A 56378-nucleotide genomic window follows, 5' to 3' on the forward strand; every position below is an offset into this window, starting at 1 on the left:
CCTGCCCGGGGCGTACGGGTCGCGCAGCGCCTTGTCGAAGTCGACCACCGAGTCGTAGACGCCGCCCGCCCTGATGGTCGCGTTGACCTGCTGGCGTACGGCCTCCAGCTGCGGGGTCACGCCGAGGTGACCGCCGAACGGCATCAGCGTCGAGCCGACCACGTGCAGCCCGCGGGCCCGTGCCTCCTGGGCCAGCTTGCGCAGGCCGTCCGTGATCTGCCGCGCGCTCACGTTGTGCGGCAGCCGCAGGATGTCGTTGATGCCGAGTTCGATGACGACCGACTTCACACCGGAGCGCCCGAGCACATCGCGGTCGAATCGGTCGAGCCCGCTCTGCCCCTTGCCGGGGAGCAGTACGCGGTTGCCGCTGATGCCCTCGTTCAGTACCCCGTAGTGGCCTTCGAGCCGGGCGGCGAGCACATCCGTCCACCGCTGGTTGGTGTCCGCGGTGGAGGTGATGCCGTCGGTGATGGAGTCGCCGAAGACCACGACCGAGCCGCGGGCCTCATGGGTGAGGACGTCCACGGCGGTCAGATAGCGCCAGTAGGGCGTCTCGACGGTGTGGCTGCCGAAGCTGGCGTACGAGACCTGCCGGGCGTGCGGGTGGTACGTGACTGGGCCGCTCGGCGACGGGGTGGTGAAGGAGACCGTCACATTGCCGTTGCTGGGGATCCGGATCCGGGCCGCGTCGCTGATGGTCTGTCCACCGGCCGGGATCGTGACGTAGTGGCGCCCGTCGAACGTCACGGCCTGGACGGAGCCGTCGGCCGACACGGACGCCTCTGTGACCTTCAGCGGCTGGGTGCCGAAGAGGTTGGAGAGGGTGATCCGGGTCAGCGATCCGCCGATGCTGGTGTGCACGACGTTACGGATGGTGCTCCCGGGGAGACCGTGCGGCGTACCCGGCTCGGGCCCGACGGGCGCCGCCGACCACGTACCCGTCCAGTTGCCGGAGGCGGGAACGCCCGACGAGACCCGCGACGGGGTCCCGGCGGAGACCGTCGTGGCCGGGGTTCTCACCATGGCGAAGATGCCAACGGAAACGAGCGTCACCACTGCCGCAAGCGTGGCGAGCAGGGCGTAACCACGGCGCCTGGTCATGGGCGGTCTTTCTCCTCGGGAACTCGACGCGCGTCCCAGGAGTAGCTCAGGCAGGGACAATACGTACGGGGGCGGTACAAGTGCAGGAACGGGCGGAGCAGGCGGAGCTGATGGAACGTACAGGCAGGGAGACAGGATCCGGGGCCGGACCTGGGACGGAGGACGTCACGGGCACCGCGCCGCTGGGCTCCGTTGCCTACAGCGCGGCCGACGAGGAGAAACGGCGCGGGGTCCGCCGGATGAAGACGACGGCCACCGGACTTCTCCTTCTGGTCGCTCTCATTTTCGTACTCGCCACTTGGGCCTCGCACACCGGGGGCGGGTCGTGGGCCGGGTACGTCGCGGCGGCCGCCGAGGCGGGCATGGTGGGCGCGCTGGCCGACTGGTTCGCCGTGACGGCACTGTTCCGCCGACCACTTGGCCTCCCCATCCCTCATACCGCGATCATCCCCAACAAGAAAGACCAGCTGGGTGAGTCACTTGGTTCCTTTGTTGGCGAAAATTTTCTGTCGGAATCTGTCGTACGGGCCAGACTGCGGGCCGTGGGCATCGGCGGGCGGCTCGGAAACTGGCTCGCGGAACCGGAACACGCCGACCGGGTGACGGCGGAGCTGTCGACCGCGCTGCGCGGTGCGCTGACCGTGCTGCGCGACTCGGACGTCCAGGCGGTGGTCGGTGAGGCGATCACGCGCCGGGCGGAGGCCGCCGAGGTCGCGCCCGGCATAGGGAAGATGCTGGAGAAGGTCGTCGCGGACGGCGGGCACCGGCGGGTCGTCGACCTGGTCTGCGTCCGGGCCCACGACTGGCTGACCGTGCACTCCGACTCGGTGATGGACGCCGTACAGGGCGGGGCGCCGGGGTGGACGCCGCGGTTCGTGGACAAGCGGATCGGCGACCGCGTCTACAAGGAGCTGCTGCGCTTCGTCACGGAGATGCGCGACATGCCCGAGCACCCGGCACGCGGCGCCCTCGACCGCTTCCTGGTGGACTTCGCGTCCGACCTCCAGTCGGACACCGACACCCGGGCCCGGGTGGAGCGCCTCAAATCGGACCTGGTGGGCCGCGCCGAGGTGCAGGACGTCATCGCGTCGGCCTGGTCCTCGGTCCGCACCATGGTCATCTCGGCCGCGGAGGACGAACAGAGCGAACTGCGCCTACGCGCCCGCGCCTCCCTGCTGTCCCTGGGCGCCCGCCTGGCGACCGACTCCCGCCTGCAGCGGAAGCTGGACGGGTGGCTGGAGGACGCGGCGGTGTACGTGGTGACGACGTACCGCAGCGAGATCACCTCGCTGATCTCGGACACGGTCGCCGGCTGGGACGGCGAACAGACCTCCCGCAAGATCGAGGCGCACATCGGCCGTGACCTGCAGTTCATCAGAATCAACGGCACAGTGGTCGGCGCGCTCGCGGGCCTGGCGATCTATACGGTGTCGCACGCGCTGGGGGGTTAGCGGATACCGGATACCAGATACCGGATGACTTGGGTGGACTCCGGATGCCGGACGACCGGGGTGGGTGCCGGGTGCTGGATGCCGGACGACCGGGGCGGATGCCGGATGCCAAATGCCGGATGCCGGGTGCGGGATGCCGAGGGGGCGGCTGGGGCCGACCGCCCGGGGCCGGGTCGCCACGCGGGGCGCCGAGTCTCCCCACGCCCGGCCTGTGCCTGTGGCTACGCCTGTGCCCGTGCCTCCGGCTACGCCTGTGCCGGGCCTGCGCCGGTCTACGCCCGGCGTGCGACCGCGGTCGAGGCCACGGCGACTGCCCCCGCCACGGAGAACACGGCCGGCCAGGCACCGATCTTCTTCGCGAGCGGATGGGACCCGCCGAACGCGGCAAGGTAGACACCGGTGAGCGCGGCGGCCCTGCCCGTACCGGCCTCCTGCTGCCACTGCCGGGCGGCGACCGCCCCGGCGGCGGCGAGCGCGACACCGCCCAGGGGACGCTTCCTGGTCCAGCGGGCCACGGCGAAACCGCCGACGAGACCGGAGGCTGCTACGGCTGCTGCGGGAATCTTTGCCATGAGAACGAGGCTAACCGCGCGCATCGGGAGGGCGGTGGCGGGGTGGCGTCGCAGAGCTATGCACACGCCTCCGCAACGGCCGCCTTATCCCAGTAGAACGGCCGGACCTCGCTCTGATACGGCCGTCCCGCACGGTGCCGGTCCGAAGGATCGGGAAGTCGATCCCCCGCCCGGTGGCGCGGGAGCGCGCACTGAGAGAGCGCAACCGGATGCGGTGGAGCACCACAAGCGGCTCAGGGCAGGAAGGCCTGTTCCATCAGAGGCGCAGGGCCGAGTCGAGTTGGTGGCGGAGCGCGTCCAGCCTGCTGCGGCCAGGGGGGAAGGCCGGCATCTGCCGTAGGAGCCCGCGAATGGCCTCCGGGGCGTGCCCGATCGCCCAACGAGCCTCCTCGTCACCGGGGTTGATGCCCGTGCCGATGTCGTGGTCGACCGCGAGTTCACGGGCGAGCGCCACATACATGGCAGGCGCGAGGGCGTGTTTCGCCTGGTGAGGGGTTGCCAACGGGTGGATGTAGGGGGCCGCCGCCGCATAACCCGCGGCGCGCGCGGCAGCTGTGGCTGCTGGAGCGCGGACCTCGCGTGCGGCTGCGAGCGCCGCATAGGCGAGAGGACGTAGTTGCCCTTTCCTCTGCTCCCCGCGCGCGAAGGCCCGTATGCCCTCGATCGCCTCGCGGGGGCGGATGTCGTGAGGAGCCTCCGCCTCGAACAACCGGAGCACCCGCTCCGCGCAGTCGGCGGCCCAGACTCCGAGGAGCCGGCGGTCCTGGTCACTGATGTTCACCTGGTTCACCGCCATATCGTGCCTCCGTATCGCGCTTCACGGGCCAACCGTCCAGGGCAGGTTCGCTGTCCACGGTTGTCTCTCCGTCCCCGGTCAGGCGACGGTGCACGGCACGCGTACGACAGCTCGGAGGCGTCGGCTGACCTACCGGGCCGCTTCCCGCGCCGGTGCGGCGATCGCGTGGTACGTACGCCCGCCCGCGACGTACTCACCGAGCGGACGCATACCGAACCCGTCGACATGTACTCGCCACGACGGCCGGTTGTCGGCCTCGATGAAGGCCACCACGGCATCCGCCCGTCCCCACGCCGACTCGACCGCCATGGTGAACAGCCCCTTGGCGACGCCCTGCCCCCGGAAAGCGGTGTCGACCACGACCGGCCCGTACAGCAGCCACCGTGACTCGCTCAAGGGCTGCCCCTGCCAACGCAGCGAGTCCTGGGCGTCGAGCAACGCACGGACCGGGGGCGGCGGCGCGGACACGCTCTCGGGAGCGGACAGCGCGAGCAGACCGGCCACTCGCCCCGGGGCACTGCTCCGGCTTTCGCTCTCCCCACTCGACGAGTCCGCCGCACCAGCGGTGGCCGCCGGGTCCGCCACGAAGAGGCTCCCGCTCCGGACCATCGCGAGCAGGGCGTCAGCGCCGAAGCTGCCCTGCACAAAGCCCTGCTCGGAGCGTTGGCGCTCGCTGAGAGCGTCTCGATGGTTGGCCGCGAAGAGCGCGGCCATGGAGGGTACATCGGCCTCGGTCGCATACCGGTACTGCATGCAGCCGATGGTGCCACGGCGGCAAGCGCGCCGCTGAACCGGCACCGCACGGGCCGCATGGCGGCGCGAACCCGGCACCGGGGCCCACTCCGTACCGAATAGCCGTCGCCCGAAGGAACCTTGGCGGCAGGGACGCACCGTGCGACGCTGACCCGGTGACGACAGAGACAGCACAACTCACGGACGTCGAGCCCCTGGCCAAGAAGGGTCTGGACTGGCTCCTCGCCACAGCCCGCGACACCGGAACCGGCCTGGCGTGGGCGGATACCGCGACGGACGAGGAGCTGGACCCCACCCTCTACAGCGGTACCGCGGGGATCATCCCGGCCCTGCTCGAAGGCCGGGCCCACTTCGGGGACGACCGGTACGGGGATGCCGCCGTGCGGGCCGCCCGTACGCTCGCGGAAACCGTCCAGGAGTGGGACGCCAGCTCCCTGTACATCGGTCTGACGGGCATGGCCGTCGCCCTGCGCGCGGTCCACGAGCTGCTGGGCGACACGGCTGCGGGCGCCGCAGCGGACGGCGCGATGGAACGCGTACGCGACCGGTTCGACGGGACGCGCTGGCACGACACCTGGTTCGACCTGCTCATCGGCAACGCCGGCATCGCCCTGGGCGCACTCGCCACCGGCGACACCGAGCTGGCCGTACGCGCGGTGGAGCCCTACCTCCGTACCGCGGAACGGACCCCGAACGGCGTGCAGTGGGAGTCGAAGACCGGCGCACCGGCCAGATTCCACCACCTCTCGCACGGCACGCTGGGCATCGCGTACGCACTGGCCGCCGTGGGACGAGCCGCCGCCCGCCCCGACCTGACCGAGCTGGCCGTGGCCGGCGCATCGGACGTGGCGGCCCGCAACGAGGCCGGCCCCACCGGATTCCTGGCCCCGCACTCCGACCCGCAGCACGTCCCGGACCGCACCGAGCGCTTCAGCTACGGCTGGTGCCACGGCCCGACCGGCGACGCCCGGACCTTCAGACTCCTGGGGGCCGCTCTCCAGGACCCGGCCTGGTCGGGACTCGCGACCCAGTGCTGGCACACGGTCACCCACTCGGGGATCCCGCAGCGGCTGCGCCCCGGCTTCTGGGACAACAACGGCTGCTGCTGCGGTACGGCAGGGGTACTGGCGCTGGCGTGCGACCGGCACGTCGAACACGGCGACGGACTGGACTTCGCGCATGTCCTCGTCGCAGACCTGGCTTCGAGGGCGACCGAGGACGCGCACGGGGCGCACTGGTCGAACACCGAACACCGGGCGACCCCGAGCACGCTCGCACCACGACCGGGCTGGGCCATGGGCAACGCCGGCATCGTCCGCGAACTGCTTCGCTACGCCCGGATCAGCACCGGACGGGACCAGACGTACGCCGTCAACTGGCCGGACCATCCGGCGGCTGAAGCAGCCCCGACGGGCGGGCCCGGACTGCCGTAGCGAAGAGCGGGCTGCCGGGCTGCCGGACTAGAACCTGCACGCGGCCCGGAAACCAGGCACAGGTCAGAACAGGCATAGGTCGGAACAGGCAAGGCCGGAACAGGCAAGGTCAGAACTTGGGCACGACCTCATCCGGCGACTGAGCTGCCCACTGGGCGAGGGTCACGGCCGCGTTCGCGTGCAGATCTCCGCCGACCGGAACCTCGTCCAAGAGGGCCCGGTCCTCGTTCGGCAGTGTCAACTCACGGTAGTACCGCAGGTCCTCGAACCCATTGACTGCGGCATCGCGACTGTTGGCCCCGTACACCAGACGCGGGATCCGGGCCCAGTAGCAGGCGACCAGACACATCGGACAGGGCTCACTGCTCGCATAGAGGACGGCATCCTCCATGAGATGGCGGCCGAGCGCCCTGCCCGCAGAGCGCAGCGCCATGACTTCGGCGTGCGCGGTCGGGTCATTGCACTCCACGATGGAGTTGGCCCCTTCGCCCACCACCTCACCGCCCACGACCACGACGGCCCCGAAGGGGCCTTTCCCCTCGTCGTCCAGCGAAAGCCGCGAGAGAGCGATGGCCCTCTCAAGAAACGCCTGGTCTTCTGGATTCTCCTGGGCGAAGGGCAACTGGATCGTCTCCTTCATCTCACATACGTACGGACCGAGGAGCCCATCGCTGTAGGTCCTCGGGGCCTACACCTTCCCGCACCGGGCCACCTATCACCCTCCCGCGGCCTGTCGAACGCTCGGGTGTACTCGCGTGCGTCGCTATCTAACTACCCAGCGGCGATCATCGAGTACGACCAGACGTCGGCCGGAATCGTGTGTTTGAGGTCCCAGGTGATCGCCATTGGACGGCTTCCCCTATGTTCCACATAGGTGGCTGGACCGAGCAGCATCCACGGTTGGGCTCCGCCGATGTCGGTGCTCTTGTAGCGGCGGGCGAAGAGCAGTACGTGGCTGCCGTTCGCCACGTGATTCTGATAACGGACCCCCGTCGGAGATGTGTCAGAGGTCTGGTTCTGCGATTCCCAGTGAAAACGGGTCTCACTCAATGCGTAATCGCGGTAACGAGTCTGCGGCGAGAAGTCCTTCTCATCCTTATCGATGGTGATGAGGAGAGCATCGGTCTGGGTGGACTCGCACCACTTCACCCCCTCTCGGAAGTCTCCCGGCATGAAGCCACCGACGAATGATTGGCCGAGCGCTGGCAAGATCTCCTCGCGGCTGTACGAGGCGTGGACGGCGAGTGGTAGGCCGGCGTGGTCGCCCAGGAGCGGAACGGGGATGTGTTCGGTGTGGTCCAGGTTGTAGTCCAGCACTTGCCGTACCTCGCTGCGAAATGCGGACTGACTGCGAAGGGTGTCGAAGCCTTCGTCGTAGCTTGTGAACCCTTTGCGTGTGGTGCCTCCCAGCGGCCAGAGCTGGAAGAAGAGCATGCGAGCGTACGCCTGGCCCTGTTCACTGAGTTCGTCGTATCGCGGAGCATCATCCTGGAGGAGGCGCTTGTACTCCGCGACCCGCAGTTGGTCATCTACGTGCAGAAAGGCGGGCACGCGCTTGAGGAGGGCTGACTCTCCTTCTACTCCCTCCCTCGTCATGAGACCTGCGCGGCGCAAAATTCCTGTCCAAGAGTTTCCGTTCCCTTTGTAGAGCTCCTTAATTTCTCGCCCGCTCTCTTCCAGATAGCGAGCGATGAGCGGTTCAGCGTAGGCGGATACCTCGCGCGCAAGCGTGGTGACGTTGACGCCGATCTGATCCTTGATGTTGGAGATGATCGTCGCCTTAGCCTTCTCTTCAAGCATGATCTGGCAGCCAGAAGGGAGCTGAGGGAAGTCGTCTGCGATGTTATCCAGGAGGCGTTTGCGACTCAGATTCGTAAGTGCACGAAACTGATTCTCAAAGCGAAATTCCTTGCGATGCTGACCAATGAAGTCCAGCACGGTCAGCACGGACTTGTTCTCGTAGTGGCGGAGCCCCCGGCCCAGCTGTTGGAGGAAGACGGTCGCACTGGAGGTCGGCCTGAGGAGGAGAAGTGTATCCACGCTGGGTATGTCGAGCCCTTCATTGAAGAGATCGACCGAGAAGATCACCTGAAGCTTTCCAGCACTGAGCTCGGCGAGGGCCTGTCTACGTTGCTCGGATGGGGTTTCTCCGGAGATGGCCACGGCGTTGAGCCCAGCAGTGCGGAAGTACTCGGCCATGAAGTGCGCGTGGGCCACTGAGACACAGAATCCAAGTGCTCGCATGGTGGCCAGGCTTGTGATCTTCTCCTCCACGGCCTGCACTACCAGGCGGGCTCGTGCGTCATTGCCGGTGAGGACATTACTCAAGGCCGCGGAGTCGTAGGCTCCACGCTTCCATTCGATGGCACTTAGGTCGGTGTTGTCGCTGATGCCGAAGTAATGGAAGGGGCAGAGCAGGCCGTTCTCAAGGGCCTCCCAGAGGCGCATCTCGGCGGCGATCCGACCGTCGAAAAACTCATCCTGAATGTTCTTTCCGTCCATCCGCTCCGGCGTTGCCGTCAGTCCTAGCAGTTGCTTCGGGATGAAGTGGTCAAGGATTTTCCGATACGTCGGTGAAGTTCCATGGTGGAACTCATCGATCACGATCACATCGAAGTGGTTCGGGTTGAGTTGATCGAGCATTCGCGTATTAAGTGACTGTACGCTGGCGAAGACATGAGACCAGCGCTCGGGGATTTCTCCACCATGTAGCTCCTCTCCGAAGTTGGCATCAACAAGAACGTTCTGGTACGTCCGCAATGACTGTTGAAGAATCTCTTTGCGATGAGCCACGAAAAGAAGACGAAGATCTTTTCCTGCTTCAGTACGTAGCGCCTTGTAGTCGAGAGCCGCCATAACGGTCTTTCCCGTACCGGTGGCTGCTACCAGGAGATTGTGCTTGCGGCCGTGAATGTCTCGTTCCACCTGTAGGCGTTCCAGCATGTCCCGTTGATGTGGGTACGCGGTCACTTCGCGCGTGGACAGCGTGATCTCAGAGCCGCCTGACCTCGGCGTCCCCTTACTTGCCAGACCAAGAGCCTCGTCAAGACGCTGCGCGTCTCGTTCGGGATCGTATGACTCGAAACTTGGGTCGCTCCAGTAGGAGTCGAAGGTCGCTTCAAATTTCCTTAGCACGTCCGGCGTGGAGACGGAGGACAGCCGTACGTTCCATTCCAGGCCGTCGAGCAGAGCGGCCTTGGAGAGGTTCGAGCTTCCAACGTACGCAGTGTCGTATCCGCTGTTGCGGCGGAAGAGCCAGGCTTTGGCGTGGAGGCGTGTTGAACGCAGTTCGTAGCTGATCTTCACCTGTGCGTGGTACCGCTGCACCAAGCGGTCGAGGGCCTTGCGCTCTGTGGCGCCGATGTAGGTGGTCGTGATCACACGGAGAGGAACCCCGCGGTGGTGCGCGGTCTGCATCGCCTGCTCTAGCACCCGGAGCCCGGTCCAGCGTACGAAGGCGCAGAGCAGATCAACACGGTCTGCTGTAGCGAGCTCGGCACGTAGCTCGAATCCCAGACTTGGGTCCTCTGGGGAGTTGGTGATCAACGCACTCTCGGACAGGGGTGTCGCCGGCCGGATCGCATAGACGCCTGATGTCTCTTGCTCGGCAACCGCGAGGAGTTGGCGTGGCCCCTCGGCGACGAGATCTATCCACTCGCGAGCTCCTTCGATGGTGTTGAGGGAGTTCAAAATCTGGTTGACCGCGAGGACTTGCTCTTCAAAGGCGAGGCCCTGGAGTACTCGACGCACGATCTCGGCGATGTGGCGCGACAGGACGTGTGGTGAGGACTCCTCGCCCACCAGGCTGTCGATGGCTCTCCAGCCCTCAGCCTCAAGCTCCACGATCCGCTTCCGGAGCCGATGTGTGATCAGCGTCTCGTACAGACCAACTGCCGGTGCTGCATCGGTGAACTCATGGGGCATAGCGGCACCTCTCGCCAGACGATCACTGTGTCCGTTTTACCAAGCGCCACCGACAACCGACCGGGCTCGGATGGAAGGCGATCAGTTCAGACCGTTGGATGCGTCGAGAGCGATCTAATCTTTTAGCAAAAACAGACATGTTCGAATATCTTTCGATCGTGACTATGCGCGAACTGCTCATCGAGGTAGCTGGAACCTACGACCAGGGGGCCGGCACGGGCGCCGACGTAGCTGGCCAGTTGGTCTTGCGCGGTGTAGCCCAGCGGACCGATCTGTCGTGTCCGGAAGGGTTCGTCATCCGCGGGTACGGCGGGCAGGGCTCGGCCAGTACCTGCCCTTGGATCGGCGTATTCGACCCGGTGATCAACGACGACCCCAAGACCGGTCTCTACGTCGCCTTCATCTTCAGCGCGGACCTGTCAGCCGTGACGCTCACGCTCCAGCAGGGCGTCACAGAGTTGGAACCCAAGTTCTCGAAGAGGCGAGACTTCTACTCCTACCTCGAGGGCAAAGCCGTCGAGCTCCGTAGCACGCTCCCCGACATCCTGCTGGATGGCTGGCAGGCCCGGCCGCTCTTCGGCTCGACGAATGACCGGCCGTTGGCCTACGAAGCCGCCAGCGTTGCTGCACGTCGGTACGAGATCGGCGCAATGCCGTCAGACGCTGCTCTCCATGCGGACCTCAAGCACGTCGCCAATCTCCTCCAGCGGGTCTCGGCGAGTGGACGCGCCATGGAGATCGACTGGTCGGACCATGGGCTCGTCCTGAACTTCAAAGGGGACAGTCACAGCAAGAGCGGGGGGCTGGGCGGCTTCGTGCCGAAAGACAGCAGCGAGTACAAGGTGAAGATCCCCGCTAGAGAAGCGATGAGATCCAAGGACCATGAGCGCCTGATCGCCGAGTTCGGGCCCTATGTCGCAGCACGCGGGTTCGCCCCGAAGAACCAGGGTGTTCATCCCAAGGACGTCACGTTGCAGTTGGCCGGTGAGCCGAAAGGGCCGCAGGAGGAGTGGCTGGTGGAGGCCAAGGTGGTGCGGAAGGGCAATGTCACTCAGGCGGTCCGGGAGGCGGTGGGCCAGCTCAAGGAGTACAGCTACTTCCTCTACGGAGAGAGCAAGCTGCCTCGACCGCATCTGTTGGGGCTCTTCACGGAAGATATCGGGGCGTATGCCACGTACCTTGAGGCGGAGGGCATTGCTTCCCTCTGGCAGACGGAAGACGGCTGGGCGGGCTCGCCGATGGCTGTCTCTTGGGGCCTAGTTGAGCCCTCCGGATTGTTCGCTGATCTGTAGCTGAGCGCGGCTCGCGCTGGCTCGCCCCATTCCGTGCAAGCAGGGAGTGGAGGACGGGGTGAGTCAGGGTGCGAGCGTCGCCCTTGGTGAGGGCCGCATGGGCGGCGTCCGGTTCGTCGTGGGCCTTCAGGGTCCCCGTGATGATCGCCTCAGCGCGCCGGCTCCGCCGGCCCGAGGCCCAGATCACCGTGAGTGGTGTCGGCTGACCGGGAAGCGATGGCCACAGGTCACAGCTCGATCGAACACGCTCGGAATTGACCGGACTTGCACGCCGGTTTCTGGGTACGTGCGCCGTACAGGAATGCCGATCTCTCTCGGTGAGCGGCGTGCGGAGCTGATGTATGGTCTCCCGTCGCGTTGCCCCCGGAGGGCAGTCCCGACCCGATCGAGTAGCTGTGCGGGAGAAGTCGTGGACCCGATGGCTCGGCCAGGCCGGGGCGCAGGGACAAAGGGATGCCGTATGGCTGATATATCCAACTCCCCGAGCGAAGCCTCGGAGAAACCAAGACTGCGGCGAGACATGGGCCGGATCAGTCTGCTGTTCGCCGGTGTGGGATCGATCATCGGATCCGGCTGGCTCTTCGGTGCACTCAATGCGGCCAAGCTGGCCGGGCCGGCTTCGATCTTCTCCTGGGCGATCGCCGCCGTGATGATTCTGCTCATCGGGCTGTGTTTCGCCGAGTTGGGGACCATGTTCCCGGTATCCGGTGGAGTGGTGCGTTTTCCGCATATCTCCTTCGGGTCGTTCGCCAGTTACACCATGGGGTGGATCAACTGGATCGCTGCGGCGACCGTGGCCCCCATCGAGGTGGAAGGTGCCCTTCAATACGCCACTAAATGGGCAGATTTCACTGAGTTCCATCCGAAAAGCGGGGCGCACACCCTGACGACGCTCGGCTATGTGATCGCGGTCATCGCGATGGCGTTCTTCGTGGCGTTGAACTACTTCGGCATCCGCTGGTTCGCCCGGGTCAACAATGCGCTGGTGTGGTGGAAGCTGGCGGTCATCATCCTGGTGGTCGTCGCCTTCGCCGTCACGGCGTTCCACGGCCGGAACTTCACCGCCTCGGAGTACGGCGGGTTCGCACCGGGTGGGATGAAGGGTATTTTCACGGCCATCTCGACCGCTGGAATCACCTTCTCCTTCCTCGGCTTCCGGCAGGGCGTCGAGCTGGCGGGTGAGACGGACAACCCCAAGCGCAATGTCCCGTTCGCGGTCATCGGTTCGGTGCTGGTCACCGGGGTGATCTACATCCTGCTTGAGATCGCCTTCATCGCCTCGGTCCCGGGGCACGATCTGAAGTCCTCCGGCGGCTGGCTGAGCCTGACGTTCGCCAACGACTTCGGCCCGCTGGCGGCCATTTCCAGTGCTATCGGGCTCGGCTGGCTGGCGTACATCCTCTATGTCGACGCGGTGATCTCCCCTGCGGACACCGGACTGGTCTACACGACGGTCACGGCCCGTATCTCGTACGCCATGGGGCAGAACGGGAACGCGCCGAAGGCGCTGACGAAGACGACCTCGCGGGGCGCGCCGATGATCAGTCTGGTCGTCACGTTCGTGCTGGGGCTGATCGTCTTCCTGCCCTTCCCGAGCTGGCAGCAGTTGGTCGGGTTCATCACCTCGGCGACGGTGCTGTCCTTCGGCTCAGGCCCGGTCGTGCTGGCTGCGATGCGGCGCCAGATTCCGGACTGGAACCGGCCGTTCCGGGTGCCTGGCGGCGATGTGATTCCGTTCCTCGGGCTGTACTCGGCGAACCTGATCGTCTACTGGGCCGGCTGGAACACCAACTGGAAGCTGTTCGCGACCATCGGCATCGGCTTCGTTCTGCTGGCCGTCTTCGAGCTCACCGACAAGGGCCGGGCCCCGAAGCTGGACTGGCGGGCGGGGTTGCCTTGGGTGGCACCGTGGTTGGTGGGCCTGGCGCTCATCAGCTGGGTGGGCGATTACGACGGCGGCCTGGGCTACATCGGGCTCGGCTGGGGCTTCCTGGTCAACCTGGTCCTCGCCGCGATCGTCTATCTGCTGGCGCTGAGGTCCAGGCTTCCTGTGGAGCGGGTGGAGCGCCATATCGAGGAGGCCCGCGCCGAGGCCCGGGTCGAGGAAGAGCAGCTGGGGCTGGCTGAGTAACCGGGTGCCCCTCCTGATGGTGGTGAGCGGCGCCTGCGTCCGGGTGCCGCTCACCGCCTCGGGACAACCGCCTCGGGAAATACCCGGCGGCGCCGCTACGCCCCGTGGCACTCCCGGTAGGCCGTCCCCGCCCCGCACCAGCACCCCGCGTTCCGGGCCGGGGGCCACGGGACGGCGCGGCCGCGGGCTGCCAGGGTGGTGGCGTACTGGGGGAGCAGGGATGTTTCCGCCGGGGACGCCGACTCGGAGGCCGCGAAGGCTTCGTACGACGGGATGCTGCCGGTCACGATGCCCAGGTTCTTCGTGCCGGTGGCCGACAGTTCCCGCAGGGCCGATTCGATCTCGATCAGGTGGGTCGCGTGTGAGGGGTACTCCGACTCCAGGGGCGGGTACGCCGCCAGGAGTTCGGTGAGTTCCGCGGCCTCCCAGTGCAGGACGGCCACCGGGAACGGGCGGGACAGGGCTGCCCGGTAGGTTCCCAACTCCGACTGGAGGCGGGCGATTTCCGCGCGCAGTACGGCCGGGTCGTTCGAGCCGAGGGCCCACAGCCGGTTCGGGTCGTGGAGTTCGTCCAGGCTGATGTCGCCCGTGTGCAGGGAGTCCGCCAGGGCGTCCCAGGCGTCGTGCTCGTGGCCCAGGGCCCTGCTGACGCGGTGGCGGCCGGTGAGGAGGGCCTGGGCCGCGTACGGGACCTCGTCCGCCGGGTCGACCAGCAGGGTCAGGGCCCTGGTGAACGTGGCGTGGGCGGCGTCCGGTTCGTCGTGGGCCTCCAGGGTCTCCGCGACGATCGCCCAGGGGGCCGGGTCCTGCGGGGTCGAGGCCCGGATGCCGTCGATCATGGCGCGGGCCTCCGCCTCGTGGCCGTACTCCCACAGGTTGGCGGCCTGCAGGGCCTTGATCAGGGCCAGGTTCTCGGCCGGGCCCGAAAGCAGCCGGTCGTAGAGCGTCGTGGCGCGGGCGCGGTCGCCGGCCAGTTCCAGGTGGGCCGCGGCCTGGAGCAGCAGCGGCTCCTGGTCCTCCGGGTACTGCTCGGCGGTGCGCAGCAGGCGCTCGGCTTCGGCGTGGTGATCAGCGGGAGTGTCGGGGCGCATGCTCCACACCGTACTGCCGTACGGGCCTATGGAGACTTCGGGATCCAGCGCTTATCGTGCGGCCCGTGCAGCAGCCGACGCGGGACGCGATTCCGGGAGTGGTGCAGCGGGCGGCATCCCGGCGCCGTACGGTCCTCGCGCGCGGGCTGTGGACCGGCGCCGAGGTGACCGTGACGCTGGGCCTGATCGTGCTGCTCTTCGTCGTGCAGCAGCTGTGGTGGACCAACCGCGAGGCCCGGCAGGGCGCCGCGCACCAAGTGCGGGCGCTGGAGCGGCAGTGGGACGCCGGGGCGGCGCACGGTGGTGGTGCGGACGGTACGGATGTGACTCCTGCCACTCCGTCGCCCGGACCGGGAAGCGGCTCCGGACCAGGCGGCGCTGCGGGCGGCCGGTCGCGGGCGGCGGCAGGGAGCGGTACGGCCGGCCGGCAGTCCGCGCGCGGCCCCGTCTGGGACAAGGCGTACGCGGTGATCCGTATCCCGCGCATCGGGATCACCGCGCCGATCGCCCAGGGGGTGAGCAAGCAGAATGTGCTCAACAAGGGGTATGTGGGGCATTACGTACAGACAGCCGGGCCCGGCCAAGCGGGGAACTTCGCGCTCGCCGGGCACCGCAACACCCATGGTGAACCGTTCCGTTACATCAACCGGCTGCGCCACGGCGACATTGTCACCGTCGAGACCGGCAGCGCGGTGTACACGTACGTTGTCGACAAGGGGCTCCCGCAGACCTCGGCGCGCGACAGCGGGGTGATCGCGCCGGTGCCGCGCAGCACCGTCAAGCCGCAGTACGGCTACCGCACCCCGGGCTACTACCTGACGCTGACGACCTGCACCCCCGAGTACACATCGCGCTACCGGCTCGCCGTCTGGGCCACTCTGCGGTCCATGCGGCCCCGTTGAGCGGGGACGGGGAACCCGCGCCGTCCGCTCCCGGGACCGTGATCTGCCCCGGGGGCCGTAAACCGCCTAAGGTCGCTACGTGTTGAGACGTCGTCCTCAGTTGTTGTGGCTGCTTGTGCCCTTTGTGCTGTTCCTGGGGGCGGTGCCGTTCGTCAATCGGGTGCGGCCCGTGCTGCTCGGGCTGCCCTTCCTCTTCCTCTGGATGATCGCGGCCACGCTCCTCACGCCGCTCGCCGTCTGGCTCACCCACCGGGCGGACCGGCGTGCGTACGGGAGCGCGGCCCAGGGCGCGGACCGGCGGGGTGAGCGCCCGTGAATGCCGCTGTCGCCACTTCGATCTTCGCGGTCTTCATGGTCGCCACCGTCGTCCTCGGCCTGGTCGCCGTGCGCGGCGGCCGGACCGGCGGGCTCGCCGAGTGGTCCGTGGGCGGGCGCAGCCTCGGCCCGGTCTTCATCTGGGTGCTGATGGCCGGCGAGGGCTACACCAGCTTCAGCTACCTCGGCGCGGCCGGCTGGGGCTACAACTACGGCGCCCCGGTGCTGTATGTGGTCGCGTACATGTCCTGCGGATACGCCATCGGCTATCTGGCCGGGCCGACGCTCTGGGCGTATGCCCGCCGGCACGACCTCGTCTCGGTCACGGACATGATCGCCCACCGGTACGGCAGGCCCTGGCTCGGTGCGGCCGTCGCCGTCCTCGCGACCGTCTTCCTGCTCCCGTACATCCAGCTCCAGATCACCGGCATGGGCGTCGTCGTCTCGACCATCTCGTACGGGGCGATCAGTCTCAACTGGGCCTATTTCGTGGCCTTCGCCGTCACCACGGGCTTCGTCGTGATCAGCGGACTCCGGGGGAGCGCCTGGGTCTCCGTGCTCAAGGACGCGCTCGTCATCGGCACGCTCGCCTTCCTCGCCCTCTATGTGCCGCTGCACTACTTCGACGGGTACGGGGACTTCCTGCACCGGGTCGTCACCGAGAAGGGCGACTGGCTGACCTTCCCCGGCCACGGGGGCGGCGGGCCGGGCGGCAGCGGACTCGGGCAGTCCTGGTACGTGACGACCTCGCTGCTCAACGCGCTGACCGTGGTGATCTTCCCGACCACCGTCGCCGGATACCTCGGAGCGCGCAGCGCCGATGTGCTGCGCAAGAACGCGGTCTGGCTGCCCGCGTACAACATCCTGCTCTTCGTCCCGATGTTCCTGGGGCTCGCCGCCCTGTTCGTGGTGGGACACCTGACCGGCGCCGAGTCCAATCTGGCGCTCTTCAAACTGGTGGTGGACTCGCTGCCGGCCTGGGTGGTCGGCGTCATCGGGGTCGCCGCCGCGCTCTCCTCGATCGTGCCCATGGCCATCTTCATGCTGGTCATCGGCACGATGTGGGGGCGCAGCGTGCTCTCGCTCGTCCCGCGCCTGCGCGAGCGGCAGAAGGGCGCGTCGCAGGGGGTGGTCGTCGTCGCCGGCACGCTGGCGCTGCTTCTGACGTACACCGCGCCGAACACGCTGGTACGGCTGTCGCTCATCTCGTACGAGGGGATGGCGCAGCTGCTGCCGATGCTGCTGCTCGGTCTCGTGTGGCGCAGGCTGACGCTGCTCGGCGCGGGGAGCGGTCTGGTCGTCGGGGTGGGGGTGGTGTGCGCCTTCGTGTTCAGCGAGCACGATCCGGTGTGGGGTGTGAACGCGGGGATCGTGGCGCTCGGCGCCAATCTGCTGGTCGCACTGGCCGTGACGTACGCCGGGCCGCGCGACCGCGACCCACGGTCGGACGGGGAACTCCTCGCGCGCGATCCGATCGGGGAGGGCGCGGGGGCGGTCGACGGCGGGGCCGAGGGGGCCGGGGTCCCCGGCTGACGCCGGGGGCGGGACGCATCCCGGCTGATGGGAACCTGCGGGAGCCCAGCGAATCCGGTCGTCCTGGTCCGGTCGTGTATAACGGCTGGAGATACGTTTTTCGACAGTGCGTACGCGGTGCCCGTGCGACAGAGGCGCCGGAAGCAGACACCGGAAGCAGACACCAAAGCACCGGAAGTACCGGAAGCGAACACCGGAGAGGACGGGAACCATGGCCACACGCCTCATGCGGCTGTCCCGTCCCGCCCTGGCACTGCTCGTGCTCCTGCTCGCCCAGGCGCTGCTCGTCGAGGGCGGCATGCTCTCCTCGGCCGTCGCACTCGCCGCCACCGCCGCGGTCGGGTCCGCGCTCGCCGCCTGTGCGCTGCTCACCTCCCGTACCGCGCCCGCCGTGGCGCGCACCCGGATCCGTACGGCCATCCGCGACCGGGAGCGGCGCACGGCCTTCCTGCCGCAGCGTGATCCCGACGCCTCGGGCAGGCCAAGGCCCCGAGCGCCCGGTCGTCCCGTCCCGACGGCCGCGTAGGACCCCCCTCCGCACCCCAGCTGCGCCCAGCTGCACCCCGGTTCCCGCCGCGGTCCGTCACGCCGACATGTCTTCCTGTCCGGCCCGCGACGAGACCCCCGGAGGGTTTTCCCGTGTTCTCTTCCTTCTTCGCTGCGTTCGCCAGCCTGGTCACGCACTTCGCCGACCTGCTCCAGCCGCTCTTCCACGGTTCGGCGACCGCCGCCGCGATCATTCTCTTCACCGCCTGCGTACGGCTCGCCGTGCACCCTCTGTCGCGGGCCACGGCCCGTGGCCAGAAGGCCCGCACCAAGCTCGCCCCGCGCGTGGCCGAACTGCGCAAGAAGCACGCCAAGGACCCGCAGAAGATGCAGAAGGCCATCATGGAGCTGCACGCCGAGGAGCAGATCTCGCCGCTCGGCGGCTGTCTGCCGAGCCTGCTGCAGATGCCCGCGTTCTTCGTCACGTACCACCTGTTCTCCAGCGCGCACATCGGCGGCTCGGACAATTCCCTGCTCGGCCACACCCTCATGGGCAGCCCCCTCGGTGGCCGGCTGAAGGACGCCATCGGGCACGGCGGACTCCTCGGTGAACAAGGCGTCGTCTATCTGGTGCTCTTCGTGATCGTCGCGGCCGTCGCCACCTTCAGCTACGGCCGCACCAAGCGGATGATGGCCGCCGCTCCGGCCCCCGCCGTCGAGGGGCCCGGCGCCGGAGCGATGGGCGCGATGACGAAGGTGATGCCGCTGATGTCGTTCGCGACGCTCCTCACGGTCGCCTATGTGCCGCTCGCCGCCGCGCTGTACGTCGTCACCAGCACCACCTGGACCGCCGTCGAGCGCGCCTTCCTCTACCGGGACACGGCGCCCGCCGCCGCGGCCGTCGCCAGCCCGATGTAGGGGGTTCGTCCGGGGAGCGCGGGCCGTCCGGTCCCTGAAGGGGCGGTGGTCCAGCTTGTGAACGGGGTCTTGCGGCCTGGACATCGAAATTGGAGGATCAGCCAATCCCCCGATGGCCGCATCCCATCGGCCGGACCGGTCCAATCGTTGGGAGACTGACCATGAAGCTGCTGCGTGTAGGAACGGCCGGGGCCGAGCGCCCCGCACTGCTCGACGCAGACGGAACCCTCCGTGACCTCTCCGCGCTGGTCACGGACATCGACGGAGAGCTGCTCGCCGACGCGGCGGCGCTCGACCGGATACGGGCCGCCGCGGGCGCCGGGGTGCTGCCCGCCATCGAGGGCGAGACGCCGCGCACCGGGCCGCCGGTCGGCCGGATCGGCAAGATCGTCTGTATCGGGCTGAACTACCACGACCACGCCACGGAGACCGGCGCGGACATCCCCGCCGAGCCGATCGTCTTCATGAAGGCGCCGGACACGGTCGTCGGCCCCGACGACACCGTTCTCGTACCCCGGGGCAGCGAGAAGACCGACTGGGAGGTCGAGCTGGCCGTCGTCATCGGGCGTACGGCCCGCTACCTCGGGTCGGCCGATGAGGCTCTCGGCCATGTCGCCGGGTACGCGGTCGCGCACGACGTGTCGGAGCGCGCCTTCCAGATCGAGCGCGGCGGCCAGTGGGACAAGGGGAAGAACTGCGAGACGTTCAATCCGCTCGGCCCCTGGCTGGTGACCGCCGACGAGGTGGCCGATCCGCAGGCGCTCCCGCTGAGGCTCTGGGTGAACGGTGAGCTGAAGCAGGACGGCACGACCGCCGACCAGATCTTCCCGGTCGGTGAGGTGGTGCGGTATCTGAGCCAGTTCATGACGCTGTACCCGGGCGACGTGATCAACACCGGGACACCCGCCGGGGTGGCGATGGGGCAGCCCGAACCCAAGCCGTATCTGCGGGCCGGGGATGTCGTGGAGCTGGAGATCGAAGGGCTCGGACGGCAGCGGCAGCCGCTCAAGGACGCGTAACGGTCCGTTCGTTCGGGCTGTCCGGCTCGTTACGGGGCGGGTCGGCGGGTCGGCGGGTCGGCGGGTCGATGGTCGGTCATAGGCCCGCCGGCGCTCGGGCAGGGCCCCTGAGCCGGGGGGCGGCCTGCGGGCGCGGTGGGGTTCTCTGGGCTACAACGTACGTTGTAGATAGGGTGAGGCCCATGACGAAGGAGCGGCGATGACCAGCACAGGTGCAGGGGGAGAGGTGCCGGCCGCGCCCCGCCGGGCCAGGAGGCCGGACAAGGCCGCGTCCCTCTCGCACGCCGCCTGCGAGGTGTTCGGGCGCGACGGCTACACCCGCGCGAGCATCGACACCATCGCGGCCGAGGCGGGGGCCTCCACCCGCACGCTCTACAACCACTTCCCCGGCGGCAAGGAAGAACTCTTCCGTACGGTGGTGCAGTGGAGTTCCGGCCAGATGCGGGATGCCCAACTCGCCCTGCTGGCAAGGTATCTGGACCCGGGGCGGCTGCCGCGCCCGGCGGATCTGGAGCGGGATCTGCTCGCACTCGCCCGAGCCTGGGTCGGACTGATGGCGGAGTTCCGCGACCACTTCTCGCTGGTGCGCCACATCTACGCCGAGGCCGGGCATGTCCCCGCCGAGGTCCTGGACGACTGGCAGGAGGCGGGGCCGCGCGCGGTGGGGCGGCGGTTCGCCGTCGCGATGGCCGCGCTGGACACGGCGGGACTGGTCGATGCGCACGGTGACCCGGCCCAGGCCGCCGCGCACTTCATGGCCCTGACGTCGACCGATATCGTGCACCGGTCGTACTGGGGCATCAGCCCGCTGCCGCCGGGGGAGGCCGACCGGATCACGGCGGTCGGGGTGCGGGTCTTTCTGCGGGCGTACGGGCGCTGAACCGGCGTGGGGGACGGGGACGTCGGCGGGTGCGCGGGCCGTCCGGGGTGCGCGGGGCGTACGGGCCGTCAGGGACGTAACGGCCCGTACGCCGGTACTCACAGTTCGCCCGTGAGCTCCACGGTCACTCCGTCACGCGCGGAGGTCCGTGCCGCTTCGATCACATCAAGGGTCGCCGCCGCCTCCTCCGCCGTGACCGGCGGCCGGCCACCCTCGCGCAGGGCCTTCGCGACACCCGCGTAGTACGCCGGATAGTCACCGGGCAGGGTCGGTACGGGCGAACCGCCGCCCGTCAGCGGGGACTCGCCCGCACCGATGCGGCCCCACAGCGACTCGGGCTCCTCGCCCCAGTGTGCCGAGGCCGAGGGGCGCGCACCCTCGCGCAGGGCCGCCTCCTGGGGGTCGAGGCCGTGCTTCACATAGCCGGCCGCCGAGCCGAGCACCCGGAAGCGCGGGCCGAGTTGGGCGGTGGTGGCGGAGGCGTACAGATGGGAACGGACGCCGTTCGCATGGGTGAGGGCGATGAAGGTGTCGTCGTCGGCGCGGGCGCCGGGGCGCCGGACGTCCGCCTCCGCGTACACCCGGACCGCCGGGCCGAAGAGGACGAGCGCCTGGTCGACGATATGGCTGCCCAGGTCGTAGAGGAGCCCGCCGATCTCCGACGGGTCCCCGGACTCGCGCCAGCCGCCCTTGAGCTGCGGCCGCCACCGCTCGTAGCGGGACTCGAAGCGCTGGACCTCGCCCAGTCGGCCCTCGTCGACGAGCGAGCGGAGGGTCAGGAAGTCGTTGTCCCAGCGCCGGTTCTGGAAGACGGAGAGCAGCAGCCCGCGCTCAGCGGCGAGCGCGGCCAGCCCACGGGCCTCGGCGGCCGTCCCCGCGAGCGGCTTGTCCACGACCACCGGCAGCCCGGCCCTGAGCGCGGCGGTCGCGAGCGCCACATGGGTCCGGTTCGGGGACGCGATCACGACGAGGTCCAGCTCGTCCGCGTACGTCCAGAGCTCGTCCGGGGTGGCGGCGAACCGGACGCCGGGGAACTCGGCGCGTGCCTGCTCCCGGCGCTCCTCGTTCGAGGTGACGATCGTGTCGAGGACCAGCCCTTCGGTGGCCGAGATCAGCGGTGCGTGGAAGACGGAACCCGCGAGGCCGTAGCCGACGAGTCCGACGCGGAGCGGGTGCGCAGTCATGCGAACCACTTAAGCAACGCTGTTTCCAAAGTGCAAGTGTGGCGCACAATAGGGACGTGAACAGGAGCGAAGCCGCCGGGTCCGGCGCCAATCTGCCCGTGCTGCGCAGCCATAACGCGGCGCTCGTGCTGGAACTGCTGCGTACGGCAGGGGAGGCGGGAATCAGCCGTCTCGAACTCGCCGGGCGGACGGGGCTCACCCCGCAGGCGGTCAGCAAGATCACCGCCCGGCTGCGGGCGGACGGCTTCGCGGCGGAGGCGGGTCGCCGGGCCTCGACGGGCGGCAAACCGCGCACGGTGCTGCGGCTGGTGCCGGGCGCCGCGTACGCGGTGGGGCTGCATCTGGACCGGGACCGGGTGAGCGCGGTGCTGGTGGACCTGGCCGGGGAGGTCGTCGCCGGACGGAGCGCGGAGCTGGACTTCGGGGCGGGCGCGGACGTGGTGACGGCTGCGGCGGCCGATGCGGTGTCCGGTGTGGTGGCGGGTGCGGACGGGGTGGCGGCGGGCGTCGGGTCCGGGGTGGCCGGTGCGGGAGGTGCGGGAGGTGCGGGAGGTGCGGGTCCCGTCCGGGGTGGGCCGCCCCGTGTCCTGGGGGTCGGGGTGGCGGCCCCCGGCCCGCTCGACCACGAGGCCGGGCTGCTCGGCCGGGTCACCGGCTTTCCGCAGTGGGACGGCTATCCACTGCGCGACGCGCTGGCGGAACGCCTCGGCCTGCCCGTCGTCCTCGACAAGGACACCAACGCGGCAGCTCTCGGGCCTGCGTTGCGCGGGCCCGGCGACTCGTTCGCGTATCTGCACCTGGGGACCGGGCTCGGTGCCGGGCTGGTGCTCGGGGGCGCGCTCTACCGGGGGCCCCGCACCGGCGCCGGGGAGTTCGGGCACCAGACCGTGCAGCTCGACGGGGAGCCCTGCGGCTGCGGTGGCCGTGGCTGCGTCGAGGCGCTCTGTCTGGCCGCCGTCGCCAGGGGCGACCATGCGGCGGCCGCACGTTTCCTCGGGGTGGGCGCGGTCAATCTCGTGCGGCTCCTCGATGTCGACCGGGTGCTGCTCGGGGGCCGTACGGTCGATGCGGACCCGGACGTCTTCGTACGGGGCGTGGCCGCCGTCATCGCCGAGCGCGCCCGGCAGGGAGGCGGCGGGGGACCGGTCCCCGTGGCGGCTGCGGGCGGGGGGCGGTGGTTCGTCGCGGAGGGGGCGGCACAGCTGGCGCTGGCCCCGGTGTTCGGCCGTTTCGGCCGGGCGGCGGCGCCGTTCAGCATCCGTCGTACCTGAGGGTGACGACAGTGGTACTCGGCAGCCATCAGCGGTGCTGTGGAGCACCGGTGGTCCGTCCGGCCGCTGCCGGCGGGACGGACCACCGTCAGGCCGGTGGAGGCCGGCGTGTTGCGCGTGCAGGCGGTCGCTCAGGCTGTGCCGAGCGGATTGAGTACGGCGAACCGCCAGTAGCCGTCGACTCCTCGGCACGCGACGTTGGCGGTGGTGCCGGTCGGGGCGACACGCTCGCCGTCCGGAGCGGTGACTTCGAGGGTCCAGTCGGTGACCAGCAGCGCGGCATCGGCGCCGAGCAGGGTGTGCCGGGGGGTGTTGGTGAGCCGCCCACGGGCGGCGACGGTCCCGCTGATCTCCCGGCGCAGCGCCTCGTGACCGGCGATGACCTCGCCGGCCGGCGTGCGCATGGTGGCGCCGGGTGCGAACAGGGCCAGCACGCCCTCGACGTCACCGCCGTTCAGGGCGTCCTCGAACGCGCCGGGCAGCAGTGCGGGATCGGTGATCGCAGACTTCACAGTGGTGGGTCCTTACCTGGTAGGTGCCATCGGGGGCAGGGATGCACGAGCGCGCCGCGGGTCTGGGTGGCCAGGCCGGCAGCACGCGGCGACGCCTCCACGATCCCCGCCAAAGGCTCCCGGCAACGAGGTAGAGTCGGGACCTGCCATGATCAAAATTGGACAACACGACGTCATCGACATCGCCTACCTCAATCCCGACCGGCCGCAGTTGGGCATCGAGGTCCTGACGTTCGACGTCCTGCGCCGCCGCATGAAAAGGGCGGTCGCCCGTACCGCGAGCCGGACCGACTTCCACCAACTGCTCCTCGTACGAGGCGGTGAGGCGACGATGATGGTCGATTTCGTCTCTCAGCTCTGTGCACCAGGCAGACTGCTGCATCTGCGGCCCGGCCAGGTCCAGCGGTTCCCGGCCGATGCGGAGGGCCGTCTGGCCGAACTGGATGCCGTGATGGTGCTGTTCACCGCCGCCTTCCCACCGCGCCTGCCTCAGCTTGCGTCCCTCCTCGACGGCTTCGGTCCGGAGGGCTGGACGCTGTCCCCGGACGACCATCAGGTCCTCGACCGGGCCCTGGCCGAGATCGCGGCCGAGTACCACACCCTGCAGCGCCATAGGGAGGACACGGACACCGACCTCACCACCACACTGCTTCGCCAGCTTCTCGGCGCGGTGCTGCTGCGCCTGGCCCGGCTGCCCCATCCGGCCCTTGTCGCCTCGGCGAGGACCGGCGGCGAGATCTTTTGTGCCTTCCGGTACGAGCTGGAGCGCTCCTTTGCCGCCACCCGCTCCGTGCAGAGGTACGCCGACCGACTCGGCTACTCACCACGCACCCTGACCCGGGCCTGTCAGGCCGCCACCGGCCGCACCGCCAAAGAACTCATCGACGCCCGCGCCGCCCTGGAGGCGCAGCGCCTGCTCGTGCACACCGACCTGCCCGTCGCAACGATCGGCCGGACGCTCGGATTCTCCGAACCCGCCAACTTCGGGAAGTTCTTCACCCGCGAGACCGGCGACACCCCCGGTGGTTTCCGCACCCGCTGGCGCTGAGGGCTGTCCCGTGATCCCTGGTGGAGCAGCGCGCGGCGTCAGATGCGGTGCATCGCAAGGCGGAGGGGCATCCGCATACTGGATGTATTCGGGCGTCCCGACAACGCGGCGAGGCGCCGTAGCTGTCGTCGTGCGCCCGCCAGGGATTACGGGACAGCCCTCAGCCAAGAACCAGTTCCGCCATGAACTCCCCGGTTCGGCCTTCCCTGCCGGAGAGTACGAAGGGGCCACCATCCGAGAAGCGATTCCCGCAGAACGTGCCCGTGACGGACGATCACCTGCCAACGATCTCGCTCCCGGCCAGCACGAGCTTCTCATCCCCGAGCCACACCAGCCCCCGTGACCTGCAAATTTCAGGATGGCGGATCTTCAATGAATTCGTACCTGATGACAATGGGCTGATCGGGCGGGAAGGCGGGTGGCATTCGGCGGTACGCGGTCGTGGCGGGCCCGGCCGTGCGGGGCGGTGCGGTTCCGTGTGCGGAGCCCTGACCCACATGAGCAGCAAAGGCCCCCCATGCGACTGCGCACTGCCCTCGCCACCGGGGCGGCCCCGGCCGCCGCCACCTCCGCTCTGGCCGCCCTGCTGCTGCTCGCGGCCGTACCGCCGGCCATCGCCCGGGGCGCCACCGCGCAGAGCTTCGCCGCCCGGTCCGGCCGGCCCGGGGCCGCGTCGGCGCCTCCCGGCTGCGCCGACCGGGGCGGCTCGGCCTTCCCCGTCGAGGCCCGGATCGAGGGCGGCCCCGACTCGTATCGGCCCGGGGACGACTTCGCCACCTGGTCGCTCGAACTGACCAACACATCCGATGGCGCCTGCCGGGACATCCACCCGGTCGTCGTCCTCGTCGACCGGCACCGGCAGCTCCAGGACCGCCAGATCCGGCTGGAGTTCGAGGACCCCGCCGCGCACCGCTGGCGGCCGGTGCCCTTCACGACCACCGACGAGGACGAGCACATCGGCCCGTTCGGCGACGGCCCGGCCGGGCCCGCCGCGAACGACGGCGCCGCCAGGTCCGACGAGGCCGATGAGGGGGATACGGCAGCCGAGGCCGACGGGACCGGGGGGTTCGACGTCCCGGCGGGGCGGACCGTCTCGGTGCCGGTCCGGCTCGCCTTCGCCGGGGACACCGTCGCGGACGACATCACCGCCGACGCCGCCGTCGTCAGGCGGCACGGCGACGACGGCGACTGGGTCGGGGACTCCGGTGCCTACCGCTTCGCCGTCTCCGCCACCCCGCCGTCCGACGCCACCCCGCCGTCCGATGCCGCCGGGACGGACGTCCCCGGCGGGCAGGCTCCCGGGGAGCGCGTCCCCGGCCGGGACCACGACGGCGCCACCGGAGGGCGTACCGGGGGCGGCCCCGCGGTCGGACCCCGTACCGGTGCGCACGAGTTCGCCGGTGAGCTCGCCAGGACCGGTTCGCACCGGCTGCGCACCGTGTCGGCCATCGCCTGTACCTGTGTGCTGCTGGGCGCTGCCCTGGTCATCGGATCACGGCGCCCGAGGATCCAGCGCCGCCGGTAGCACCCCGGAGCACCACCGCGAGCCACGGACCGCCGTGAGTCCGGGAGCGCGGATCGGGTCATCGCCGTGAGTCCGGGAGCGAGGGCCGGGTCACCGCCGTGAGTCCGGGAGCACGGGCCGGGTCACCGCCGTGAGTCCGGGCACGGGCCGGGTCATCGCCGTGAGTCCGGGAGCGCGGGCCGGGTCCGCCACCGCGAGCCCGGTACCGTCACGCGGATCTGCGACCATCACCCCGTGGACTACCCGCACAGCCAGGCACCTGGCGCACCGATCCGCTCCGGTATCCCGGAGCACGGCCGCATCCCCAAGTACTACGCGGTCAAGGCCCATGTCTCGCTGCTGATGGCGGAGTTGGGCGAGGGCGAACCACTGCCCACCGAACGCGATCTGGCCGTACGGTACGAGGTGTCACGCGAGACCGTACGGCAGGCGCTGCGCGAACTGGTCCTGGAGGGGCGGCTACGGCGGCAGGGGCGGGGCACCGTCGTCGCGGGCCCCAAGCTCGAACAGCCGCTGTCGCTGGTGAGTTACACCGAGGGGGTGCGACGCCAGGGCCGCACCCCCGGACGGCATCTCATCTCGCTCGACCGCTTCCCCTGCCCGGACGCGCTCGCCGCCGAGACCGGGCTCGACCGGGGCGAGCCGGTCTGGCATCTGGAGCGGGTGCTGCTCGCGGACGACGAGCGGGTCGGCCTGGAGAGCACCTATGTCGCGGTGGCCCGAGTCCCTACCCTGGAGAGCGAGTTCGAGCCCGACTCCTCCTTCTACGGCTTCCTCCGCGAACGGCTGGGCATCCGTTTCGGTGACGCCGACGAGCGGATCGAGACGGTCCTGGCCACCCCGCGCGAGGCGCTGCTCATCGGGACGCCGCCCGCGCTGCCGATGCTGCTGATCCACCGGGTCTCCCGTGACGCGCGGGGGCTGCCCCTGGAACGCGTACGGACTCTCTTCCGGGGCGACCGGTTCAGCTTCACCACCCACCTCGCGCCGGACTGACCCCGGCGCCGGGGCGGTTGGAACCACCCGTTGATGTCACGAGAACATAACGGGTCTAGTCCAGTCTTGTGAGGCTGTTCACCGTGCCGTTGCCTCCGGGTCGGCGCCGGGCCACCCGCCCCCAGCAGCGTTGCCGTCGTGAGAGTCATCGTCGTAGGAGCCGGCGTGCTGGGCACCATGCACGCCTGGCACGCAGTGGAACGCGGCCACGAGGTCGTACAGATCGAGCGCGAGACCGAGGCCCGGGGTGCCTCGCTCCGTAATTTCGGGCAGGTGTGGGTCAGCGGCCGGGCCGGCGGGGAGGAGCTGGCGACCGCGCTGCGCGCCCGGGAGCTCTGGGCGGAGATCGGGGAGCGGGTGCCCGGCATCGGGTTCCGCGCCACCGGTTCGCTCACCCCTGTACGGAACGCCCTGGAGTGGGCCGTCGCCGAGGCCGCGCTGGAGCGGGACGACGCGGCCGCGCGCGGGTACCGGCTGCTGTCGCCGCAGGAGGTACGCGAGGTCAACCCGGCCCTGCGGGGTGAGTTCGAGGCCGCGCTCTGGTGCGGTCAGGACGCGGCCGTGGAGCCGCGCACCGCCCAACTGGAGCTGAAGCAGGCGCTGCTGGCCTCGGGGAGGTACCGCTACGTCGGCGGGCGGGAGGTCCGTGAGGTCGTCGGCGCGGGCTCGGTGCGCGACGATCACGGCGATGTGCACACCGGCGACGCCGTCGTCCTCTGCACCGGTGCCTGGCTCGGCGGTCTGGTGCGCGAACTCGCCCCAGGGCTGCCGGTCCGCCGGGTCCGCCTCCAGATGATGCAGACCGAGCCGCTCGGCGAACGCCTCACCACATCGGTGGCCGACGCCGACTCCTTCCGCTACTACCCGGCGTACGCGTCCGACGCCCTCGACGCGCTCAATGCGCGGCAGCCGCAGGACCCGGTGGCCGCCGGACACCGGATGCAGCTGCTGATGGTGCAGCGTGCGGACGGCGGGCTGACCATCGGGGACACCCACGAGTACGAGCACCCCTTCGCCTTCGATGTGCGCGAGGAGCCGTACGAGCACGTCGCCCGGGTCGCCGCGTCCTTCCTCGGGCGCCCGCTGCCGAAGATCCGCCACCGCTGGGCCGGGGTGTACGCGCAGTGCACCGACACCACCCGCGTCGTCCACCGCGAGCAGGTGCGCGACGGGGTGTGGCTGGTCACCGGGCCCGGCGGGCGCGGCATGACCTGTTCCCCGGCGATAGCCGAAACGACCGCGAACGACCTTGGCTGGTGAGTGAGTTGACCTTGCGGAATCCGATCAATCTGGTGGTGCTCGACATGGCGGGCACCACCGTCGCCGACGGCGGTCTCGTCGAGCGGGCGTTCGCCGCCGCCGCGCGGCGGATGGGCGTCGAGCCCGAGACGATGCTCGGCCATGTGCGCGCCACCATGGGCGAGTCCAAGATCTCCGTCTTCCGGCATCTGTTCGGGGACGAGGAGAAGGCCCGGCAGGCCAACACCGCCTTCGAGGAGGCGTACGGCGAACTGGTCGGCGCCGGGCACATCGCGCCGGTACCGGGTGCCCGCGAAGCCGTCGAGCGGATGCGGGACGAGGGCCGGACCGTGGTGCTGAGCACCGGTTTCGCCCGGCCCACGCAGGACGCGATCCTTGACGCGCTCGGCTGGCGTGACCTGGTCGGGCTGACGCTGTGCCCGGCTGACGCGGGCGGTCGCGGGCGCCCCTGGCCGGACATGGTGCTCGCCGCGTTCCTGCGGACCCGGGCCGTGGACGGCATGGACCAGGTCGCGGTCGTGGGCGACACCGCGTACGACATGCTCAGCGGCGTACGGTCCGGGGCCCGGGCCGTGGCCGGTGTCCTGACCGGCGCCCATGACCGGGAACGGCTGGAGCGGCACGGTGCCACCCATGTCATCGGCTCGGTCGCCGAACTGCCCGGACTGCTGGGCCGGTTGGACCGCGCGGTGCCCCCGGTGCGGATATGACCACCGGTACGGACACGGCCGGCGGTACGGATACGACCGGCGGCATCCGCTTCGACGGGGTCTCGGTCGCGTACGGTGCGCAGGGCAGGAACGCCGGGACCACCGTCCTCGACTCGCTCGACCTCACCGTCGAACCCGGCGAGGTGATGGCCCTGCTCGGCCCCTCGGGTTCGGGCAAGACCACCGCGCTGCGCGCCGTCGCCGGATTCGTCCGGCCCTTCGCCGGACGGGTCCTCATCGGTGGCCGCGATATGACCCACCTGCCCCCGCACCGCCGGGGTGTCGGCATGGTCGTCCAGCAGTACGCGCTCTTCCCGCACATGCGGGTCGAGGAGAACGTCGCCTTCGGACTGCGGGCGCAGAAGGTGCCCAGGGCCGAGATCCCGGAGCGGGTCGCCGGGGCGCTCGGGATGACGGGCATGGACTCCTACGCCAAGCGCTACCCGCGTGAACTCTCCGGCGGCCAGCAGCAGCGCGTCGCCATCGCACGGGCCCTGGCCATCCGGCCCGGGGTGCTCCTGCTCGACGAACCGCTCTCCGCGCTCGACGCCCGGCTGAGGTCCGGGATGCTGGCCGAACTCGCCAGGCTGCACCGTGAGTTGCCCGAGGTGTCGATCCTCTACGTCACCCACGACCAGGTCGAGGCGCTCACCCTGGCCGACCGCATCGCCGTGATGGACCGGGCCCGCCTCCAGGACTGCGGCACCCCGCAGCAGCTCTACCGGCGCCCGCGCACCGAGTTCACCGCCTCCTTCGTCGGCAACGCCAACCTCCTGCCGGTGACGGTACGGAGCACCGCGCCGGGGGCGGACGGCGGAGCGGGGGCCGCCGGAGCGGTGGTCGGCAGCGCGGTGGTCGCCTTCGCCGGTACGGAGCTGACGGTGACCGGCGCGGACGGCGCCGTCGCGGGAGCCACCGCCACCCTCTGCGTACGCCCGCATCTGGTCGGGCTCGGCGAGGGCCCGAACGGTCTGCGCGGCAGGATCTCCGAGGTCCAGTGGCGCGGCTCCACGCACCGGCTGCTGGTCGATGTGGACGGCCACCCGGTCAAGGCCGATGTCCGCGAACTGCGCGAGACACCGGCGCTGGGGGACACGGTGACGCTGCACTTCGCCCCCGATGACGCGGTGCTGCTCACGGCGGGCGTGACCGGGCACGAGACGGCGGGCGTGACCCTGCACGACACGATGACCGGGACACCGGTCGACGCGGCGGCGGGAGCGTCCGATGGCTAGCGCCACCCGGGCCGCTCAGACCGCGGCCACCGCGCCGGCCCCGCAGACCGGCGGAGTCCCGCCGGCCCGCCGGACCCCGCCCCGCTCACTGCCCCACTCCCTGCCCCGTCTGCTCTGGGCGCTGCCGCCCGTCGCGGTACTGGCGCTGGTCTTCCTCTACCCGCTGGCCCTCGTCGTCCAGCAGTCCTTCACGCCCGACACGGGCGGTACCTCCATCGCCCCGTACACCCAGGTCTTCGCATCGAACGCCTTCCGCGAGGCGCTGACAACGACCGTCTGGCTGGCCGCCGGTGCCACCGCCGGCTGTCTCGTCCTCGGCTTCGTGCTCGCCGTGGTGATCGCCTTCGTACCCTTCCCCGGCGGACGGGCGGTGGCCCGGTTCATCGATGTCTTCCTCTCCTTCCCGTCCTTCCTGATCACCCTCGCGCTGCTCTTCGTCTACGGCTCGGCGGGCATCGCCAACGGCGCGTGGACGGATGTGACCGGTGCGCACCAGGGGCCGTTCCAGTTTCTCGGGACGCCGTGGGGCGTACTCCTCGCGGAGATCACCTACTTCACCCCGTTCGTGATGCGGCCGCTGCTCGCGGCCTTCTCGCAGCTCGACACCGCGCAGATCGAGGTGGCCTCGTCCCTGGGGGCGGGCCCGGCCCGGATCGTACGGCGGATCGTGCTGCCCGAGGCGCTGCCCGCGCTCGCCGCCGGCGGCAGCCTGGTGCTCGTGATGTGCCTCAACGAGTTCGGCATCGTGCTCTTCACCGGGGCCAAGGGCGTGACGACCCTGCCGATGCTCGTGTACGGCAAGGCGATCCTCGAATCCGACTACCCGGCCGCGTGCGTGGTCGCCGTCGTCAATGTGGCGATCTCCGTCGGGCTCTACTCCCTCTACCGGTTGGTGGCCCGCCGTGCTGGTGCATAGCCGTACAGGCAAGTGGACCGTCTGGGTCCTCTTCTTCGCCCTCTTCCTGCCCCTGTTCGCCCTGCCGCTCCTGGTGATCCTGCTGGCGTCGTTCGCCACCAACTGGTCGGGCGTCCTTCCCTCGGGGCCGACCCTGGGCCACTACGCGACCGCCACCGGCGGGGACTCGCTGCGGGCCCTGACCACCAGCCTGGTCACCGCCGGATGTGCGAGCGTGCTCGCGCTGACGGCCGGGACCTGGGCAGCGCTCGCCGGGGCCGCGCTGAAGAAGCGCGGACGACGCTTCATGGATGCGCTGTTCATGCTGCCGGTCGCGGTGCCTTCGGTGGTGGTGGGCCTCGCCGTGCTGGTGGCGTTCAGCAAGCCGCCGGTCCTGCTCAACGGCACCTCCACGATCGTCGTCCTGGCACACACCATCCTGGTCACGGCCTTCGCCCACCAGTCGGTCTCGGCCGCGATCCGCCGGCTCGACCCGGTGTACGAGCAGGCCGCGGCCTCGCTGGGAGCCCGCCCCTGGTACGTGCTGTGGCGGGTCAGGCTGCCGCTGCTGCTCCCGTCACTGACCGCGGCGGCCGGGCTCTGCTTCGCCCTGTCGATGGGGGAGCTGAGCGCCACGATGATGCTCTACCCGCCCGACTGGACCCCGCTCCCCGTCCAGATCTTCGCGGCCACCGACCGGGGCTCGCTCTTCACGGGCGCCGCTGTCGCCGTGGTCCTCATGGCCGCGACGCTGCTGGTCCTCTCCGCGGTCTCCCGTATCCGCACCCGCGCGTCCTACCGCTGAACCACCGACGCCGACCACCACCGCTGAACCACCACGGCTCAGTCACCACCGCTGAACCACCACCGTCACCAGCCGGTCCCCACCGGCTTCAGCCCCACTCCAGGAGACACGACACGTCATGCGCCACCCCATCAAGCCGCTCGCCGCCGTCGCCGGGGCCCTGGTCCTCGCCGGTTCCCTCTCCGCCTGCGGCGGTTCGTCCGCCGCCTCCGACGCCAAGGTCGTCACCGTCTACAGCGCCGACGGCCTCAAGGGCGAGAACCACGACGGCTGGTACGACCGGGTCTTCAAGGACTTCCAGAAGCAGACCGGCATCAAGGTCGAGTACGTGGAGGGCGGTTCGGGCGAGGTCGTCCAGCGCGCGGTCCGCGAGAAGTCCAACACCCAGGCCGATGTCCTCGTCACCCTCCCGCCGTTCATCCAGCAGGCCGACGCCAAGGGCCTGCTCCAGAAGTACGCGCCCAAGGGCTCGGGCCAGGTCGCCCCGGCCGACAAGGGCGCCGACGGGACCTGGACCTCGGTCGTCAACAACTACTTCGGCTTCGTCTACAACAAGAAGGAGCTGACGAAGGCCCCCACGACCTGGGACGAACTGCTGGGCGCCCGGTACCGGAACAAGCTCCAGTACTCGACGCCCGGCGTCGCGGGTGACGGCACCGCCGTGATCATCAAGGCGATCCACGACTTCGGTTCGAAGGAGGCGGCCATGGCGTACCTGGGGAAGCTCCAGGCGAACAACGTCGGCCCGTCCGCCTCGACCGGCAAGCTCGCCCCCAAGGTCGACAAGGGCGAACTCCTGGCCGCCAACGGCGATGTGCAGATGAGCTACGCGCAGACGAAGACCATGCCGAACCTGGGCATCTGGTTCCCCGCGAAGTCGGGCGGCGGCAGGCCGACCACCTTCGCACTGCCGTACGCAGCCGGTCTGGTCAGCAAGGCGCCGCACTCGGCGAACGGTAGGAAGCTGCTGGACTTCATGCTCGCCGAGCAGGCCCAGAAGCAGGTCAGCGAGATCGGCGGCGGCTTCTCGTCCCGCCAGGACGTCAAGGCCACCGACGCCAACGCGACCGCGCTCAGTGCGCTGATGAAGGGTGTCGACGTCTTCGCACCCGACTGGGACGACATCTCCAGGAACCTCAGCTCATACGTCGAGGACTGGAAGTCCGCCACGCACAGCTGAGCACCCGGGCCGAGCACCCGGGCCGCACGCGGTGAGAACGTCACCGCACGCCTCTGGCAGTCCGCGGACTATTGCGAAAGGATAACGGGTCTAGTCCGGCTCGTTCGAAACCGTCAACGCCTCTGCCCCGGCAGGGGCGTTGAGCCGTGCGCCATCCGCACGGCCATCCCACCCCGTACCGGAGGATCACGTGTCTTCGCAGCTGTCCCGCCGCTCCCTCCTCATCGGCGCCGCCTCTCTCGCCGTCGCGGCGGGCCCCCTCGCCCAGAGCGCCCACGCCGTCAGCAGAAAGCCCAAGGTCCTGGTCATCGGCCTGGACGGCACCCTGCTCAGCAAGATCGAAGTGGCGGACGCACCGCATCTCAAGGCGCTCCGGGCGGCGGGCCTGACCGCCGCCAGCCCGCTGTACGCCGCACCCTTCGCCCCCACGCTCTCCGGACCCGGCTGGTCGACGATCATCACCGGTGTCTGGCCCGACAAGCACAAGGTGATGGACAACACCTTCGCCGGACAGAACTTCGCCCAGTACCCGGACTTCCTGACCCGCGTCGAGAACGCCAGGCCCGCGCTGGGCACCTACGCCATCGCGTCCTGGAACCCGATCACCACCACCGTCTTCTCGCCGAAGGTGGACACCCGCGTCAACACCCCGAGCGCCGAGTACGACACCGGGACCACCTCACGGCTCGTCAGTCAGCTCGCCACCGGCAGCGCCGACGCGCACTTCGTGCAGCTCGACGGGGTGGACGAGGCGGGCCACGAACACGGCGCCGCCAGCCAGGAGTACCTCGACGCCATCCACGCCGTGGACACCTCGGTCGGACAGTTCGTCGCCGCCATCGAGTCCCGGTCCGCGTACGCGTCGGAGAACTGGCTCATCATGGTCACCGCGGACCACGGCCACACCGACCCGGGCGGCCACGGCGGTTCCAGCTGGCAGGAGCGCCAGACCTTCCTGATCGCGCGGGGCGCCGGGATCGGCGCGGGTTCGACGCGGTACGACATCCGGATGCCGGACGTCGCCGCCTCCGCGCTCGCCCACCTCGGAATCGCCATCGACCCCGCCTGGGGCCTCGACGGCAGGCCGCTCCAGCAGCCGGGCGACGACGCGTTCGACGCGCTGCGCCCCCGGCTGACCGGGCCGGTCGACGAGAGCGGCATCGGGGCCGGCGTCATCGGCTTCACCCACACCCCGCCGCCCGGCTGGTCGGTCGACAACTTCGCGATGGGCACCGGCGGGGTCACCGAGTGGCGCGGCTGGTCCTTCACCACCGACGAGTTCTGGACGAAGGCCGAGCCCGACCAGCAGCGCGAGTCCAATGTCAGGGCGCGCGGTGTCTTCGCGGTCGCCGACGGGGACGAGTGGTCGGACAAGTCGTTCAAGGGGAGCTTCGACTCGACCCTGGTCAGCCCGGCCTACCGGGTGCGGGGCGGCCGCCCGGCGACCCTCACGTACACGACGTACTACCGCCAGGAGGCCCCGCAGCGCGGCGAGGTGCTGGTCAGCTATGACGGCGGGGCCCCGGTGAGCGTACGGACGTACACCGCGGACACCTCGTCCCGCACCGAGAACATCACCCTCCAGGTCCCCGCCGGGGCCACCAGCGCCCAGGTGCGGTTCCGCTACACCGGGGGCAACAACTGGTTCTGGACGGTCGACGGGGTCGGTATCAGCGCGGGGTGACACGGGCGGGGGCGCCCGGAGGCACCGGGCGCCCCCGCCGGCCGGTCATGGCATCGGGCGTCCCCGCCGGCCGGTCACGGGGACCGCGGGTCAGATGAGGTCCACCAGGTCGGCGATGGAGTCCACGACCGTGGTCGGCCGGTACGGATAGCGGTCGACGTCGGCCTTGGCCGTCAGCCCGGTGAGCACCAGGAAGGTCTCCATACCGGCCTCAAGACCCGCCAGGACGTCGGTGTCCATCCGGTCGCCGATCATGGCGGACGACTCGGAGTGGGCGCCGATCGCGTTGAGCCCGGTGCGCATCATCAGCGGATTGGGCTTGCCGACGAAGTACGGGTCCTTGCCGGTCGCCTTGGTGATCAGGGCGGCGACGGAACCCGTGGCGGGCAGCGCACCCTCCGGGGACGGGCCGGTGTTGTCGGGGTTGGTGGCGATGAAGCGCGCCCCGTTGTTGATCAGCCGGATCGCCCTGGTCAGCGCCTCGAACGAGTAGGTCCGCGTCTCGCCGAGGATCACGAAGTCGGGGTCCGCGTCGGTCAGGACGTATCCGGCGTCGTGCAGCGCCGTGGTCAGCCCGGCCTCGCCGATGACGTACGCGGTGCCGCCCGGGTGCTGGTTGTCCAGGAACTTGGCGGTCGCGAGGGCGGAGGTCCAGATGTTCTCCACCGGCACGTCCAGGCCGATCCGCTGCAACCGGGCGCGCAGGTCACGCGGGGTGTAGATCGAGTTGTTGGTGAGCACAAGGAAGGGCTTGCCGGTGTCCCGCAGCTTCTTGATGAAGGCATCGGCTCCCGGCACGGGGACGCCTTCGTGCATCAGTACGCCATCCATGTCCGTGAGCCACGATTCGATGGGCTTGCGCTCTGTCATGCGGGCTGGCTCCTGGCGGCTCGGCGTGATGGTCACCGGAGGTCCGAACGGTACGGGGGCTCCGTGGCGGCCATCCTATTCACGCCGGTCCGGTGGCCGGAACGGGCCGCCGTCCGACAGCAGCTCCACGATCGGACGTATGTGCGCCTTGCCCGGGATGCGGGATGAACCCGGAGGCACCAACCTTCGTAACAGGAGGTTCACCATGCGTCTGATATCCGTCACTCTCTGTGCCGCTACTGCGGCCGTGGCTGCCCTGACCCCCGCAGCCGCGATCGCGGCCCCGGCCGAAGGGGCATCGGGGACGGTCACGGTCAGCCCGTCCGTCATCGCTCCCGGCGAGGAGGTGGACCTGAGAGTGAGCTGCAAGAGCGGCAAGCCGTACGGCAGGTCCGACGCCTTCGACTCGCAGGCCGAGTTCTCGCCCGCCGCCGACCGCGGCTCCATGTACGCCGCCGCGCGGATCCGCGCCGACGCCCAGTCCAGGGACTACTCGGTCCAGGTCAAGTGCGGGCACACGACCGTGACCGGCACGATCACGGTCGTACGGGAGGGCGGCGGCCACCACCGCCCGATGCCGCTGATCACCCCGACCGCTCCCGTCCACGCGGGGGGCGGGGCCACCGCCACGGTCGCGGCGCAGGAGGCGGCTCCGGGCTCCGGGCACACCGTCGTCGGCCTGGTGCTCGCCGGGATCGCCGCGGTGGCGGTCGCCGGGCGCAGCGTCCGGCGCCGGCGCAACAGCTGACATGTCGTCCGAGGGCTCGTCTTCGGGCGGCGGACGGCTGCTGACCGGGGTCGCCTGGGCCGTACTGCTGCTCGGGCTCTGGCTCTGGGGGCGCCAGATCACCGAGGGCCCCGAGGGCAGCTCGGGGCCGAAGACCGGGGATGTGGCCGCGGTGGGCCGCCCGCTCGGCGTCTCGCTCCCACCGGCCCATGACCCGCTCGCCGGGGTGCGGCCGCAGCGGGTGCAGATCCCCTCGGTGGGGATCAACGCCCCGATCGTGCCGCGCGGGCTGGACTCCCACGGTGCGGTCGACCCGCCGCCGTTCGAGACCCCGGACGAGGTCGGCTGGTTCGGTGGCGGCACCCGTCCCGGTGCGGTCGGGGCCGCCCTGCTCGTCGGCCATGTCGACACGAACACCAGGAAAGCGGTCTTCTACGGTCTGAGCGCGGTCCGCCCCGGTCAGAAAGTGCGGGTGACGGGCTCGGACGGCTCGGTCAGCGAGTTCACCATCGATGACGTCCAGGTCTTCCAGCGCAGCCACTTCAACGCGAAGAAGGTCTACGGGGAGCGCGTCCACGGCCGTGCCGAGCTGCGGCTGATCACCTGCGGCGGCTCGTTCGACCGTACGACGCGGGCGTACAGCGCGAATGTGGTGGTCTCGGCCTACCTCACGGGTGTGCCCAAGGGGTGAGCGGCGGGCGGTGCGGGCGCGTATCCGCACGGCCTGTACGGGTGTCCGTCCGGGCGCCGTGACCTGTTTGATCTACTCGGTCGCACTGTTTTGGCCGAATCTGTCTGAACCGCTCAGAATTCACCGTGGGATTTACCGGAGGGGCGCCCGGCGGGCGCCCCTCCGGTCTGCTGTGTGCGGCGGGCCGGCCCCTGCGGTGTTCGCGGGCGGGGCGTGCGGCGGGTGCGCGCGTGCGCCCCGGTGGGTCGTCAACTCGCTTGCGCACGGAGCGGATTGGGGCGGGCCCGCCGCGCCGGGACTGGGTGCCGCGCGGGCGGGGGAGGCTGAGAGGGAGGGCGGGACCGGAAGGGGAGACAACGGCCGAAGCCCCCCACCGCGAGGTGAAGGGCTTCGGTATCGCGTGCGCCGCCAGGGACTCGAACCCCGGACCCGCTGATTAAGAGTCAGCTGCTCTAACCAACTGAGCTAGCGGCGCCTGCTGACCTGGAGAACTTTACCGGACCGGCGTGGGTGCTCGGTACCTCCCGGCGGATCATATGTTCGTTTTCTACCCATTCAATCCGTCAAAATGCGATTCGTCCGCATAGTTGAGAAGCTGACGATCATGCAGATGTGCCTGTGCAGAATCTCGACTAGGCGGAGGGGACAGGTATGACGGTTCCGGTCTTCGAGGAGTACGAACCCGAGAGCGACTGCGGCTGTGCGGGATGCGTCGCCTGGCGCCGCTCGGCCCTCCACACCCTCTCGCGGAGAGAGGGCGGCCACCCGGCGGCCCACGGCGCACGGCGCGCGCTCGTGCTGGCGACCGCCGCAGGGGTGGTGCTCGGCGGGGGGACCGCCGCCGCTGCCGCTCCCGGCCCCGGCGGCCAGGGCCCGGAGCCGGCCGTGGCGCCCACCGCCCCCGCGAAACTGCCGGCCACCACCCGGTCGGCGATCATCAACCGGGCCAGGACCTGGGTGGCGGCCAAGGTCCCGTACCGCATGGACAGGAAGTGGAAGGACGGCTACCGGGAGGACTGTTCCGGCTTCGTCTCGATGGCCTGGGGGCTGAGCGGCAGTGAATGGACGGGGAACCTGGCCCAGTACGGGGTGCGGATAGACAAGAGCGAACTCCAGCCCGGCGACATCCTGCTGTTCCACAACCCGGCGAACCCCAACAAGGGCTCCCACGTCACTGTCTTCGGCGGCTGGACCAATTCCGCCCACACGTATTACCTGGCGTACGAGCAGACGAAGCCGCACACCCGCGTGCAGTCGACCCCGTACGCCTACTGGTCGCACTCCAGCCGCTATGTGCCCTACCGCTACAAGGGGCTGCGGACCGGCACCGCCGGTTCGAAGCCGGGCAGCGCCTTTCCCGGGGCGAAGTCCTTCGGCAAGGGCGCGAAGAACGAACACGTCACCCGGCTCGGCCGGATGCTCGTCGCCCGTGGCGGGCGCCGTTTCTACCAGCAGGGCCCCGGGCCGCGCTGGGGTACGGCCGACCGCCGGGCCACCCGGGCCTTCCAGCGGGCCCAGGGGTGGACCGGCTCCGCGGCGGACGGGCTGCCGGGCCCGGCCACCTGGAGCCTGCTGGTGAAGGGCGGCGGGAAGGACATCCCGGCCGCCGCGAAGAGCGGCGCCGTCGGTGCGGCGGCTCCGGGGCGCACGGGCCGGCCGGCCGGTACGGGCAGGCCCGCCGTTTCGAGCAGTCCCGCCGGTACCGGCAGCCCGGCCGGTACGGGCAGGCCCGCCGGACCCGACCGTACGGGCGCCGGCCATTCCAACCCTCACACCACGCCCGCCACCACCGCCCCCACCGCGCTCCCCACCACCCCCATCACCCCTGCCAGGCCGACGAGTTCGGCCGGTTCGGCCACCCCAGCCAAGGCCGCCCCAGCCAAGGCCACCCCGGCCAAGGCCGCCCCGGCCAAGGCCGCCCCAGCCAAGGCCGCCCCCGCCAAGGCCGCCCCAGCCAAGGCCGCCCCCGCCACCAGTGCACCGAAGGCCGCGGCCTTTCCCGGTACCGGGCACTTCAGGCCGGGGCGGTCCGGCGCCGACGTGGAGCGGCTCGGCAAGCAGCTGGTGAAGAAGGGCTTCAGCAAGTACTACAAGGCCGGTCCCGGACCCCGTTGGTCCGAGGCGGACCGGCGCAACGTCCAGGCGTTCCAGCGCGCCCAGGGATGGACCGGCGCGCGGGCCGACGGATATCCGGGCCCCGAGACATGGAGGCGACTCTTCGCATGACCGAGACGACAGCACCAGGTGAACACACCGAGTTCGGCGGGCGGGCGGTACCGGCCGGGCCCGCCGGGCAGGAAGAGGAGTCCACCGGACACACCGGCCAGACCGGGCCGGCGTGGAGCGAAGGACCGGCCGGGGGCCGGCCGGCGATGCGCAGGACCTCCGTCATCATGAACGAGTCCACCACCGAGATCCCCGTTCACCTGCTCTTCCGGGACGACGCTCCCGGTGCCGCGGCGACCGGCGCCCGGACGGTCGGCCGGCCCGCCGGTCACTCCGGGATTCCCGCGGGGCCGAAGCGCGGACCGGCCAGGACGGACACCCGTACCCAGCCCGCCGTCAGGCCCGCACCGCCCGCCGACCCCCGGCTCTCCGAGCGCACCGGAGCCGCGCTGCCCGGCGCCGTCGCCCTGCTCGGCGGCGCCGCCGCGCTCTCCGGATGCGCGGCGGTGCTGTGGAAGGCCGGGGCGCTTCCGGCACCGCTGGCCTCGCTGCTGCGGCTGGACACGATGCCGTACGGCGGGGTCGGGCCCGGGGCTGCCGGGGCGCTCGCCGTGCTCGGCGCCCTGGCGCTGTTCGCCTTCGGCGGGATCGGGCGCGGGCGGGTCGGCCAGGTGTGGGTCCTCTCGCTCTTCGGCGACTACCGGGGGAGCGTCAGGCGGACCGGGCTGGTGTGGACGAACCCGCTGGTGCTGCGCCGCCGGGTCGACGTACGGCTGCGGCACTGGCGGAGCGAGCCGCTGCCCGCGGTCGACGCCGACGGCACGGCGCTGCGCGTCGTCGTCCTGGTGGTGTGGCGGATCAAGGACACGGCCAGGGCCACGTACGCGGTGGGGGACCACGAGGCGTATCTGTCCGAGCAGACCGAGGCCGCGATGGCGCGGGTGCTCTCGCAGCTGCCGGCCGACGCCTTCCACGAGGACGGGCCGACCCTGCGCGACAGCGAGGCCGTGGGCGACGCGCTGACCCGGATGCTGAAGGCGGAGACCTACCCGGTGGGCATCGAGGTGTTCTCGGCGCAGCCGACCAGGATCGAGTACGCCCCGGAGGTGGCGGATGCGATGCGGCGCAGCCGGGTCGCCGCGATCGACGCCCGGCACCGGGAGACCGTGCTGACCTCGGTGGTGGACGCGGTGGACGACACGGTGACCCGGCTGACCGCACGCGGTCTTGTCGAGCTGGACGTCTACGAGCGCAACGCACTCGTCCGGGATCTGACGGTCGCCTTCTACTCGGGGCGTGGCGGCGCCGCTTCCTGAAGCCCGGCAGACAGCCGCCCGCGCCCGCCTCCCCGGAATTGGTGGAGACCTGTCTTTGATATGGACACGGCGAACTGACGTCCATACTCTGAGCCTTGGTCTAGACCGCAGCTCGGCACACACCGAACTCCCCCAAGTTCCGAGGAGTGCAGCATGCGCAAGAGAATAGGTGCGGCCGTGGTCGGCCTCGCCGTGGCGGGCGTATCCCTGCTCGCCACCGGCAGCGCCAGCAGCCACGGGTACACCGACCAGCCCATCAGCCGTCAGAAGCTCTGTGCCAACGGCACCGTCACCAACTGCGGTGCCATCCAGTACGAACCGCAGAGCGTCGAGGCCCCCAAGGGGTTCCCCGGCGCCGGGCCCGCCGACGGCAAGATCTGCTCCGGCGCGCACGACGACTTCGCCCAGCTCGACGGGGCGAAGGCGCCGAACGGCAACGCATGGCCGACCACCAAGCTCACGGGCGGTCAGGCGTACACCTTCCGCTGGCAGTTCACCGCCAGGCACGCCACGACCGACTTCGAGTACTTCATCACCAAGAACGGCTGGGACGACTCCAAGCCGCTCACCCGGGCCGACCTCGACCCGCAGCCTTTCATGACGGTCCCGTACGGCGGCAAGCAGCCGCCCGGAACCGTCTCGCAGCAGGGCACCATCCCCACTCAGAAGTCCGGCCACCACGTGATCCTGGCCGTATGGAACATCGCCGACACGGGCAACGCGTTCTATGCCTGCTCGGACGTCAGCCTCTGAACGAGCGCCGCTGAACGATCGCCTCCGAGGGGGCTCCTCCGGCGGTCCGTCTCTGACGGGTCATCCCTGACCGTTCATTTCTGACGGGTAGTCAATTACCCTCCTCCGCCATGAGGAGCGCAGAGACCTTCGCGGAGCTCGTACAGCGCCAATGGGGCGATCAGCGACCGGGGCTGAAATCCGGTGACCTGGTCCTGAGCCACCATCAGGTCGCTTCGGGTGCCGCCGTGCGGGCCGCGCTCCTCGTGGATCTGCTCCCGGCCGGAGCCGAGCCCCATATCGGGGTGCTGCTCCACAACACCCCGGAATTCCCGCTCTGGCTGAGCGCGGCGGCCCTCGCGGGGGCCGCCGTCGCCGGCATCAACCCCACCCGGCGCGGCGCGGAACTGGCCCGCGACATCACCCACACCGACTGCCGGGTGCTGATCACCTCGCAGGAGCTGCTGCCGCTGCTCGACGGTCTTGAACTGCCGGGCGTACGCATGCTGGTGACCGGCACCCGCGCCTACCGCGAGCTGCTCACCCCCTACGCGGACGCCGTACCCGGCGAAGCCGTCGCGGCCCCGGTCTCCCCGTCGACACGGATGCTCCTCTACTTCACATCGGGCTCGACGGGCGCGCCCAAGGCCGCGATCTGCACCCAGGGTCGGCTGGCGGCCGCCGGACGCTCCCTGGCCGGCCACTTCGGGACCGGCGGGGACGACGTCCACTACATATGCATGCCGCTGTTCCACGGCAACGCGGTGATCGCCAACTGGGCCCCGGCCGTGGCGGCAGGCGCCGCCGTCGCACTGCGCCCCCGCTTCTCGGCCTCCCGCTTCCTGGACGACGTACGGGCCCATGGCGCCACGTACTTCACCTATGTCGGCCGCGCCGTGCAGTACCTCCTCGCCACCCCCGAGCGCCCCGACGACCGCGTCCACCCGCTGCGGACCGGTTTCGGCACCGAGGCGGGGGCGGTGGACGCGGCGCGCTTTGCCGAACGGTTCGGTGTGCGGCTGGTCGAGGGGTACGGATCGTCCGAGGGTGGCGCGGCCGTCCAGCGCACCCCCGGCACGCCCCCGGGCGCGATCGGCCGGGCGGCACCGGGCGACGACCTGGCGGTGGTGGACCCGGACACCCGCGAGGAACGCCCACGCGCCGTCTTCGACGGGAGCGGCCGTCTCACCAACGGGACCGAAGCGATAGGGGAGTTGGTCAACCGGGGGCCCAACCCCTTCGAGGGGTACTGGCGCAACGAGACCGCCGAAGCGGACCGCAGGCGCGGGGGCTGGTACTGGACCGGCGACCTCTTCTACCGCGATGCCGGGGGCTTCCTCTACTTCGCGGGCCGTACGGACGACCGGCTGCGTGTCGACAGCGAGAATCTGGCCGCCGCCATGATCGAGAACATCCTCGCCCGCTGGACCGGGGCGGCGGCGGTCGCGGTGTACGCGGTACCCGACCCGGTCGCCGGTGACCAGGTGATGGCGGCGCTCGCCCTGCGCGAGGGCGCCGCCTTCGACCCGGTGGCGTTCACGGACTTCCTGCGCGAACAGACCGACCTGGGAACGAAGATGACGCCCTCCTACGTGCGGATCGTCCCCGCGATGCCGGTCACGGCGACCAACAAGGTGCACCGCGTCGGGCTGCGCCGGGAGGGCTTCCGCTGCGCCGATCCGGTGTGGCGCGCGGCGGACGGGACGTACGCACGGCTGACCGCCGGGGACGTGGAGCGGCTGGTGGCGGAGTACGGGGCGCGGGGACGCGCCGACCTGCTGAGCCGGTGACGCCGCGGGCCGGGGAGAGAGGGCGGGCAGCGGCTCCCGCCCCGGCCCGCCCCGGCCCGTGAAGGGAGCGCGGGCGGGCAGCGGCTCCCACCCCGCCCCGGCCCGACCTTGCCCGTGAGCGCGTGAAGCCGGTGAAGCCGGTGAACGAGGATCCCTACGCCGCCAGTTCGGCCGGCGCGGTCGCCTCGTGCCCCACCGCGTTCTTCCGCCCCCGCAGCAGCGCCACCGTCAGCACCGCCCCGGCCAGCAGCAGCACCGCACCACCCGCCGCCGCGAAGTGCATCCCGTGCACGAACGCCGCCCGCGCCAGCTCCACCAGACCCGGTGTCCCCACGGCCCGCGCCCCGCCCAGCGTCTCCCGTGCCTGGTCGGGGGCGGACGCCGGCATGTCGGCGCGGTAGACCGCCGTACCGATCGAGCCGAGGACCGCCATCCCCATCGCCCCACCGAACTCCTGCCCCGTTTCGAGGAGCGAAGCGGCCGAACCCGCCTTCTCCACGGGGGCAGAGGCGAGCGCCATGTCGGCGACCAGCGCCATGACGGTCACGATGCCGCAGCTGCTCACCGCGGCCCCCGCGAGCAGCAGCCAGAGTGAGTCCGTACCGGTGAGGTTCAGTACGACGAACCCGCCCGCCGCGATGACGAACCCGGCGGCGACCACCGACGACCGCTCCACCCGCTGGGCGACCGCGGTGGCCACCGGGGCGGCGATCCCCACCGAGACCGAGGGGGCCATGGACCAGAGCGCGGCCTCCATCGTGCTCATCCCGAGCACCGACTGGAGGTACTGCGTGGTGAAGTACGAGGAACCCATCATGGCGAACGCGGCCAGCGCGTTGAGGGCGATCCCGGAGCCGAACCCCCGGTCCCGGAAGAGTGCGCGGCTGATCATCGTGGAGCGGCCCGAGCGCTGCCTGCGGACGAAGACCGCGCCCACGGCCGCCCCCGCGAGGACACAGAGCAGCATCGGCAGGCTGAATCCGTGCGCCGCCATCTCCTTCACGCCGTAGATCACCGGAAGCACGGACCCCATCGAGAGCGGCACGCCCAGCAGATCGAACCTGCCGGGCCGCGGGTCCCTGAACTCCGGTACCAGGAAGGGGACAAGGACCAGCAGCAGCACCATCGCGGGGACATTGACCAGGAAGACCGAGCCCCACCAGAAGTGCTCCAGCATGAGGCCGCTCATCACCGAACCGAGCGCGATCCCGCCGGCCATGGCGCCCGACCAGATACCGACCGCCTTGGAGCGCTGTGCGGTATCGGTGAACATATTGCGGATCAGCGCCATGGTGGAGGGCATCAGCGTCGCCCCGCCGACACCGAGCACGGCCCGTGCGGCGATGAGCATCCCGGCGCTCTGCGCGTAGGCGGCCCCGACGGACGCCGCCCCGAAGGCGGCGGCCCCGAACAGCAGCAGTTTCCGGCGGCCGATGCGGTCGCCCAGTGAGCCCATCGTGATGAGCAGTCCGGCCAGGGCGAATGCGTAGATGTCGAAGATCCAGAGCTGCTGGGTGCTGCTCGGGTGGAGCTCCCGGGTGATGGACGGAATGGCGAAGAAGAGGACGGACACGTCCATCGAGACCAGCAGGAGCGGCAGCAGCAGGACGACGAAGGCGGTCCACTCCTTGCGCCCGGCGCGTGCCGGGCCCGGTCCGGTCGGTTTCCTCGCACTCGTGCGGTGCGTCGACTGAGTCATGACGGGGACTGTACGAGCGTATTAAACGTCTGTCTAGTACGGATGTATAGGACAGCTGTATGAGCCCTGCGGGGAGGCGTGCACCGGCTGGGGGAGGGCCCGTGGCATCCGCACCGCAAACGGGATTCCTCTCAATGGCGGAACCCGTTACACCGGCCCGCTCGGTCGGCGGGGTGTCCGATCCCACGTCCCTGTTCTGTGAACGGATCGGCGAGAGAAGAGAACCGGGGAAGAGAACCGGGGGCGAAAGCCGGGATGGAAGCCGGGAACAAAAACCGGGGGGAAAGCACCGGGACGGGAAAGCCGTCTCGCTCGTAGCCGTCAAATCCGAACAGTGGCCATCACCATCGGAGGTCACACGCATGAACGACCAGAAGAACGCGAACGAATTTATGTGGTGGTCCCGAACTCGCTGAGCATGGCGAACCAGACCATGATCGTGATCCCGAAGATGACGGCCACCGGATTCGCCGGTTCCTTCTACGTCCTCAACAGCGACATGTCCCTGCACGACGGCACGAGTACCTGCGACTACCTGCTGGTGTACAGCTGACCCTGCTCGACGGGAGCCGCACAGGCGCCTCACACGAAGAAGCCCCCCGCTTCCGCGAGGGGCTTCTTCCGTCGGTGCGCCGCCAGGGACTCGAACCCCGGACCCGCTGATTAAGAGTCAGCTGCTCTAACCAACTGAGCTAGCGGCGCCTGCTGACTCCGAAATAGTAGCTGGTCCGCATGGGTGCTCCAAACCAGGTCATGATCACCGCCGGGAGGGGCCTCAGATGGCGAGCGAGAGCACCACGGGCGCGGCCTGCCGGTTCAGCGAATCCGCCGCCGCGCGCAGCCGGTGGGCGTGCTCGATCGGCAGCGAGAGGGCCAGGCATCCGACGGTGGACCCCGCGGTCAGCGGCACCGCGGCGCAGACCGTGCCCACCGCGTACTCCTGGATGTCGAGCACCGGAACCGTGGCCGGCTGGGCGTCGAGCTTGGAGAAGAGGACCCGCTCGTTGGTGATCGTCTTCGAGGTGAGCCGGGCTGTCCGGTGGCGCGAGATGTGGTCGCGGCGGGCGTTCTGGTCGAGCTGGTTCAGCAGGCACTTTCCCGCCGCGCTGGCGTGCGCCGACGAACGGAAGTCCACCCACTCCTGGACCGCGGGCGTCAGCGGCCCGTCGGCGACCTGGGTGATCTCCATCTCGCCGTCGATATACCGGCTGATGTAGACGGCGGCCCCGACCGAGTCCCGCAGCTTGTCCAGGGTGTTCTGCAGCTTGGCCTGCAGCGCCGCCTCACGGGTGGCGCCGGAGCCGAGGAGCACGAGGGAGTCACCGATGATGTAGGCGCCGTCGCTGACCTGCTCGACGTACCCCTCGCGGCGCAGCATCAGCAGCAGGGCGGAGAGGTGGAAGGTGGGCAGGCCCGTCTCCCGTGCGATGTTGGCGTCGGTCACGCCGCCCCCGTACTTGGAGACGGTCTCCAGCACACGCAGTGCGTACTGCACCGAATGGAACGGCGCAGTCGGCTCGGGCTTCAGCGCCACGGTTCCCCCTACAGGTTGTGACCGTTTGCTCGCGTACCACGATAGCCGCCAAGGGCCTGTTGTGGGGGGCCTGTTGACGACCCGGTGGCGCGCCCCGCGCCGTCAAGCTGGGACGCGCCACCGTGGCATATGCCAGAGTCATGATTACGGCTGGGAGCCCGAGGTCAGAGCACCGCGCTCAGGAACTCGCGCGTACGTTCGTGCTCCGGGTCGCTGAAGATTTTCTCCGGCGAACCGGACTCGATCACCTTCCCGGAGTCGAACATCAGCACATCGTCGGAGATGTCCCGGGCGAAGTTCATCTCATGCGTGACACAGAGCATGGTGATGTCGGTCGTACGGGCGATGTCGCGCAGTACGTCGAGCACCCCGGCCACCAGCTCCGGGTCGAGCGCCGACGTGACCTCGTCCAGCAGCAGCACCTGAGGACGCATCGCCAGCGCGCGGGCGATGGCGACGCGCTGCTGCTGGCCGCCGGAGAGCTGGTTCGGCTTGGCGTCCGCCCGGTCACCGAGCCCGACCAGGTCGAGGAGGCCCTTGGCGCGCTCGGCGGCCTCGTCCTTGGACATCCCGAGCACCCGGACCGGGGCCTCGGTGATATTGCGCAGCACAGACATGTTCGGGAAGAGGTTGAACTGCTGGAACACCATGCCGATGTTCTTGCGCACCTCGCGTATCTGCTTCTCGCCCTTCGAGGGGAAGAGCTGGTCACCGTTGACGGTGATCACCCCTTCGTCCGGCTTGAGCAACGTCATCAGAAGTCTGAGAATCGTCGTCTTGCCGGAACCGGAGGGTCCGATCAGGGTGACGTGCTTGCCCGGCCGTACCGAGAAACAGAGATTGTCGAGGACGGTGTTCTCGCCGAACCGCTTGGTGACGTTCTCGAAGCGGATCAGCTCGTTCGTCGTGACCGGCGTCGTGGGGGTCGAGAGGGCCTCGGCCGCCGCGGTGGCCGAGGCGGCCCCCGTGTTCTCGGCGGTCACGGGCTGCTCGGGGCTGTTGGGGTTCGCGTCAGCGGACAAGGCGGCGCTCCAGGGCTCGTACAAGAAGAGATGCCGGATAGGCGATGACGATGAAGGCGACGCCGACGACGGTGAGCGCCTCGTTGTACTGGAAGGTCATCCCGCCCTCCAGGCGGGCCTGGCCCAGCAGGTCAAGGACGCTGATCGCGACGACCAGGGGCGTGTCCTTGAGCATCGCGATGACGTAGTTGCCGAGCGCGGGGAGCACCCGGCGGATCGCCTGCGGCAGGATCACCGCGGTCCAGGTGCGGCTGCGGGGCAGCGACAGCGCGGTGGCCGCCTCCCACTGGCCGGCCGGTACGGCGTCGATGCCGGCCCGGTAGACCTGGGCGGTGTACGTCGAGTAGTGCACGCCGATCGCGACCGTGCCGGTGGTCAGCGCGGAGAACTGGATGCCCCACTCGGGAAGCACGAAGAAGAGGAAGAACAGCTGCACGAGCAGCGGGGTGTTGCGGATGAACTCGGTGATGAAGTTCACCGGCCACCGTACGAAACGTGTCCTGACCCGGTAGCCCAGCGCCCAGACCAGACCGAGCGCGAAGGAGAGCACCGAACCGAGCACCAGGATCCGGAGGGTGGTGAGCAGCCCGTCCCAGAAACGTGGCATGAAGTCCGCGACGGCGGACCAGTCCCAGCTGTTCATCGGGTACCTCCGGTGGCCGTGAGGCCGAGATTGGCCCGGGTCCTGCGCTCAAGTGCCCGCATCCCGCGGGTGAGTACGAACGCGATGACGAAGTAGATGACCAGCACCACCGAGTAGATCTTGGAGCTCTCCTGGGTGGCCAGCCGCACCAGGTAGGCGGCGAACGACACATCCCCGACACCGAGCAGCGAGACCAGCGCCGTGCCCTTGAGCAGCTCGATCAGCAGGTTCGAGAACGGCGGCATCATCTCGGGCACCGCCTGCGGCAGCAGGATCAGCCGCATCCGCTGCCACGGGGTGAAGTTGAGCGCCACCCCCGCCTCGCGCTGCGCGGGCGCGACCGCGTTCAGCGCGCCGCGGACGATCTCGGCGCCGTATGCCCCGTACGAGAGACCGAGGGCGAGCACCGCCGCCCACATCGGCACCAGGGCCCAGCCGAACAGGTTCGGCAGCACGAAGAAGATCCAGAACATCAGCACCAGGGAAGAGGTGCCGCGGAAGATCTCGGTGTAGAACCCCGCGAGGAAGCGCACCACGCGCGAGCGGTGCGACCGTGCCATGCCGATGCCGAAGGCCACGACGACGGCCAGCGCCGCGCTGTAGAGGGTGAGTTGGATGGTGATCCAGATGCCCGGAAGCACCCAGTGCTGCCACAGTCCGGACGTCATGCGCACAGCTCCTTGGCCGTCAGCGTGGTCATCTCGTCCTTGGTGAACCCGAACTGCTTGAGCACCCGGAAGAGTTCGCCGCTCTTCTTCATCTTGTGGATCTCGACGTTGAAGGCGTCACGGAGTGAGGTGTCGGTGCGGCGGAAGGTGAAACCACCGCCGTCGATCTTCTTCTTGCCGTCGATCGTGGTCGCGAAGGCCTTGGTCGACTCCGCCTTGCGGCTCTTCTTCACCACTTCGCGAACGGTCAGCGAGGTACCCGCGAAGACGTCCACGCGGCCGGACTCGACGGCGTTCAGACCCGCCACCTGGTCCTGGAGAATGACGATGTCCTTCTCCTTGTAACCGGCCGCTACGGCGTAGGCGATCTCGGCGTAGGCGGTGCCGGTGGCGAACTTCGCCTTCGCCTTCACGCAATCCTCGTAGTTGTGCAGGTTCTTCGGGTTGCCCTTGCGGACGATGAAGGCATCCAGCATCTGGTACTCGGGATCGGCGAAGATGACCTGCTGGCAGCGGTCCTTGTTGATGTACATACCGGCCGAAACACAGTCGAACTGCTGCGAGTTGAGCCCGGGTATCAGCGAGGCGAAGTCGGTGGCCACCGGCTGGACATGGCCGACACCGAGCCGTTTGAATATGATCTTCGCGAGTTCCACGGCCTCGCCGGTGAAGTCCCCCTGCTCATTGATGTACCCGTACGGCACCTCACCCGCGATGCCGAGCCGGACCGTGCCCTGCGACTTGAGCCGCGCGAGAGTGTCCCCGGTCGGTACCCGGGCGCAGCCGGCCGCTCCGAGCGCCCCCGCGGCGCCCAGACCCGCCATGCCGAGAAGGAGTGAACGGCGGCGTATGGAATCGATGGGCCGTATGAGGCGTCTTGTGGTGCTTCCTGAGTCGTTCCCTGGTGGTGAAGCCATGGGCGCGCGGCTACCCGACTCCAGCCGAGGTATGCCGGTCAATTTCAGCCTCCTGCGCGGAGGGGCGCTCTTGACCCCGCCGGGCCCCGGGGGGAAACCATGGGGGGATGAGCGATCGATTCGTGGAACTGTCCCTCGACAAGCGCGGTGTGAGCTGCACGGCGAAGCTCCTCGACGACAAGGCGCCGGTCACCTGCGCGGCGGTGTGGGACGCGCTGCCGCTGGGCGGCGACGTCTACCACGCGAAGTACGCGCGCAACGAAATCTACGCCCTGGTCCCGGGCTTCGCGCCGCAGGAGCCGCCCCTGGAGAACCCGACGGTGACCCCCATTCCGGGGGACCTCTGCTACTTCACCTTCTCCGAGACGGTGTTGGGGACGGACTCGTACGGATACGAGACGGCGGCCGACCACCGCGGACGTACCACCGTGGTCGACCTCGCGCTGTTCTACGAGCGGAACAACCTGCTGATCAACGGCGATACGGGGTGGGTGCCCGGGATCGTGTGGGGCACGGTGGTCGACGGCCTCGACCGGATGGCGGAGGCGTGCCAGGACCTCTGGCGCTCGGGCGCCACGGGCGAGACGCTCAACTTCCGCCGGGCTTAGGCGCTTTCCGCCGGGCCTGGACGCGTTTCGGGCCCGCCGCCCCTCCGGCCCGTCCTCAACTCACGGCGCCGGGCCGACCGGTCCAGGCCCCGCCCGCCTCGTACAGCGCGTGCGCGGCCCGCAGCACCACCGCGTCCGTGTGCCGCGCCCCCACCAGCTGCACCCCGATCGGCAGCCCCGCCGCGTCCGCCCCGCAGGGCACCGTGGCCGCGGGCTGCTGGGTCAGGTTGAAGGGGTACGTGAAAGGGGTCCACCCCGTCCAGCGCCGATGCCCCGAGCCCCGGGGCGCCTCGACTCCCGCCTCGAAGGCGGTGATCGGCACGGTCGGGGTGACCAGCAGGTCGTACCGCTGGTGGAAGAGGCCCATCCGCCGGCCCAGCTCCATCCGGGCGTCCACGGCCGCCAGATAGTCGAGCGCCGAGTACCGCTCGCCCTCCGCGACGATCTCGCGCAGCCCCGGGTCCAGCAGCCCGCGCTGCCCGTGGCCGAGATGCTCCGCCACCCGGGCCGCACCACCGAACCACAGGGTGTGGAAGGCGGCGACCGGATCGGCGAGGTCGGGGTCCGTCTCCTCGACGTACGCGCCCAGCTCCGCGAGCCGGCCCACCGCCCGCCGTACCGCCGCCGCCACCTCGGGGTCCACCGCGACCTGGCCGCCGAAGGCCGGCGAGTACGCGATCCGCAGCCCCTTCACCCCGCCGTCGAGCCCGGTGCGGAAGCTGCCGTCCGGCGGGGCCAGCTGCGACCAGTCGCGCGGATCGGGGCCGCTGATCACATCCATCATCAGCGCCGCGTCCGCCGCGTCCCGGGTCATCGGCCCGACATGGGCGAGCGTCCCGAAGGCACTCGCCGGATAGAGCGGGACCCGCCCGTACGTCGGCTTCAGCCCGAAGATCCCGCAGAACGACGCCGGGATGCGGATCGAGCCCCCGCCGTCCGTGCCGAGACCCGCCGGCCCGGCCCCCAGCGCCACCGCCGCCGCGGTGCCGCCACTGGAGCCGCCCGTCGTGCGGGAGCGGTCGTACGGATTGCGGGTCACCCCCTGCAGCGGGGAGTCGGTGACGGCCTTCCAGCCGAACTCGGGTGTCGTCGTCTTGCCGACGAAGACCGCGCCGTGCTCCCGCAGCCGGGCCACCGACGGCGCGTCCTCGTCCCACGCGCCGTCCGGCCGTACGGTTCTCGACCCGCGCAGGGTCGGCTCCCCGCGCAGCAGCAGGATGTCCTTGACCGTGACCGGCACCCCGTCGAGCAGTCCCTGCGGCTCACCCGCCCGCCAGCGCGCCGCCGACGCCTCGGCCTCGCCGCGCGCGGCGGCGGAGTCGATACGGACGAAGGCGTTCACCTCGGGCTGCACCGCCTCGGCCCTGCGGAGCACGGCGTCGGCCGCGTCGACCGGCGTGAAGCTGCCCTTCCGGTAGCCGGCCAGGAGTTGTCGGGCGGTGAGGTCGCAGAGGTCAGTCATGAAGGTGGACGTACCCACGTTTCTTGTCGACCACGTTCGGCAGCGGCTCCCCGTTCGCCCACTTGTCGTACAGCCCGAGGAACTGCTCGCCGAGATCGTCACGCCAGCCCACGGTGTCGCCGCTCATGTGCGGCGAGATCACCAGCCCGGGGATGTCCCAGAGACCGCTGTCGGGGGGCAGCGGCTCCGCGGCGAAGACATCGAGCGCCGCGCCCGCCAGCCGGCGCTTCCCGAGCGCCTGGGCCAGGTCGTCCTCGACGACGAGCGCCCCGCGCCCCACATTGACGAAGTGCGCCGACGGCTTGAGGGCGGCGAAGGCACGTGCGTCGAACATGCCCCGGGTGGCGTCGGTGAGCGGTGCGGCGCAGATCACCCAGTCGGCACCGGGCAGCAGCCCGCCCAGCTCGTCGGCGCCGTGCACCTCGCCCCGCGCGGTCCTGCCGACCAGCGCCACCCGCACCCCGAGCGCGGTCAGCGTGGCGCCGATGGCCCGGCCGATGGGCCCCGACCCGACGACCACCGCCCGGGTCCCTGCGACGCGCCGGGTCTCCCGGTGCTGCCAGCGCCGCTGCCGCTGGAGCTCCAGCGTGCCGGGGAGGTCCTTGGCGAAGGCGATGACGAGACCCGCGACATACTCCGCGATCGGCTGGTCGAAGATCCCCCGGGCGTTGGTCACCACGGTGTCCGAAGCGGCCAGCTCCGGGCAGAGGAGATGGTCGACCCCGGCGCTCGCGGTGTGCACCCAGCGGGGGCGCGGACCCTCGCCCGGCCAGGCCCTGCGGACCGCGTCGGAGAGGAAGTCCCAGACCAGCAGGACGTCCGCGTGGGGGAGTTGGCGGCCCAGCGTCTCCGCGTCCGCGTGCACGACCCGGGCCCGTCCGGCGAGTCTCCCGAGGCGCGGAGGCGGATCCGCGTCCAGGACCAGAACGGTCGGTTCGGCGCTCTGTTCAGCGGCTTCGGACATCTGCGCGGTCCTTCGGCTGGGGTCGGCCGGGTTTCGCCTGCGTAAGTACCTGGCAACGTCTGACATGTACTGATTGACCGGGCTCGCACACCGACTCTACCGTCGACATCAGAAGCACAGCGGCCTCACCCACACCACTTGGGGGCCAGTCATGGACATCTCCTTCCTCGGCGGACCACAGCCACAGCGCGGTGTGGGGGTCGTCGCCCCTTTTGACTTCGCTCTCGACAGAGAGCTGTGGCGCTGGGTGCCGGACGATGTGTCGCTCCATCTAACGCGTACCCCCTTCGTACCGGTCGAAGTCTCCCTGGATCTCGCCCGGCTGGTCAGTGAGCACGAGACGCTGGACAAGGCGGTCCGGGCCCTGGGGGCGGTCGCGCCGCAGGTCGTGGCGTACGCCTGCACCAGCGGCAGCTTCGTCGGCGGGGTCGCCGGTGAACGGGCCATGTGCACGGCGATGACCGCCGCCAGCGACCTGCCGTCGATCACGACATCGGGAGCCCTCGTCCAGGCTTTCCGGGAGCTCGGTGTCCGGCGGATCGCCCTGGTCACGCCCTACACTGAATCTGTGACGTCCTCTTTGGAGGAATACCTCGGCGAAGCGGGGACAGTCGTCACCGGGCGGGCCTTTCTCGGCCTCACCAGGCACATCTGGAAAGTCCCGTACCGCGATGTGGTGGACATGGCTCGACAGGCGGTGGTCGGTTCGGCGGACGCGCTCTTCATCAGCTGCACCAACCTTCCGACGTACGACGTGATCCCGCAGCTCGAAGCGGAGCTGCGGATGCCGGTGCTTTCGGCGAACCAGGTCACGATGTGGGCGGCGCTGCGCTGTATCGGCGCCCTCGCCGTCGGTCCGTACCAGCGGCTGCTGATCGAATCGGCGCCCGCGCCCGAACCGGCCCCGGCACCCCTGCCCGAGCCCGCCCGCGCACTGGCAGAAGATCCGCCCGAAGAGCAGGGAGACTGGACATGACAGCGGTCGGGTTCCTTTACCCGGGGCACTCCGCGGAGGACGACTACGAGCGCATCGAGCAGCTCCTGGCGTCCGACGTGAGACTGTCCGTCGTCCACACCGACATCGGCGAGGACGCGCACCGGGTGGACGCGCTCATCGAGATGGGCTCGGCGGACCGGCTCGCGGCAGGCGTCGAGGAGCTGCGGCTCGCCGGCGCGGACGCGGTGGTGTGGGCGTGCACGAGCGGAAGCTTCGTCTACGGCTGGGACGGCGCGCAGCAGCAGATCAGGGATCTGGCCCGCGCGGCCGGAATGCCCGCATCCAGCACGTCCTTCGCCTTCGCGCACGCGATTCAGTACCTCGGCGCCCAGAAGGTCGCCGTCGCCGCGACCTACCCGGAGGACGTCGCGGAGCACTTCGCCGCCTTCCTGAAGTCGGCGGGCGCCGAGGTCACGGCGGTCAGCGGCAGGGGCGTCATCACCGCGGCCGAGGTGGGCACCTGGGGCCGGGACGAGGTCATCGAACTGGCGCTGTCGGGAGACCACCCGTCCGCCGACGTACTGCTGCTTCCGGACACCGCGCTGCACACGGCGGCGTATGTGCAGGAGCTGGAGCAGGTACTCGGGAAGCCGGTCCTCACGGCGAACCAGGTGTCCGTGTGGGAGGGTCTGCGGCTGGCCGACCGGAGGGTTCCGGGGGAGCGGCTCGGGAAGCTCTTCGCCCGGCGGGCGTGACCGGGCCGGGGCGCGGCATACGGGTGTGACCGGCGCGCGGCGCAGGGGTGCGGTAGGCGTACGGGTGTGACCGGCGCGCGGCGCAGGGGTGCGGTAGGCGTACGGGTGTGACCGGCGTACGGGTGCGGTCGGCGCGGCGCGGTTCGGCGGGCGCTGCGGGGAGCGCGGGACCGCCGGCCGGGTGCGTCACGGGAATAACCGGGGACCGTCCCCTGTTGCCGCTGCCGTACCTGGCCGACAACCAGAAAGGCCGAGCGCGGTGGACCCGATTCAAGGCAAGGCGGCCGGAACCGCCCCCGTACCCCTGTCCGTACTGGACCTGGTGACCGTGGGGGAGGGGCGCACCGCCACCCAGGCCATCCGTACCGGCGTGGAGATCGCCCGGCTGGCCGAGCGCCGCGGTTTCCACCGGTACTGGGTCGCGGAGCACCACTCCATGCCCGGGGTCGCCTCCTCGTCCCCGGCGGTGCTGCTCGCGCATCTGGCCGCGCACACCGACCGCATCCGGCTCGGCTCCGGCGGTGTGATGCTGCCCAACCACGCGCCCCTGGTGATCGCCGAGCAGTTCGGCACGCTGGAGGCGATGGCCCCGGGCCGTGTCGACCTGGGCCTCGGCCGGGCCCCCGGCACCGACGGGGCCACCGCCGCTGCGCTCCGCCGCACCGACCGGCTCCATGAGGGCGCCGACGATTTCCCCCAGCAGCTGGCCGAGTTGATCCGTTTCCTGGACGACAGCTTCCCGGACGGCCACCGGTACGCCCGGATCCACGCCGTGCCGGGTCCGGTCCAGGGCCCGGCCGGGCGGCCGCCGGTGTGGCTGCTCGGTTCGTCCGGCTTCAGCGCGCGGCTCGCGGGCACGCTCGGGCTGCCGTTCGCCTTCGCGCACCACTTCTCGGCGCAGAACACCATCCCGGCTCTCGACCTCTACCGGGAGTCCTTCCGCCCTTCGGCGGTGCTCGACGCCCCGTACGCGCTGATCGGCGTGGGCGCCCTCGCGGCCGACGACGAGAAGGAGGCGCACCGGCAGATCCTCAGCGGCGCGCTGTCGATGGTCCGGCTGCGCACCGGGCGGCCGGGGCTGGTGCCGACGCCCGAAGAGGCCGAGGCATATCAATTCAGCCCGATGGAACGGGAGTTCGTGGACGGCTGGCTGAGCAACGTCATCGCCGGGACCGCCGACGAGGTCCGCTCGGGTCTCGACGACCTCCAGAAGCGCACGGGGGCCGACGAGTTGATGATCACGGCCAACGCGCACGGGGGCGATGCGCGGCTGCGTTCGTACGAGCTGATCGCCGACGCGTACGGGCTGCCCGGGTAGCGGAACGGCGGAACCGGCGGCGGAGGGCGCCCGGTGGCAGGACCTGTCACCGGGCGCCCTCCGCGCTGCTGTGGACCGGCCGACCGGGCTGCGCGTCGGTGCGGGAAGCCGGGCGCGCCGGGCTGTGGTCCGGCGGTCAGCCCCGTCGCAGCCTGCTCCGGGCGTCAGCCCCGCCGCGCGGCCGCGCCCGCGAGCAGCGCTCCGATCGCGTCGGGCGCCACCGCCCGTGAGTACAGATAGCCCTGCCCGGTGTCACAGCCGATCCTGCGCAGCCGGGTCGCCTGTCCGGCCGTCTCGACGCACTCCGCGGTGACCGTGAGGCCCAGCCGGTGCGCGAGCTGCACCAGCGCCTCGACGATCATCTCGTCGGCCGGGTTCGGGTGGGTGCCCGCGTCGTAGCGGAAGCCGCGTACGAACGACCCGTCCAGCTTCAGTACGGACACCGGCAGCCTGCTCAGATACGCCAGGTTCGAGTAGCCGGTGCCGAAGTCGTCGATGGCGATCCGCACGCCCATGTCGCTGAGGTCCTGGAGCGCCTGCAGCGGGCGTCCCGTCGACCCCATCACCGCCGACTCGGTCAGCTCCAGCTGGAGCAGGTCGGGCGCGAGACCGGTCTCGGCGAGGATCCCCGCGACATCGGCGACCAGATCCGAGTCC

51 protein-coding genes, 2 tRNA genes and 1 pseudogene (2 of these 54 cut by a window edge) are annotated in these 56378 nt (G+C 70.2%); 33 read left to right on the forward strand and 21 right to left on the reverse strand.

The window, feature by feature from the left end:
- On the reverse strand, positions 1-1101 hold the 5' portion of the coding sequence (locus ACWGKJ_RS15740; RefSeq protein ID WP_385026895.1) for an SGNH/GDSL hydrolase family protein. It extends 117 nt beyond the left edge of the window; the window shows 1101 of its 1218 coding nt (coding positions 1-1101); its start codon is at positions 1099-1101; its stop codon lies beyond the left edge, outside the window.
- 110 nt (positions 1102-1211) lie between these two features.
- On the opposite strand from ACWGKJ_RS15740, the gene ACWGKJ_RS15745 reads away from it, so the two are divergent.
- On the forward strand, positions 1212-2552 hold the full coding sequence (locus ACWGKJ_RS15745; protein ID WP_385026898.1) for a DUF445 domain-containing protein: 1341 nt from the start codon (positions 1212-1214) through the stop codon (positions 2550-2552).
- Positions 2553-2824: 272 nt separating this feature from the next.
- Here ACWGKJ_RS15745 and ACWGKJ_RS15750 read toward each other — a convergent pair whose 3' ends face one another.
- The 3 genes from ACWGKJ_RS15750 to ACWGKJ_RS15760 form a co-directional block, all read right to left on the reverse strand.
- The gene (locus ACWGKJ_RS15750) at positions 2825-3124 is read right to left on the reverse strand and encodes a hypothetical protein (RefSeq protein WP_385026901.1); all 300 of its coding nucleotides are present in this window, start codon (positions 3122-3124) and stop codon (positions 2825-2827) included.
- Between the two features lie 256 nt (positions 3125-3380).
- Positions 3381-3920, reverse strand: a complete 540-nt coding sequence (locus ACWGKJ_RS15755; protein WP_385026904.1) for a putative immunity protein — start codon at positions 3918-3920, stop codon at positions 3381-3383.
- A gap of 129 nt (positions 3921-4049) precedes the next feature.
- Complete coding sequence (locus ACWGKJ_RS15760; RefSeq protein ID WP_385026907.1) at positions 4050-4673, reverse strand: GNAT family N-acetyltransferase; 624 nt, start codon at positions 4671-4673, stop codon at positions 4050-4052.
- Positions 4674-4828: 155 nt separating this feature from the next.
- Between ACWGKJ_RS15760 and ACWGKJ_RS15765 the strand changes: the two genes are divergently transcribed.
- Positions 4829-6106 carry a lanthionine synthetase LanC family protein gene (locus ACWGKJ_RS15765; RefSeq protein ID WP_385026910.1) on the forward strand — a complete coding sequence of 426 codons (1278 nt, stop codon included), beginning with the start codon at positions 4829-4831 and terminating at the stop codon, positions 6104-6106.
- A 109-nt stretch (positions 6107-6215) separates the two neighbouring features.
- On the opposite strand, the gene ACWGKJ_RS15770 is transcribed toward ACWGKJ_RS15765, so the two are convergent.
- Together ACWGKJ_RS15770 and ACWGKJ_RS15775 are read right to left on the reverse strand one after the other, a co-directional pair.
- Complete coding sequence (locus tag ACWGKJ_RS15770; protein ID WP_385026913.1) at positions 6216-6746, reverse strand: nucleoside deaminase; 531 nt, start codon at positions 6744-6746, stop codon at positions 6216-6218.
- A 131-nt stretch (positions 6747-6877) separates the two neighbouring features.
- Complete coding sequence (locus tag ACWGKJ_RS15775) at positions 6878-10030, reverse strand: DUF3427 domain-containing protein (RefSeq protein ID WP_385026916.1); 3153 nt, start codon at positions 10028-10030, stop codon at positions 6878-6880.
- Between the two features lie 137 nt (positions 10031-10167).
- Between ACWGKJ_RS15775 and ACWGKJ_RS15780 the strand changes: the two genes are divergently transcribed.
- On the forward strand, positions 10168-11322 hold the full coding sequence (locus ACWGKJ_RS15780) for an MrcB family domain-containing protein (RefSeq protein ID WP_385026919.1): 1155 nt from the start codon (positions 10168-10170) through the stop codon (positions 11320-11322).
- A gap of 520 nt (positions 11323-11842) precedes the next feature.
- On the forward strand, positions 11843-13453 hold the full coding sequence (locus ACWGKJ_RS15785; protein WP_385026921.1) for an APC family permease: 1611 nt from the start codon (positions 11843-11845) through the stop codon (positions 13451-13453).
- A 95-nt stretch (positions 13454-13548) separates the two neighbouring features.
- Here the strand turns inward: ACWGKJ_RS15785 and ACWGKJ_RS15790 are convergent, their stop codons facing one another.
- Positions 13549-14544 (reverse strand): SEC-C metal-binding domain-containing protein, encoded by a 996-nt coding sequence (locus ACWGKJ_RS15790; RefSeq protein ID WP_385026924.1) that lies wholly within the window; start codon positions 14542-14544, stop codon positions 13549-13551.
- 65 nt (positions 14545-14609) lie between these two features.
- Between ACWGKJ_RS15790 and ACWGKJ_RS15795 the strand changes: the two genes are divergently transcribed.
- From ACWGKJ_RS15795 to ACWGKJ_RS15825, 7 genes are all read left to right on the forward strand, one after another.
- Positions 14610-15446: a class E sortase gene (locus ACWGKJ_RS15795; protein ID WP_385026927.1), complete on the forward strand. Its 837-nt coding sequence runs from the start codon at positions 14610-14612 to the stop codon at positions 15444-15446.
- A 79-nt stretch (positions 15447-15525) separates the two neighbouring features.
- A complete protein-coding gene (locus tag ACWGKJ_RS15800) occupies positions 15526-15762 on the forward strand; it encodes a DUF3311 domain-containing protein (protein ID WP_385026930.1) in 237 nt (78 codons plus the stop codon).
- Positions 15759-17294 (forward strand): sodium:solute symporter family protein, encoded by a 1536-nt coding sequence (locus ACWGKJ_RS15805; protein WP_385026933.1) that lies wholly within the window; start codon positions 15759-15761, stop codon positions 17292-17294. Before ACWGKJ_RS15800 ends, ACWGKJ_RS15805 begins: the two co-directional genes overlap by 4 nt.
- Positions 17295-17505: 211 nt before the next feature.
- Positions 17506-17820 carry a DUF6412 domain-containing protein gene (locus ACWGKJ_RS15810; protein ID WP_385026936.1) on the forward strand — a complete coding sequence of 105 codons (315 nt, stop codon included), beginning with the start codon at positions 17506-17508 and terminating at the stop codon, positions 17818-17820.
- A 113-nt stretch (positions 17821-17933) separates the two neighbouring features.
- Positions 17934-18698: a YidC/Oxa1 family membrane protein insertase gene (locus ACWGKJ_RS15815; protein WP_385026939.1), complete on the forward strand. Its 765-nt coding sequence runs from the start codon at positions 17934-17936 to the stop codon at positions 18696-18698.
- 161 nt (positions 18699-18859) lie between these two features.
- Positions 18860-19717, forward strand: a complete 858-nt coding sequence (locus ACWGKJ_RS15820; RefSeq protein ID WP_385026942.1) for a fumarylacetoacetate hydrolase family protein — start codon at positions 18860-18862, stop codon at positions 19715-19717.
- Between the two features lie 199 nt (positions 19718-19916).
- Positions 19917-20597, forward strand: a complete 681-nt coding sequence (locus ACWGKJ_RS15825; protein WP_385026945.1) for a TetR/AcrR family transcriptional regulator — start codon at positions 19917-19919, stop codon at positions 20595-20597.
- 98 nt (positions 20598-20695) lie between these two features.
- Here the strand turns inward: ACWGKJ_RS15825 and ACWGKJ_RS15830 are convergent, their stop codons facing one another.
- Positions 20696-21781, reverse strand: coding sequence for a Gfo/Idh/MocA family oxidoreductase (locus tag ACWGKJ_RS15830; RefSeq protein ID WP_385025055.1), 1086 nt, complete (start codon positions 21779-21781; stop codon positions 20696-20698).
- Positions 21782-21837: 56 nt separating this feature from the next.
- Between ACWGKJ_RS15830 and ACWGKJ_RS15835 the strand changes: the two genes are divergently transcribed.
- The gene (locus tag ACWGKJ_RS15835) at positions 21838-23052 is read left to right on the forward strand and encodes an ROK family transcriptional regulator (protein WP_385025052.1); all 1215 of its coding nucleotides are present in this window, start codon (positions 21838-21840) and stop codon (positions 23050-23052) included.
- Between the two features lie 131 nt (positions 23053-23183).
- On the opposite strand, the gene ACWGKJ_RS15840 is transcribed toward ACWGKJ_RS15835, so the two are convergent.
- Complete coding sequence (locus ACWGKJ_RS15840) at positions 23184-23564, reverse strand: YybH family protein (RefSeq protein ID WP_385025049.1); 381 nt, start codon at positions 23562-23564, stop codon at positions 23184-23186.
- Between the two features lie 148 nt (positions 23565-23712).
- Here ACWGKJ_RS15840 and ACWGKJ_RS15845 point away from each other — a divergent pair, with 148 nt between their 5' ends.
- The 10 genes from ACWGKJ_RS15845 (at position 23713) to ACWGKJ_RS15890 (ending at position 34902) form a co-directional block, all read left to right on the forward strand.
- A complete protein-coding gene (locus tag ACWGKJ_RS15845; RefSeq protein ID WP_385025046.1) occupies positions 23713-24612 on the forward strand; it encodes a helix-turn-helix domain-containing protein in 900 nt (299 codons plus the stop codon).
- A gap of 517 nt (positions 24613-25129) precedes the next feature.
- Positions 25130-26137, forward strand: coding sequence for a hypothetical protein (locus tag ACWGKJ_RS15850; protein ID WP_385025043.1), 1008 nt, complete (start codon positions 25130-25132; stop codon positions 26135-26137).
- A 234-nt stretch (positions 26138-26371) separates the two neighbouring features.
- Complete coding sequence (locus tag ACWGKJ_RS15855) at positions 26372-27133, forward strand: GntR family transcriptional regulator (protein ID WP_385025040.1); 762 nt, start codon at positions 26372-26374, stop codon at positions 27131-27133.
- 138 nt (positions 27134-27271) lie between these two features.
- The gene (locus tag ACWGKJ_RS15860) at positions 27272-28393 is read left to right on the forward strand and encodes a TIGR03364 family FAD-dependent oxidoreductase (protein WP_385025037.1); all 1122 of its coding nucleotides are present in this window, start codon (positions 27272-27274) and stop codon (positions 28391-28393) included.
- Positions 28394-28404: 11 nt separating this feature from the next.
- Positions 28405-29103, forward strand: a complete 699-nt coding sequence (locus ACWGKJ_RS15865; RefSeq protein ID WP_453315751.1) for a phosphonatase-like hydrolase — start codon at positions 28405-28407, stop codon at positions 29101-29103.
- Positions 29100-30338, forward strand: a complete 1239-nt coding sequence (locus ACWGKJ_RS15870; RefSeq protein WP_385025031.1) for an ABC transporter ATP-binding protein — start codon at positions 29100-29102, stop codon at positions 30336-30338. The genes ACWGKJ_RS15865 and ACWGKJ_RS15870 overlap by 4 nt, the downstream gene beginning before the upstream one ends.
- On the forward strand, positions 30331-31254 hold the full coding sequence (locus ACWGKJ_RS15875) for a 2-aminoethylphosphonate ABC transporter permease subunit (protein WP_385025028.1): 924 nt from the start codon (positions 30331-30333) through the stop codon (positions 31252-31254). Before ACWGKJ_RS15870 ends, ACWGKJ_RS15875 begins: the two co-directional genes overlap by 8 nt.
- Positions 31241-32038, forward strand: a complete 798-nt coding sequence (locus ACWGKJ_RS15880; protein WP_385025025.1) for an ABC transporter permease subunit — start codon at positions 31241-31243, stop codon at positions 32036-32038. The genes ACWGKJ_RS15875 and ACWGKJ_RS15880 overlap by 14 nt, the downstream gene beginning before the upstream one ends.
- Before the next feature lie 118 nt (positions 32039-32156).
- Positions 32157-33218, forward strand: a complete 1062-nt coding sequence (locus tag ACWGKJ_RS15885; protein WP_385025022.1) for a 2-aminoethylphosphonate ABC transporter substrate-binding protein — start codon at positions 32157-32159, stop codon at positions 33216-33218.
- A 190-nt stretch (positions 33219-33408) separates the two neighbouring features.
- The gene (locus ACWGKJ_RS15890; RefSeq protein ID WP_385025019.1) at positions 33409-34902 is read left to right on the forward strand and encodes an alkaline phosphatase family protein; all 1494 of its coding nucleotides are present in this window, start codon (positions 33409-33411) and stop codon (positions 34900-34902) included.
- A 90-nt stretch (positions 34903-34992) separates the two neighbouring features.
- On the opposite strand, the gene ACWGKJ_RS15895 is transcribed toward ACWGKJ_RS15890, so the two are convergent.
- Positions 34993-35772, reverse strand: coding sequence for an HAD-IIA family hydrolase (locus ACWGKJ_RS15895; protein ID WP_385025016.1), 780 nt, complete (start codon positions 35770-35772; stop codon positions 34993-34995).
- Between the two features lie 205 nt (positions 35773-35977).
- Here ACWGKJ_RS15895 and ACWGKJ_RS15900 point away from each other — a divergent pair, with 205 nt between their 5' ends.
- The gene (locus ACWGKJ_RS15900; RefSeq protein ID WP_385025013.1) at positions 35978-36520 is read left to right on the forward strand and encodes a hypothetical protein; all 543 of its coding nucleotides are present in this window, start codon (positions 35978-35980) and stop codon (positions 36518-36520) included.
- 1 nt (position 36521) lies between these two features.
- Entirely contained in the window at positions 36522-37190 is a 669-nt protein-coding gene (locus tag ACWGKJ_RS15905; protein ID WP_385025009.1) for a class F sortase, read from the forward strand.
- Positions 37191-37591: 401 nt separating this feature from the next.
- Here ACWGKJ_RS15905 and ACWGKJ_RS15910 read toward each other — a convergent pair.
- Positions 37592-37665, reverse strand: a tRNA-Lys gene (locus ACWGKJ_RS15910).
- Between the two features lie 176 nt (positions 37666-37841).
- Between ACWGKJ_RS15910 and ACWGKJ_RS15915 the strand changes: the two genes are divergently transcribed.
- From ACWGKJ_RS15915 to ACWGKJ_RS15930, 4 genes and pseudogenes are all read left to right on the forward strand, one after another.
- Complete coding sequence (locus ACWGKJ_RS15915) at positions 37842-39416, forward strand: peptidoglycan-binding protein (RefSeq protein WP_385025006.1); 1575 nt, start codon at positions 37842-37844, stop codon at positions 39414-39416.
- 44 nt (positions 39417-39460) lie between these two features.
- Positions 39461-40672, forward strand: a pseudogene (locus ACWGKJ_RS15920) (SPFH domain-containing protein); the annotation flags it as partial.
- 153 nt (positions 40673-40825) lie between these two features.
- Positions 40826-41425: a lytic polysaccharide monooxygenase auxiliary activity family 9 protein gene (locus tag ACWGKJ_RS15925; protein WP_385025000.1), complete on the forward strand. Its 600-nt coding sequence runs from the start codon at positions 40826-40828 to the stop codon at positions 41423-41425.
- Positions 41426-41535: 110 nt separating this feature from the next.
- Positions 41536-43194 (forward strand): AMP-binding protein, encoded by a 1659-nt coding sequence (locus tag ACWGKJ_RS15930; protein ID WP_385024997.1) that lies wholly within the window; start codon positions 41536-41538, stop codon positions 43192-43194.
- A 154-nt stretch (positions 43195-43348) separates the two neighbouring features.
- On the opposite strand, the gene ACWGKJ_RS15935 is transcribed toward ACWGKJ_RS15930, so the two are convergent.
- On the reverse strand, positions 43349-44893 hold the full coding sequence (locus ACWGKJ_RS15935; RefSeq protein WP_453315752.1) for an MFS transporter: 1545 nt from the start codon (positions 44891-44893) through the stop codon (positions 43349-43351).
- Between the two features lie 418 nt (positions 44894-45311).
- Here ACWGKJ_RS15935 and ACWGKJ_RS15940 point away from each other — a divergent pair, with 418 nt between their 5' ends.
- Positions 45312-45446, forward strand: coding sequence for a hypothetical protein (locus tag ACWGKJ_RS15940; RefSeq protein WP_385033438.1), 135 nt, complete (start codon positions 45312-45314; stop codon positions 45444-45446).
- A gap of 75 nt (positions 45447-45521) precedes the next feature.
- Here the strand turns inward: ACWGKJ_RS15940 and ACWGKJ_RS15945 are convergent.
- The 6 genes from ACWGKJ_RS15945 to ehuB form a co-directional block, all read right to left on the reverse strand.
- Positions 45522-45595: transfer RNA gene (locus tag ACWGKJ_RS15945), tRNA-Lys, on the reverse strand.
- 73 nt (positions 45596-45668) lie between these two features.
- Positions 45669-46427 carry an IclR family transcriptional regulator gene (locus ACWGKJ_RS15950; RefSeq protein WP_385033435.1) on the reverse strand — a complete coding sequence of 253 codons (759 nt, stop codon included), beginning with the start codon at positions 46425-46427 and terminating at the stop codon, positions 45669-45671.
- A gap of 164 nt (positions 46428-46591) precedes the next feature.
- Positions 46592-47323, reverse strand: coding sequence for an ectoine/hydroxyectoine ABC transporter ATP-binding protein EhuA (gene ehuA, locus ACWGKJ_RS15955; RefSeq protein ID WP_385033443.1), 732 nt, complete (start codon positions 47321-47323; stop codon positions 46592-46594).
- Positions 47324-47438: 115 nt separating this feature from the next.
- Positions 47439-48092 carry an ectoine/hydroxyectoine ABC transporter permease subunit EhuD gene (ehuD, locus tag ACWGKJ_RS15960; RefSeq protein ID WP_385033432.1) on the reverse strand — a complete coding sequence of 218 codons (654 nt, stop codon included), beginning with the start codon at positions 48090-48092 and terminating at the stop codon, positions 47439-47441.
- On the reverse strand, positions 48089-48760 hold the full coding sequence (ehuC, locus tag ACWGKJ_RS15965; RefSeq protein WP_385033429.1) for an ectoine/hydroxyectoine ABC transporter permease subunit EhuC: 672 nt from the start codon (positions 48758-48760) through the stop codon (positions 48089-48091). The genes ehuD and ehuC overlap by 4 nt, the downstream gene beginning before the upstream one ends.
- Complete coding sequence (gene ehuB, locus ACWGKJ_RS15970) at positions 48757-49584, reverse strand: ectoine/hydroxyectoine ABC transporter substrate-binding protein EhuB (RefSeq protein ID WP_385033426.1); 828 nt, start codon at positions 49582-49584, stop codon at positions 48757-48759. The genes ehuC and ehuB overlap by 4 nt, the downstream gene beginning before the upstream one ends.
- A gap of 200 nt (positions 49585-49784) precedes the next feature.
- On the opposite strand from ehuB, the gene ACWGKJ_RS15975 reads away from it, so the two are divergent.
- Positions 49785-50285, forward strand: a complete 501-nt coding sequence (locus ACWGKJ_RS15975; protein ID WP_164264786.1) for a DUF3830 family protein — start codon at positions 49785-49787, stop codon at positions 50283-50285.
- A gap of 55 nt (positions 50286-50340) precedes the next feature.
- Here ACWGKJ_RS15975 and ACWGKJ_RS15980 read toward each other — a convergent pair whose 3' ends face one another.
- The gene (locus tag ACWGKJ_RS15980; RefSeq protein WP_385033423.1) at positions 50341-51747 is read right to left on the reverse strand and encodes an amidase; all 1407 of its coding nucleotides are present in this window, start codon (positions 51745-51747) and stop codon (positions 50341-50343) included.
- Positions 51740-52711, reverse strand: coding sequence for a D-2-hydroxyacid dehydrogenase (locus tag ACWGKJ_RS15985; protein ID WP_385033422.1), 972 nt, complete (start codon positions 52709-52711; stop codon positions 51740-51742). The genes ACWGKJ_RS15980 and ACWGKJ_RS15985 overlap by 8 nt, the downstream gene beginning before the upstream one ends.
- Before the next feature lie 151 nt (positions 52712-52862).
- Between ACWGKJ_RS15985 and ACWGKJ_RS15990 the strand changes: the two genes are divergently transcribed.
- The 3 genes from ACWGKJ_RS15990 to ACWGKJ_RS16000 all read left to right on the forward strand — a co-directional run bounded on the left by ACWGKJ_RS15990 (position 52863) and on the right by ACWGKJ_RS16000 (position 55721).
- Positions 52863-53687 (forward strand): maleate cis-trans isomerase family protein, encoded by an 825-nt coding sequence (locus ACWGKJ_RS15990; RefSeq protein ID WP_385033419.1) that lies wholly within the window; start codon positions 52863-52865, stop codon positions 53685-53687.
- Positions 53684-54403 (forward strand): maleate cis-trans isomerase family protein, encoded by a 720-nt coding sequence (locus ACWGKJ_RS15995; RefSeq protein WP_385033416.1) that lies wholly within the window; start codon positions 53684-53686, stop codon positions 54401-54403. The genes ACWGKJ_RS15990 and ACWGKJ_RS15995 overlap by 4 nt, the downstream gene beginning before the upstream one ends.
- Before the next feature lie 259 nt (positions 54404-54662).
- Positions 54663-55721, forward strand: coding sequence for an LLM class flavin-dependent oxidoreductase (locus ACWGKJ_RS16000; protein WP_385033413.1), 1059 nt, complete (start codon positions 54663-54665; stop codon positions 55719-55721).
- 164 nt (positions 55722-55885) lie between these two features.
- On the opposite strand, the gene ACWGKJ_RS16005 is transcribed toward ACWGKJ_RS16000, so the two are convergent.
- Positions 55886-56378: the end of a putative bifunctional diguanylate cyclase/phosphodiesterase gene (locus ACWGKJ_RS16005; RefSeq protein ID WP_385029840.1), read on the reverse strand. The gene runs 1352 nt beyond the window's last position; only the last 493 of its 1845 coding nucleotides appear in the window; its start codon lies beyond the right edge, outside the window; the stop codon is at positions 55886-55888.

This window comes from Streptomyces sp. NPDC054757 (assembly GCF_053612185.1).

Bases quoted from the DNA above. Each gene is read 5' to 3' on its own strand.
- ACWGKJ_RS15745 (WP_385026898.1), top strand. From the start codon at position 1,212: ATGGAACGTACAGGCAGGGAGACAGGATCCGGGGCCGGACCTGGGACG.
- ACWGKJ_RS15750 (WP_385026901.1), bottom strand. From the start codon at position 3,124: ATGGCAAAGATTCCCGCAGCAGCCGTAGCAGCCTCCGGTCTCGTCGGC.
- ACWGKJ_RS15755 (WP_385026904.1), bottom strand. From the start codon at position 3,920: ATGGCGGTGAACCAGGTGAACATCAGTGACCAGGACCGCCGGCTCCTC.
- ACWGKJ_RS15760 (WP_385026907.1), bottom strand. From the start codon at position 4,673: ATGCAGTACCGGTATGCGACCGAGGCCGATGTACCCTCCATGGCCGCG.
- ACWGKJ_RS15770 (WP_385026913.1), bottom strand. From the start codon at position 6,746: ATGAAGGAGACGATCCAGTTGCCCTTCGCCCAGGAGAATCCAGAAGAC.
- ACWGKJ_RS15775 (WP_385026916.1), bottom strand. From the start codon at position 10,030: ATGCCCCATGAGTTCACCGATGCAGCACCGGCAGTTGGTCTGTACGAG.
- ACWGKJ_RS15780 (WP_385026919.1), top strand. From the start codon at position 10,168: ATGTTCGAATATCTTTCGATCGTGACTATGCGCGAACTGCTCATCGAG.
- ACWGKJ_RS15785 (WP_385026921.1), top strand. From the start codon at position 11,843: ATGGGCCGGATCAGTCTGCTGTTCGCCGGTGTGGGATCGATCATCGGA.
- ACWGKJ_RS15790 (WP_385026924.1), bottom strand. From the start codon at position 14,544: ATGCGCCCCGACACTCCCGCTGATCACCACGCCGAAGCCGAGCGCCTG.
- ACWGKJ_RS15810 (WP_385026936.1), top strand. From the start codon at position 17,506: ATGGCCACACGCCTCATGCGGCTGTCCCGTCCCGCCCTGGCACTGCTC.
- ACWGKJ_RS15820 (WP_385026942.1), top strand. From the start codon at position 18,860: ATGAAGCTGCTGCGTGTAGGAACGGCCGGGGCCGAGCGCCCCGCACTG.
- ACWGKJ_RS15825 (WP_385026945.1), top strand. From the start codon at position 19,917: ATGACCAGCACAGGTGCAGGGGGAGAGGTGCCGGCCGCGCCCCGCCGG.
- ACWGKJ_RS15830 (WP_385025055.1), bottom strand. From the start codon at position 21,781: ATGACTGCGCACCCGCTCCGCGTCGGACTCGTCGGCTACGGCCTCGCG.
- ACWGKJ_RS15845 (WP_385025046.1), top strand. From the start codon at position 23,713: ATGATCAAAATTGGACAACACGACGTCATCGACATCGCCTACCTCAAT.
- ACWGKJ_RS15850 (WP_385025043.1), top strand. From the start codon at position 25,130: ATGCGACTGCGCACTGCCCTCGCCACCGGGGCGGCCCCGGCCGCCGCC.
- ACWGKJ_RS15870 (WP_385025031.1), top strand. From the start codon at position 29,100: ATGACCACCGGTACGGACACGGCCGGCGGTACGGATACGACCGGCGGC.
- ACWGKJ_RS15875 (WP_385025028.1), top strand. From the start codon at position 30,331: ATGGCTAGCGCCACCCGGGCCGCTCAGACCGCGGCCACCGCGCCGGCC.
- ACWGKJ_RS15885 (WP_385025022.1), top strand. From the start codon at position 32,157: ATGCGCCACCCCATCAAGCCGCTCGCCGCCGTCGCCGGGGCCCTGGTC.
- ACWGKJ_RS15895 (WP_385025016.1), bottom strand. From the start codon at position 35,772: ATGACAGAGCGCAAGCCCATCGAATCGTGGCTCACGGACATGGATGGC.
- ACWGKJ_RS15900 (WP_385025013.1), top strand. From the start codon at position 35,978: ATGCGTCTGATATCCGTCACTCTCTGTGCCGCTACTGCGGCCGTGGCT.
- ACWGKJ_RS15905 (WP_385025009.1), top strand. From the start codon at position 36,522: ATGTCGTCCGAGGGCTCGTCTTCGGGCGGCGGACGGCTGCTGACCGGG.
- ACWGKJ_RS15915 (WP_385025006.1), top strand. From the start codon at position 37,842: ATGACGGTTCCGGTCTTCGAGGAGTACGAACCCGAGAGCGACTGCGGC.
- ACWGKJ_RS15925 (WP_385025000.1), top strand. From the start codon at position 40,826: ATGCGCAAGAGAATAGGTGCGGCCGTGGTCGGCCTCGCCGTGGCGGGC.
- ACWGKJ_RS15930 (WP_385024997.1), top strand. From the start codon at position 41,536: ATGAGGAGCGCAGAGACCTTCGCGGAGCTCGTACAGCGCCAATGGGGC.
- ACWGKJ_RS15935 (WP_453315752.1), bottom strand. From the start codon at position 44,893: ATGACTCAGTCGACGCACCGCACGAGTGCGAGGAAACCGACCGGACCG.
- ACWGKJ_RS15940 (WP_385033438.1), top strand. From the start codon at position 45,312: ATGGCGAACCAGACCATGATCGTGATCCCGAAGATGACGGCCACCGGA.
- ehuD (WP_385033432.1), bottom strand. From the start codon at position 48,092: ATGAACAGCTGGGACTGGTCCGCCGTCGCGGACTTCATGCCACGTTTC.
- ehuC (WP_385033429.1), bottom strand. From the start codon at position 48,760: ATGACGTCCGGACTGTGGCAGCACTGGGTGCTTCCGGGCATCTGGATC.
- ehuB (WP_385033426.1), bottom strand. From the start codon at position 49,584: ATGGCGGGTCTGGGCGCCGCGGGGGCGCTCGGAGCGGCCGGCTGCGCC.
- ACWGKJ_RS15975 (WP_164264786.1), top strand. From the start codon at position 49,785: ATGAGCGATCGATTCGTGGAACTGTCCCTCGACAAGCGCGGTGTGAGC.
- ACWGKJ_RS15980 (WP_385033423.1), bottom strand. From the start codon at position 51,747: ATGACTGACCTCTGCGACCTCACCGCCCGACAACTCCTGGCCGGCTAC.
- ACWGKJ_RS15985 (WP_385033422.1), bottom strand. From the start codon at position 52,711: ATGTCCGAAGCCGCTGAACAGAGCGCCGAACCGACCGTTCTGGTCCTG.
- ACWGKJ_RS15990 (WP_385033419.1), top strand. From the start codon at position 52,863: ATGGACATCTCCTTCCTCGGCGGACCACAGCCACAGCGCGGTGTGGGG.
- ACWGKJ_RS15995 (WP_385033416.1), top strand. From the start codon at position 53,684: ATGACAGCGGTCGGGTTCCTTTACCCGGGGCACTCCGCGGAGGACGAC.